The 55,690-nt window shown below is 68.8% G+C and carries 55 protein-coding genes, 2 tRNA genes and 1 riboswitch (1 of these 58 cut by a window edge); of the genes, 23 read left to right on the top strand and 34 right to left on the bottom strand.

The window, feature by feature from the left end:
• The coding region (locus ABFX18_RS10495; RefSeq protein WP_346058288.1) for a tyrosine-type recombinase/integrase at positions 1-1,108 on the top strand (1,108 nt) is incomplete at its 5' end.
• Between the two features lie 39 nt (positions 1,109-1,147).
• Here ABFX18_RS10495 and ABFX18_RS10500 read toward each other — a convergent pair.
• The 4 genes from ABFX18_RS10500 to ABFX18_RS10515 form a co-directional block, all read right to left on the bottom strand.
• A tRNA-Ser gene (locus tag ABFX18_RS10500) sits at positions 1,148-1,238 on the bottom strand.
• Positions 1,239-1,299: 61 nt separating this feature from the next.
• Positions 1,300-2,631, bottom strand: coding sequence for an LCP family protein (locus ABFX18_RS10505; RefSeq protein WP_346058289.1), 1,332 nt, complete (start codon positions 2,629-2,631; stop codon positions 1,300-1,302).
• Positions 2,632-2,798: 167 nt separating this feature from the next.
• Positions 2,799-4,409 carry a hypothetical protein gene (locus tag ABFX18_RS10510; protein WP_346058290.1) on the bottom strand — a complete coding sequence of 537 codons (1,611 nt, stop codon included), beginning with the start codon at positions 4,407-4,409 and terminating at the stop codon, positions 2,799-2,801.
• A gap of 114 nt (positions 4,410-4,523) precedes the next feature.
• Complete coding sequence (locus ABFX18_RS10515; RefSeq protein ID WP_346058291.1) at positions 4,524-7,208, bottom strand: LuxR C-terminal-related transcriptional regulator; 2,685 nt, start codon at positions 7,206-7,208, stop codon at positions 4,524-4,526.
• A 95-nt stretch (positions 7,209-7,303) separates the two neighbouring features.
• Here ABFX18_RS10515 and ABFX18_RS10520 point away from each other — a divergent pair, with 95 nt between their 5' ends.
• The 9 genes from ABFX18_RS10520 to ABFX18_RS10560 all read left to right on the top strand — a co-directional run bounded on the left by ABFX18_RS10520 (position 7,304) and on the right by ABFX18_RS10560 (position 18,594).
• Positions 7,304-8,182, top strand: a complete 879-nt coding sequence (locus ABFX18_RS10520; RefSeq protein ID WP_346058292.1) for an exodeoxyribonuclease III — start codon at positions 7,304-7,306, stop codon at positions 8,180-8,182.
• 83 nt (positions 8,183-8,265) lie between these two features.
• Positions 8,266-9,123, top strand: coding sequence for an exodeoxyribonuclease III (locus tag ABFX18_RS10525; protein ID WP_090152847.1), 858 nt, complete (start codon positions 8,266-8,268; stop codon positions 9,121-9,123).
• A 93-nt stretch (positions 9,124-9,216) separates the two neighbouring features.
• Positions 9,217-10,224, top strand: a complete 1,008-nt coding sequence (trpS, locus tag ABFX18_RS10530) for a tryptophan--tRNA ligase (RefSeq protein WP_346058293.1) — start codon at positions 9,217-9,219, stop codon at positions 10,222-10,224.
• 32 nt (positions 10,225-10,256) lie between these two features.
• On the top strand, positions 10,257-12,413 hold the full coding sequence (locus ABFX18_RS10535; RefSeq protein WP_346058294.1) for a bifunctional lysylphosphatidylglycerol flippase/synthetase MprF: 2,157 nt from the start codon (positions 10,257-10,259) through the stop codon (positions 12,411-12,413).
• Between the two features lie 146 nt (positions 12,414-12,559).
• Positions 12,560-12,700, top strand: a riboswitch (FMN riboswitch).
• Between the two features lie 59 nt (positions 12,701-12,759).
• The gene (gene ribD, locus ABFX18_RS10540) at positions 12,760-13,920 is read left to right on the top strand and encodes a bifunctional diaminohydroxyphosphoribosylaminopyrimidine deaminase/5-amino-6-(5-phosphoribosylamino)uracil reductase RibD (RefSeq protein ID WP_346058295.1); all 1,161 of its coding nucleotides are present in this window, start codon (positions 12,760-12,762) and stop codon (positions 13,918-13,920) included.
• A complete protein-coding gene (locus tag ABFX18_RS10545) occupies positions 13,920-14,585 on the top strand; it encodes a riboflavin synthase (protein ID WP_090152861.1) in 666 nt (221 codons plus the stop codon). The genes ribD and ABFX18_RS10545 overlap by 1 nt, the downstream gene beginning before the upstream one ends.
• On the top strand, positions 14,582-15,892 hold the full coding sequence (ribA, locus tag ABFX18_RS10550) for a GTP cyclohydrolase II (RefSeq protein ID WP_346058296.1): 1,311 nt from the start codon (positions 14,582-14,584) through the stop codon (positions 15,890-15,892). Before ABFX18_RS10545 ends, ribA begins: the two co-directional genes overlap by 4 nt.
• A 60-nt stretch (positions 15,893-15,952) precedes the next feature.
• On the top strand, positions 15,953-16,441 hold the full coding sequence (gene ribH / locus ABFX18_RS10555) for a 6,7-dimethyl-8-ribityllumazine synthase (protein WP_090152869.1): 489 nt from the start codon (positions 15,953-15,955) through the stop codon (positions 16,439-16,441).
• Between the two features lie 281 nt (positions 16,442-16,722).
• Positions 16,723-18,594 carry an ABC transporter ATP-binding protein gene (locus ABFX18_RS10560; RefSeq protein ID WP_428833664.1) on the top strand — a complete coding sequence of 624 codons (1,872 nt, stop codon included), beginning with the start codon at positions 16,723-16,725 and terminating at the stop codon, positions 18,592-18,594.
• Positions 18,595-18,615: 21 nt separating this feature from the next.
• Here ABFX18_RS10560 and ABFX18_RS10565 read toward each other — a convergent pair whose 3' ends face one another.
• Positions 18,616-19,743 (bottom strand): acyltransferase family protein, encoded by a 1,128-nt coding sequence (locus ABFX18_RS10565; RefSeq protein WP_346058298.1) that lies wholly within the window; start codon positions 19,741-19,743, stop codon positions 18,616-18,618.
• 40 nt (positions 19,744-19,783) lie between these two features.
• Between ABFX18_RS10565 and ABFX18_RS10570 the strand changes: the two genes are divergently transcribed.
• A complete protein-coding gene (locus ABFX18_RS10570) occupies positions 19,784-20,392 on the top strand; it encodes an SOS response-associated peptidase family protein (protein WP_336662945.1) in 609 nt (202 codons plus the stop codon).
• A 47-nt stretch (positions 20,393-20,439) separates the two neighbouring features.
• Here the strand turns inward: ABFX18_RS10570 and ABFX18_RS10575 are convergent.
• From ABFX18_RS10575 to ABFX18_RS10590, 4 genes are all read right to left on the bottom strand, one after another.
• A tRNA-Thr gene (locus tag ABFX18_RS10575) sits at positions 20,440-20,514 on the bottom strand.
• A gap of 71 nt (positions 20,515-20,585) precedes the next feature.
• Complete coding sequence (locus ABFX18_RS10580; RefSeq protein ID WP_346058299.1) at positions 20,586-22,187, bottom strand: alpha/beta hydrolase; 1,602 nt, start codon at positions 22,185-22,187, stop codon at positions 20,586-20,588.
• Positions 22,184-23,353, bottom strand: a complete 1,170-nt coding sequence (locus ABFX18_RS10585) for a DNA polymerase III subunit delta' (RefSeq protein ID WP_090153052.1) — start codon at positions 23,351-23,353, stop codon at positions 22,184-22,186. The genes ABFX18_RS10580 and ABFX18_RS10585 overlap by 4 nt, the downstream gene beginning before the upstream one ends.
• Positions 23,354-23,647: 294 nt before the next feature.
• Positions 23,648-24,271: a YigZ family protein gene (locus tag ABFX18_RS10590; protein WP_346058300.1), complete on the bottom strand. Its 624-nt coding sequence runs from the start codon at positions 24,269-24,271 to the stop codon at positions 23,648-23,650.
• Positions 24,272-24,323: 52 nt separating this feature from the next.
• Here ABFX18_RS10590 and ABFX18_RS10595 point away from each other — a divergent pair, with 52 nt between their 5' ends.
• Together ABFX18_RS10595 and ABFX18_RS10600 are read left to right on the top strand one after the other, a co-directional pair.
• A complete protein-coding gene (locus tag ABFX18_RS10595; protein ID WP_090152888.1) occupies positions 24,324-24,704 on the top strand; it encodes an RNA-binding S4 domain-containing protein in 381 nt (126 codons plus the stop codon).
• 110 nt (positions 24,705-24,814) lie between these two features.
• Positions 24,815-25,762, top strand: a complete 948-nt coding sequence (locus ABFX18_RS10600) for a 3-methyladenine DNA glycosylase (RefSeq protein WP_346058301.1) — start codon at positions 24,815-24,817, stop codon at positions 25,760-25,762.
• Here the strand turns inward: ABFX18_RS10600 and ABFX18_RS10605 are convergent.
• Both ABFX18_RS10605 and ABFX18_RS10610 read right to left on the bottom strand, forming a co-directional pair.
• Positions 25,759-26,808 carry an Rv2578c family radical SAM protein gene (locus tag ABFX18_RS10605; RefSeq protein ID WP_346058302.1) on the bottom strand — a complete coding sequence of 350 codons (1,050 nt, stop codon included), beginning with the start codon at positions 26,806-26,808 and terminating at the stop codon, positions 25,759-25,761. The two genes, ABFX18_RS10600 and ABFX18_RS10605, sit on opposite strands and share 4 nt — an antisense overlap.
• 54 nt (positions 26,809-26,862) lie before the next feature.
• Positions 26,863-27,795, bottom strand: coding sequence for a helix-turn-helix domain-containing protein (locus ABFX18_RS10610; RefSeq protein ID WP_176698422.1), 933 nt, complete (start codon positions 27,793-27,795; stop codon positions 26,863-26,865).
• A 213-nt stretch (positions 27,796-28,008) separates the two neighbouring features.
• Between ABFX18_RS10610 and fdhA the strand changes: the two genes are divergently transcribed.
• On the top strand, positions 28,009-29,238 hold the full coding sequence (gene fdhA, locus ABFX18_RS10615; protein ID WP_346058303.1) for a formaldehyde dehydrogenase, glutathione-independent: 1,230 nt from the start codon (positions 28,009-28,011) through the stop codon (positions 29,236-29,238).
• A 55-nt stretch (positions 29,239-29,293) separates the two neighbouring features.
• Here fdhA and ABFX18_RS10620 read toward each other — a convergent pair whose 3' ends face one another.
• The 4 genes from ABFX18_RS10620 to ABFX18_RS10635 form a co-directional block, all read right to left on the bottom strand.
• A complete protein-coding gene (locus ABFX18_RS10620) occupies positions 29,294-29,596 on the bottom strand; it encodes a chorismate mutase (protein ID WP_346058304.1) in 303 nt (100 codons plus the stop codon).
• Between the two features lie 12 nt (positions 29,597-29,608).
• Positions 29,609-30,895, bottom strand: a complete 1,287-nt coding sequence (locus tag ABFX18_RS10625; protein ID WP_090152914.1) for an adenylosuccinate synthase — start codon at positions 30,893-30,895, stop codon at positions 29,609-29,611.
• Positions 30,896-31,001: 106 nt separating this feature from the next.
• On the bottom strand, positions 31,002-31,418 hold the full coding sequence (locus tag ABFX18_RS10630) for a DUF3151 domain-containing protein (protein ID WP_346058305.1): 417 nt from the start codon (positions 31,416-31,418) through the stop codon (positions 31,002-31,004).
• A 39-nt stretch (positions 31,419-31,457) separates the two neighbouring features.
• On the bottom strand, positions 31,458-32,015 hold the full coding sequence (locus ABFX18_RS10635) for a hypothetical protein (protein ID WP_346058306.1): 558 nt from the start codon (positions 32,013-32,015) through the stop codon (positions 31,458-31,460).
• Positions 32,016-32,053: 38 nt separating this feature from the next.
• Between ABFX18_RS10635 and ABFX18_RS10640 the strand changes: the two genes are divergently transcribed.
• Positions 32,054-32,239, top strand: a complete 186-nt coding sequence (locus ABFX18_RS10640; RefSeq protein ID WP_346058307.1) for a hypothetical protein — start codon at positions 32,054-32,056, stop codon at positions 32,237-32,239.
• A gap of 27 nt (positions 32,240-32,266) precedes the next feature.
• Here the strand turns inward: ABFX18_RS10640 and ABFX18_RS10645 are convergent, their stop codons facing one another.
• A complete protein-coding gene (locus ABFX18_RS10645) occupies positions 32,267-32,755 on the bottom strand; it encodes a YajQ family cyclic di-GMP-binding protein (protein ID WP_090153057.1) in 489 nt (162 codons plus the stop codon).
• Positions 32,756-32,961: 206 nt separating this feature from the next.
• On the opposite strand from ABFX18_RS10645, the gene ABFX18_RS10650 reads away from it, so the two are divergent.
• A complete protein-coding gene (locus ABFX18_RS10650; RefSeq protein WP_090152930.1) occupies positions 32,962-34,338 on the top strand; it encodes a dicarboxylate/amino acid:cation symporter in 1,377 nt (458 codons plus the stop codon).
• 112 nt (positions 34,339-34,450) lie between these two features.
• Here ABFX18_RS10650 and ABFX18_RS10655 read toward each other — a convergent pair whose 3' ends face one another.
• Genes ABFX18_RS10655 through ABFX18_RS10665 form a run of 3 tightly spaced genes read right to left on the bottom strand, consistent with a single transcriptional unit; the run spans position 34,451 to position 36,428 of the window.
• The gene (locus ABFX18_RS10655; protein ID WP_336662952.1) at positions 34,451-35,161 is read right to left on the bottom strand and encodes a hypothetical protein; all 711 of its coding nucleotides are present in this window, start codon (positions 35,159-35,161) and stop codon (positions 34,451-34,453) included.
• The gene (locus ABFX18_RS10660) at positions 35,158-36,072 is read right to left on the bottom strand and encodes an ABC transporter ATP-binding protein (protein ID WP_090152937.1); all 915 of its coding nucleotides are present in this window, start codon (positions 36,070-36,072) and stop codon (positions 35,158-35,160) included. Before ABFX18_RS10660 ends, ABFX18_RS10655 begins: the two co-directional genes overlap by 4 nt.
• Positions 36,069-36,428, bottom strand: coding sequence for a GntR family transcriptional regulator (locus ABFX18_RS10665; RefSeq protein WP_090152940.1), 360 nt, complete (start codon positions 36,426-36,428; stop codon positions 36,069-36,071). Before ABFX18_RS10665 ends, ABFX18_RS10660 begins: the two co-directional genes overlap by 4 nt.
• Positions 36,429-36,627: 199 nt before the next feature.
• On the opposite strand from ABFX18_RS10665, the gene ABFX18_RS10670 reads away from it, so the two are divergent.
• On the top strand, positions 36,628-37,446 hold the full coding sequence (locus ABFX18_RS10670; protein ID WP_346058308.1) for a siderophore-interacting protein: 819 nt from the start codon (positions 36,628-36,630) through the stop codon (positions 37,444-37,446).
• 200 nt (positions 37,447-37,646) lie between these two features.
• Here the strand turns inward: ABFX18_RS10670 and ABFX18_RS10675 are convergent, their stop codons facing one another.
• From ABFX18_RS10675 to ABFX18_RS10690, 4 genes are all read right to left on the bottom strand, one after another.
• Positions 37,647-38,285, bottom strand: coding sequence for a response regulator (locus tag ABFX18_RS10675; protein ID WP_090152945.1), 639 nt, complete (start codon positions 38,283-38,285; stop codon positions 37,647-37,649).
• Positions 38,285-39,556 (bottom strand): sensor histidine kinase, encoded by a 1,272-nt coding sequence (locus ABFX18_RS10680; protein ID WP_346058309.1) that lies wholly within the window; start codon positions 39,554-39,556, stop codon positions 38,285-38,287. The genes ABFX18_RS10675 and ABFX18_RS10680 overlap by 1 nt, the downstream gene beginning before the upstream one ends.
• A gap of 186 nt (positions 39,557-39,742) precedes the next feature.
• On the bottom strand, positions 39,743-40,666 hold the full coding sequence (locus ABFX18_RS10685) for an ABC transporter permease (protein WP_346058310.1): 924 nt from the start codon (positions 40,664-40,666) through the stop codon (positions 39,743-39,745).
• Positions 40,663-41,547 (bottom strand): ABC transporter ATP-binding protein, encoded by an 885-nt coding sequence (locus ABFX18_RS10690; protein ID WP_090152954.1) that lies wholly within the window; start codon positions 41,545-41,547, stop codon positions 40,663-40,665. Before ABFX18_RS10690 ends, ABFX18_RS10685 begins: the two co-directional genes overlap by 4 nt.
• A 139-nt stretch (positions 41,548-41,686) precedes the next feature.
• On the opposite strand from ABFX18_RS10690, the gene ABFX18_RS10695 reads away from it, so the two are divergent.
• Entirely contained in the window at positions 41,687-42,757 is a 1,071-nt protein-coding gene (locus ABFX18_RS10695; RefSeq protein WP_346058311.1) for a threonine aldolase family protein, read from the top strand.
• 5 nt (positions 42,758-42,762) lie between these two features.
• Here ABFX18_RS10695 and codB read toward each other — a convergent pair whose 3' ends face one another.
• The 5 genes from codB to ABFX18_RS10720 all read right to left on the bottom strand — a co-directional run bounded on the left by codB (position 42,763) and on the right by ABFX18_RS10720 (position 47,908).
• On the bottom strand, positions 42,763-44,052 hold the full coding sequence (gene codB, locus ABFX18_RS10700) for a cytosine permease (RefSeq protein WP_346058312.1): 1,290 nt from the start codon (positions 44,050-44,052) through the stop codon (positions 42,763-42,765).
• Positions 44,049-44,555, bottom strand: coding sequence for a nucleoside deaminase (locus ABFX18_RS10705; RefSeq protein ID WP_090152965.1), 507 nt, complete (start codon positions 44,553-44,555; stop codon positions 44,049-44,051). Before ABFX18_RS10705 ends, codB begins: the two co-directional genes overlap by 4 nt.
• A 157-nt stretch (positions 44,556-44,712) precedes the next feature.
• A complete protein-coding gene (locus ABFX18_RS10710; protein WP_090152967.1) occupies positions 44,713-46,251 on the bottom strand; it encodes a tripartite tricarboxylate transporter permease in 1,539 nt (512 codons plus the stop codon).
• A 2-nt stretch (positions 46,252-46,253) separates the two neighbouring features.
• Positions 46,254-46,910, bottom strand: a complete 657-nt coding sequence (locus tag ABFX18_RS10715) for a tripartite tricarboxylate transporter TctB family protein (RefSeq protein ID WP_336662960.1) — start codon at positions 46,908-46,910, stop codon at positions 46,254-46,256.
• Positions 46,907-47,908: a tripartite tricarboxylate transporter substrate binding protein gene (locus ABFX18_RS10720; protein ID WP_346058313.1), complete on the bottom strand. Its 1,002-nt coding sequence runs from the start codon at positions 47,906-47,908 to the stop codon at positions 46,907-46,909. Before ABFX18_RS10720 ends, ABFX18_RS10715 begins: the two co-directional genes overlap by 4 nt.
• Before the next feature lie 202 nt (positions 47,909-48,110).
• Here ABFX18_RS10720 and ABFX18_RS10725 point away from each other — a divergent pair, with 202 nt between their 5' ends.
• Positions 48,111-49,346: a sensor histidine kinase gene (locus ABFX18_RS10725; RefSeq protein WP_346058314.1), complete on the top strand. Its 1,236-nt coding sequence runs from the start codon at positions 48,111-48,113 to the stop codon at positions 49,344-49,346.
• Complete coding sequence (locus tag ABFX18_RS10730) at positions 49,343-50,089, top strand: response regulator (RefSeq protein ID WP_346058315.1); 747 nt, start codon at positions 49,343-49,345, stop codon at positions 50,087-50,089. Before ABFX18_RS10725 ends, ABFX18_RS10730 begins: the two co-directional genes overlap by 4 nt.
• A 20-nt stretch (positions 50,090-50,109) precedes the next feature.
• On the opposite strand, the gene ABFX18_RS10735 is transcribed toward ABFX18_RS10730, so the two are convergent.
• Complete coding sequence (locus ABFX18_RS10735; protein ID WP_090152989.1) at positions 50,110-50,727, bottom strand: LysE/ArgO family amino acid transporter; 618 nt, start codon at positions 50,725-50,727, stop codon at positions 50,110-50,112.
• 87 nt (positions 50,728-50,814) lie between these two features.
• On the opposite strand from ABFX18_RS10735, the gene ABFX18_RS10740 reads away from it, so the two are divergent.
• From ABFX18_RS10740 to ABFX18_RS10750, 3 genes are all read left to right on the top strand, one after another.
• On the top strand, positions 50,815-51,696 hold the full coding sequence (locus tag ABFX18_RS10740) for an ArgP/LysG family DNA-binding transcriptional regulator (RefSeq protein WP_090152993.1): 882 nt from the start codon (positions 50,815-50,817) through the stop codon (positions 51,694-51,696).
• Positions 51,697-51,740: 44 nt separating this feature from the next.
• On the top strand, positions 51,741-52,724 hold the full coding sequence (locus ABFX18_RS10745; protein ID WP_211649529.1) for an AEC family transporter: 984 nt from the start codon (positions 51,741-51,743) through the stop codon (positions 52,722-52,724).
• Positions 52,725-52,827: 103 nt separating this feature from the next.
• Positions 52,828-53,403: a nitroreductase family protein gene (locus ABFX18_RS10750; RefSeq protein ID WP_211649530.1), complete on the top strand. Its 576-nt coding sequence runs from the start codon at positions 52,828-52,830 to the stop codon at positions 53,401-53,403.
• A gap of 87 nt (positions 53,404-53,490) precedes the next feature.
• Here the strand turns inward: ABFX18_RS10750 and ABFX18_RS10755 are convergent, their stop codons facing one another.
• From ABFX18_RS10755 to ABFX18_RS10775, 5 genes are all read right to left on the bottom strand, one after another.
• The gene (locus ABFX18_RS10755; protein WP_090153001.1) at positions 53,491-53,910 is read right to left on the bottom strand and encodes a hypothetical protein; all 420 of its coding nucleotides are present in this window, start codon (positions 53,908-53,910) and stop codon (positions 53,491-53,493) included.
• A 3-nt stretch (positions 53,911-53,913) separates the two neighbouring features.
• Positions 53,914-54,705 (bottom strand): uroporphyrinogen-III synthase, encoded by a 792-nt coding sequence (locus ABFX18_RS10760; protein ID WP_090153005.1) that lies wholly within the window; start codon positions 54,703-54,705, stop codon positions 53,914-53,916.
• 169 nt (positions 54,706-54,874) lie between these two features.
• A complete protein-coding gene (locus ABFX18_RS10765) occupies positions 54,875-55,135 on the bottom strand; it encodes a DUF3618 domain-containing protein (protein ID WP_090153010.1) in 261 nt (86 codons plus the stop codon).
• The gene (locus ABFX18_RS10770) at positions 55,132-55,596 is read right to left on the bottom strand and encodes a phage holin family protein (RefSeq protein ID WP_200331955.1); all 465 of its coding nucleotides are present in this window, start codon (positions 55,594-55,596) and stop codon (positions 55,132-55,134) included. Before ABFX18_RS10770 ends, ABFX18_RS10765 begins: the two co-directional genes overlap by 4 nt.
• Positions 55,593-55,690, bottom strand: partial view of a YtxH domain-containing protein gene (locus ABFX18_RS10775; protein ID WP_090153019.1) — the 3' end only. The gene runs 340 nt beyond the window's last position; the window shows 98 of its 438 coding nt (coding positions 341-438); the start codon falls outside the window, past its right edge — the gene reads right to left on this strand; its stop codon occupies positions 55,593-55,595. The genes ABFX18_RS10770 and ABFX18_RS10775 overlap by 4 nt, the downstream gene beginning before the upstream one ends.

Here is a 55,690-nt window from a genome sequence, read left to right on the forward strand (position 1 = left end):
GACATCCTTCCAGCCCACCCTCCCGGGCAAGCCAACTCAGATGTCACCTACACGTGCAGCAGACCCTGCAGCAGACCCTGCCGAACTGCGGCTCGCTGAAGTGGAGATCGCAAAGGCCCGTGGCGAGTACGTCACGGCCAGCGAAGGTAGAGTCACGGTGCGCGAACTTGGTGCTACCTGGCTTGCTTCCAAGAAAGGCGTATTAAAGCCTTCGAGCTTTGCTTCTCTGCAAGCCTCGTGGAAGAACTACGTCGAACCAAAGTGGGGTGGGCGCGCGATCGCAGACATCCGTCATTCTGAGGTGCAGACATGGGTATCCAGCATCGGCATGAGCTCAACGGTCGTCGCAAGGGCCTACGGAATTCTCGCGAGCATTCTTGATTCGGCTGAGAGGGATCGACGCGTCGCGAGCAACGTATCCCGCGGCATCTCACTCCCCCGAAAGACGCTTCAGAGAAGACGACGATACTTAACACATCGAGAGCTCTGGCAAGTTGCTTCGGCAGCAGGCCAACACCACGCGCTCGTGCTTACGCTTGGCTATTGCGGCCTGCGATGGGGCGAGCTCATTGGACTCCAAGTATCAAGTATCGACTTCAACAAGAGCCGCGTCCATGTCGCACGGAACGTAGTCGAGGTATATGGCAAATTTCATGAAGGCACTCCTAAGACTCATGAGACTCGCGCGGTACCCGTTCCCGCGGAAGTGCTCGAGCGACTCAGAATCCGATGCGCGACTAAACAGCCAGTGGACCTCGTCTTCGATAACGGCTACGGCGGATTTATGAAGCGGGTTCGAGCCAGTAAAGGATCGAAATCGTGGTGGAAAAGCGCGTTAGACGATGCTGGAGTGGATCGGATGGTGCTCCACGACCTTCGGCACACGGCAGCTTCGCTTGCTGTGAGCGCCGGAGCAAACGTGAAAGCGGTTCAACGAATGCTCGGTCACGCGTCTGCGGCAATGACCCTCGACGTTTATTCCGACCTTTTCGATGACGACCTCGAAGCGCTTACCAAGCGCCTCGATCGAGCGATCGCTTCCCAGCATGTTGCCAATCTGTTGCCAGATCCGCGAGGACGAAATACCAGAACCCCCGAACTCCGTTGATTTATCAATGATGTTCGGGGGTTCTCGGTGTTGTTCAATTGGCGGAGACGGGGGGATTTGAACCCCCGGTCGAGTTAACCCCGACCCTTCATTAGCAGTGAAGTCCATTCGGCCGCTCTGGCACGTCTCCATACACGAACAACGTCATCCACTCTACCCGAACGAACGGGCGCGGTGGAAATCGATCGAGCTCAGTACGCGGTGCGACCGAGGGAGCAGACCGACTTGTCCGCCTGCACGCCGGTCACGTTGTCGGGCAGCGGAGTCTCCCCCGTGCCGCCCCCTGTCGCCGGGTCCGTCGGTTCAGCAGCCGGGTCGGCTGCCGGATCCTCGACTGCCGGGTCCGGGATCGGCTCGCCCGTATTCGGGTCGATCGCGGGCGCCTCTTCCGTCGCCGGAGTCTCGGCTCCCGTCTCGGGTACGGTGCCGTCGTCGGCCCCTTCGACCTCGACGCCTTCGCCGACGCCGTTCACCGCGAACGGCTGGCCGCTCTTGATGACCTCGAACAGCGCATTGCCGCTCGTGTAGTCGGGCGTGAGCCGGCCCGACTCGTAGGGGTGGTCGAACGATGGGTACTGCACGAAGTTGATGTTCTGCAGGTCGATGTCTTTCACCGTGTTCGCGACCTGCTGCATGAACTGCACGCTCGCCATGTTCTTCGACATGGTCATGTTCTCGACCGCAGCCTTCGCGAGCCCGTACACCTTCACCGGATCGGAGAGCGTGTCGGCGCTCTTCATCTTCTGCACGAGCGCAGACATGAAGACCTGCTGGTTGCTGATGCGACTGGTATCGCCGCCGTTGCCGACGCCGTGGCGGGTGCGCAAGAACTGCAGCGCCTCGAGCCCCACGAGAGTGTTCTCACCGGCGGGGAGGTCGAGATCGGTGTGCTCGTCGACGATCGGCTGCGCGAGGCAGACCTCGACGCCGCCGATCGCGTTCGAGACGCCGATGACGCCGTCGAACGTGATCAGCGCAGCGTTCGGAATCTCCATGCCGGTGAGTTCAGACACCGTCTCGGCGACGCAGGGCAGTCCTCCGTTTGCGAGGGTCGAGTTGAGCTGCTGCTCGCTCATCGCCGAGAAGTAGTCGGGTTCGCCGTTCGGTCCGGGGCAGCTCGGAATCGGCAGCATGAGGTCTCGCGGGAAGCTGACGACCGTCGCATTCTTGTGGTCGGCTGACACATGCAGCATCATCGTGACGTCGTTGAGCTCGCCCTCTTCGCCGTCGTCGATCTCCTGGCCGGCCCGTGAATCGGAGCCCACGAGCAGAATCGTGAGGGGCCCGTCGATCGTGGCATCGCCCACGCCCACAGCGGTCGACTCGTTGCCGAGCTCGACCGTGTCGATGTCTTGCACCAGGCCCCAGACGGCGTACGAGACGGTCGCGACACCGCTGAGCACCACGACGATTGCGGTGGTGAGCAGCACGCGGAGCGCGTTGCCCCATGCGCTCGAACGACGGAGCTTGCCATGTCGCACGAACGAGTGCCGTTCGAGTGCTCCAGCAGGTTTCTGTGTCATTCAGCTTCCCAGGATCGCGCGGGCAGCGCTGATCGCGCCCGACATAACGATTCAATGTACATGGTGGCACTGGGTGTGCCCTTGGAAACTCAGCTGGGCATGCCGCTGCACGACGCACTGGAGGCATCGGGGGAGATCCCCGATGCCTCCAGTGCCTCGTGTCGCGACTACGAGCGACGAGTACGCGTCAGCGATACCATCAGCCCACTCCCGACGATCAGCGCGAGGGCTGCCGCTCCCAGCAGGGCGGCGTCACCGGACGCTCCCGTCACTGCGAGCAACGGCTGCTGCTGCGTCACGTGCATCGGCGCCGCGGGTGCGGGCTGATGCGTCATCGACGGGACGGTCGGTGGCTGGACGAGGCTCGGCTCGACCGGCACGGCCGGTGGTGCAGGCGGCGCAGGCGGTGCAGGCGGTGCAGGCGGCTCCGGCGGGGTCACCGGAGTCACCGGCTCGCACCGCTCGAGGACCACGGAGCCCGAAGCGACGGTCATGCCGCCCCTCAGCAGTTCCACGGTGTAGGTTCCTGTTCCGCTGAGCGGCAGTGCGTAGCTTCCGTTTCCGTCCACCGGCACAGAGGCTGTCTCACCCGATCCGCCGCTGATCTGCAGGAGGTACCCGCCCTCGTCGGCCAGTGCTGCGCCGTCCTCCGGCGGGACGAGTCCGCTGACGATCACTGAGATCGTGCCCGGCAGCTCCGCGTCGACCTCGACGCAGGCGAGGTCCGGCACCTCGATGACAGGCTTATCGGTTCCGCGCGGGTCGGGGCACCGAGCAATGACGAAGCTCGCTGAACCGGCGACGGTGTCGCCGTTCCCGATGGTGACGGAGTAGCTGCCGACACCGCTGACGGGAACCGCGTACACGCCGTTCCCGGTCACGTCGACCGAGCTGCTCCCGTTGGCTCCACCGGTCACGGTCAGCGTCCAGCTGCCGGCTTCGGTGAGGCCGGACACCGTGACGGCGACGGTCTCGGGCAGCGGGGCATCGATTGCGACGCAGGCAATGGGATCGATGGTGAGCACGGGCGAACCGGGGTCGGGATCAGGATTGACCGGCTTGCAGCCGTTCGCCCAGATCGCTTGACCTGCTGCATCCCAGTTCTGGCCGCCGTATGACATCTCCGAGCCGTGCTCGTTGTAGGTGAACGGGGGGATGATGTCGCGGGCGCCCTGGTGGCCGATGTGTCCGCTGGCCGTGCCGTTCGCGTTCACGGTGTGGGAGACGTACGGGTTCTTCTCCGAGCCGGTGGCGTGGCACAGCGTGACCTTGTTATGCGGGTTCTCGCTGCCGTTGCCGGTCTTCGTCTTGGCGTCCTCCGCTGGAGCGGGCTCGGGTGCCGCCGCGGGTGCGACCGGCTCTGCGGCAGGTTCGACCACGGGTTCCACCACCGGCTCCACGACCGGCTCGACGACCGGCTCGACGACCGGCTCCACCACCGGCTCAACGACCGGCTCCACCACCGGCTCAACGACGGGCTCGACCACCGGCTCCACCACGGGCTCGACCACCGGCTCGACGACCGGCTCCACCACCGGCTCTGGAACGGGTACCGCGGCGGGCTGCGCGATCTGTAATTCCGGCTCCGTCACCGCGCCGGCATCGGCGGCGGAAACCTCGACGGTGCCGTCGACCGGGGAGAGCGGTTCTGCCGCGACGGCAGCGCCGATACCGGGGCCGAGCGTCAGCGCGACGGCGCCGATGAGAGCAATCAACCAGCGACTGCGTTGCAGACGGGGTGCGGCTCCATCGCCGTTGCCCCGAATCGATGTATGCATGATTCGTCTCGCTTCTCAGGTGCGCATGGCACTTGAGAATTCCCCCGGGCCGCGCGACTTCGGTCAACCTGATCGCAGGCTACGTGCGCGATTTCCGGGGCGGATCCGGGGGAATTACGTACTTTTCGCTGGCGCCATCACGGAGCGATTCCGTGCCACCCACTCGCGCAGTTCATCGCGGTTCTCGACCCCGATCTTGCCGAAGGCGTGCGAGAGATGCGTCTCGACGGTGCGGGCGGAGATGGAGAGTCGCTCGGCGATGAATCGGCTCGAGTATCCGAGCGCTGCGAGCAGCACGACTTCGCGTTCGCGGGGCGTCAACCCACCGGCTGGGGGGAGCGGAAGCCAGACTCCGAGATCTGCGAGCAACCGGATCTCGGGTTCGTCCTGCCCGGCGGATTGCTGCTCGGCAGCGGTGCCCGCTCGTGAGCGTACACCTCCTCCGGCCGCTGATCCGGCCCCGTCCGCGCGAGCGAGCCGCTGCATGTGGGAGACGAGCGCCGCCCCGAGGGGACCATCGACACGGGACGCCAGGTGCCGCGCATGCGCGAGTTCATCGGATGTCGCACTGCGGGACTCGAATGCGCGCGCGTGCCGCGCGAGCAGTTCGATGTACGGCAGGTGCTCCTGCGCAGCCCACTCGGCGATGTCGGCCGCGCCGGTGACCGCGTTCGGGTCCCGCAGCCATTGTCGGGCGCGGAGCGCGAACATCCGTCGGTGTCCGCTGAGCGCCAGCGCGACCCCGCGTTCCGGCGACTCCGATGCGGCGAGCGCGCGCAGTGCGGGGTCGCGTTCCCCCAGCACCGCGAGAGCCAGCGCGATGGCGGCCTGAACAAGCGGCGCGAGGGAGTACGGGTCGCTCGCGCCGAGGCGATCCGCCAGTCGATCACCGCTCGCGGCCGCCTCGGTCCATCGCCCCTCCTGCACCGCGAGCAGCATCGCTCCGACCTCGACGAGCCCGGAGTAGTGCGCTTCCGCGTGCGCATCGGCCGACGCTTGACCGGAGAGCTCCTCGTACACGCGCCGCGCGCTCTCGCGGCTGCCGCTGACCCAGTAGCCCAGCAAGGTGCAGAAACCGTGGATGTCGACCAGATCGCTCCGAGAACGAGGCCCGAGGCGGCTCAGCGCCTGCGCATGCTCGGCGCTCGCCACGGCGTCCTCGAACGCGCCGCGCTGTTCCAGGATGAGGGAGGCCATCGCACGACCGGGGGATCTGGCCCACTCGATGCCGAGATCAGGCGAGAGTTCGAGCGGCGGGCATGCGTCCGCCGCCTCGCGCAGTCGGCCGGTGTAGGCGAGCACGTGCACGCGGGTGCTCCCGAGCATCGCCATGGCGGCGTCGTTCGACGCTCGCACTTCGAGCGCGTCGAGATCGCGGAGCACGGCGTCCAGATCGCCGCCGTCTCTCACCCGTTCCCGTGCGACGGTGGTCGCGAGCCCGATCTCCAGCGTCGCGGGCATCTCATCGCGGCGCTGGGCGTCGTCGAGCAGTTCCTCGATGCGGTCGAGCGTGGCGCGTCGGGAGGGTTCGTCGCCGAGCAGCCGAGCGATGCGCACGGCTCGAAGCGCAGCGCTTCCGGCCTGCGCCCCGTCGGCATCCGTGTGCGCGGCGATGACGCGCGCGAGACGCAGCAGCAGACGCGGGTCGCCGCCCGTGGCCATGGATTCGAATGCGCGCCAGATCCAGGCGAACGGCACGTTCCGGCCCGCGGCCGTGCCGAACACGACGAGCCGGATGAGTCGCTCGGTGTCGAGCACCGGGTCGACGCCCGCGCGATCCTCGTTGAGCAGGGCGAAGATGCGGTCGTCGAGTTCGATGCGTCGCACCGGCGATATGCCTGCCCGCAACGATGCGGCGAGCAATGGATGCCCGAGCGTGAGCGAGGGGGTGCCCGAGCGCGACTGCGTGACGACGAGGCCGCGTTCGAAGAGCGCCGTGAGCGCGCCCGCATCGACGCTGCGCAGCAGCGCCGTTTCGATGATGGGCTCCGCCTGCGCGATGAACTCCAGCGCCCGCCATTCCTCGTCGGTGCACGAGTCGGCGAGCAGGTGGGCGTACTCCCCCGTCACGACGTCGTGCAGCCGTGCCGCCCACGCCGTGCCGTGGCTGCGGCGGAGCTCCCCGCTCCGGTCTGCGGCGAGCGCGAGCACCGCGAGCGCGTACCCGTTGCCGCCCGAGACCGTGTGCCACCGGCGGAGCGTATCGGGGTCGATGCGGTCGACGCCGAGCATGGTGCAGAGAAACAGAGCGCTCTCTTCGAGGTCGAGGGGTCCGACGGTGAGGCGACGCACCTGCGGCCCGCTGCCCACGCGTTCGATCGCACTCGACAGCTGACGCGCGGTGGCGATGATGCGCAACGCGCGGGTGCGCGCGAGTTCGGTGAGGATGCGCAGATCCTGCGGGGAGTACTCGTCGATGTCAGGCGCGACGAGGATCACGGGCGCCGCCGGATCCGCGCGCCCGATGGTGGCGCGCACCTCTTCGACTCGGTCGGCGGGCGAGGCGTCTCCGAGCGCGTGCTCCCCCGCAGACTGAGACGCATCCGCGGCGAAAACGGAGGCGATGCCGCTGGCAGGGCGCGGGGGCCGCGGCAGCACGTGCACCGAGACGACGCCCGGATGCTCGTGGGCGAGCGCCAGCGCGGCCTGTTCCGCGAGGTATCCCTTGCCGTTCCCCGCTTCTCCGAGCAGCAGCGTGACCGAACCCTCGGCGCGCGCGGTCTCGACGACGTCTCGGAGCCTGCGTCGTGGAACCGCGATGCGCTCCCCGACCGGACCGCCCTGCCCCCGCGCCGCCATGACGCTCCCTCCGCGCCCCGAATCCTCGCGGGCCTTGCCCAGAGTCTGACTCGGGAAGCGGAGTTGCGCAAGCGCCCAGCGGTAGGCTGATTCGCATGCGCATCGCCACCTGGAACGTCAATTCGATCCGCACTCGTTTCGGCCGCGTGGTCGACTGGCTCGTGCGAGAAGACATCGACGTGCTGGCGATGCAGGAGATCAAGTGCCGCCCCGAGCAGTTTCCGATCGCCGCGTTCGAGCAGGCCGGCTACTCGGTCGAGATCCACGGGCTCAACCAGTGGAACGGCGTGGCGATCGCGAGCCGTCACGAGATGACGGACGTGGCGCGAGAGTTCGACGGAATGCCCGGGTTCGGCAAGCCGGTGAAGGGCCAGGAGGCCGTGCAGGGCTTCGGCCCGAACGAGCTGCCGCACGAGGCCCGTGCGCTGGGCGTCACGGTGGGCGACCTGCGCCTGTGGAGTCTCTACGTGCCCAACGGCCGCTCGCTCGACGATCCGCACTTCGCCTACAAGCTGGCGTGGCTCGAGGCGCTCCGCGAAGACACGCGCGCCTGGCTCGATGAGGATCCGCAGCTGCCGCTCGCACTCATGGGCGATTGGAACATCGCGCCGCTCGAGACGGACATGGCCGATCCCTCGTTCCGTCCGGGAGCCTCCACGCACGTCTCCCCGGAGGAGCGCTCCATGTTCGCCTCCTTCGAAACGCTCCTCACCGACGTCGTGCGCCCGATCGTGCCGGAGGGCTACACCTTCTGGGACTATCAGGCCGGCAAGTTCCCGAAGAACCAGGGCATGCGCATCGACTTCATCCTGGGATCGCCCGCGTTCGCCGACGCCGTGACCGGCGCGTCGATCGAACGCGACGAACGCAAGGGCGATGCGCCCAGCGACCACGTTCCGGTCGTCTGCGACATCGACGTCGATCTGCTCGGCGGCACCTTCGACGACGACGACGACCGCCCGATGGTGTTCTGACGCGTTCGGCGCCTCACGGCCCGGCCGGGTCGAATACCGGCGGCTCTCGATGCTGCCGCCGCTCCCGACGTAGACTGGCGGGTATGGCTGAAACCTTGCGCGTCGCATCCGTCAACGTCAACGGCATCCGGGCCGCATTCCGGAAGGGCATGGGCGAGTGGCTCGATGCCCGCGGTGTCGATGTGCTCGCGCTGCAAGAAGTACGGGCGGATGACGCCCACCTGACAGAGCTCCTCGGCGACGAATGGCACTTCATCCACGACCCCTGCCAGATCAAGGGCCGCGCCGGAGTCGCGATCGCGAGCCGCGTGCCTGCGACCGCGCACCGCGTCGGACTCGGGGCGCTCGCCGCTCAGGAGCAGATCCAGTCGTCGGGTCGGTGGCTCGAGGCCGACTTCGATCTCGGCGGCACCCCCCTCACGGTGGTCAGCAACTACACGCACTCCGGCGAGGTGGAGACCCCGCGCCAGGAGGCGAAGTGGGCCTTCCTCGACGCGATGGGGCAGCGCATGCACGAACTCGCGGCAGAGCGCGAACTCGTCGCGATCGTGGGCGATTTCAATGTCGGGCACCGCGAACTCGACATCAAGAACTGGAAGGGCAACGTGAAGCGCGCCGGCTTCCTCCCCCGAGAGCGCGCCTACTTCGACCGCTTCTTCGGCGCTGCGGGCGAGCCCGTCGTCGGCGTCGACGGCACCGACGGCGTCGGCTACGGCTGGGTCGATGTGGGGCGCCGCTTCCACGGCGAGGTCGATGGGCCGTACACCTGGTGGTCGAACCGCGGGCAGGCGTTCGACAACGACACGGGCTGGCGCATCGACTACCAGGTCGTCACGCCGGCGCTCGCCGAGCGCGTCGAGTCGTACACGGTCGATCGCGCCGCGTCGTATGACGCGCGATGGTCGGATCACGCAGCAGTCGTCGTCGACTACCGCGTCTGACGCGAGGCGCGAGCACCTCCGGCCGATCCGGCCCTGGCACGCGCCTCTTCCATCCCCACCCACGCTTCGCAGCATCTCCCGCAAGGAACTCCCATGAGTGCACACTCCAAGCCCGTCCTCTTCTCCGGCATGCAGCCCTCGAGCGATTCGCTCCAGCTCGGCAACTACATCGGCGCGCTGAGCCAGTGGACCCAGATGCAGGAGGACTTCGACGCGTTCTTCTGCGTCGTGAACCTGCACGCCATCACGGTCCCCCAGGACCCGGCAGAGCTGGTCGCCCGCACCCGACGCACCGCGGCCCAGTACATCGCCGCCGGCATCGACCCGGAGAAATCGACGCTGTTCGTGCAGTCGCAGGTCTCGGCGCACGCGGAGCTCGCCTGGGTGCTGAACACGGTGACCGGGTTCGGCGAGGCCAGCCGCATGACGCAGTTCAAGGACAAGTCGCAGAAGAACGGCGCCGACGCCGCCTCGGTCGGGCTGTTCACATACCCCGTGCTGATGGCCGCCGACATCCTGCTCTACCAGGCCGAGAGCGTGCCCGTCGGTGAAGATCAGCGCCAGCACGTCGAGCTCACGCGCGATCTCGCGAACCGCTTCAACTCGCGATTCGGCGACACGTTCGTGGTTCCCGAGGCCCAGATCCCGAAGGGCACCGCGAAGATCTACGACCTGCAGGAGCCCACCGCCAAGATGTCGAAATCGGCGGAGTCGGAGGCGGGCCTCATCAAAGTGCTCGACCCCGCGAACGTCACGAAGAAGAAGATCATGCGAGCGGTGACCGACGCCGATGGCGAGATCCGTTTCGACCGCGAGGCGAAGCCGGGCGTCGCGAATCTGCTGACGATCTACTCGGTGCTGAGCGGCCGCCCGATCGCGTCGCTCGAGCAGGAGTACGCAGGCCGCGGCTACGGCGACCTCAAGAAGGGCCTCGTCGAGGTCGTGGAGGAGAGCCTCGCGCCCGTGCGCACGCGCACCGAGGAGTTGCTCGCCGACCCGGCTGAGCTCGACCGGCTGCTCGGTCGCGCTGCGGAACGGGCCGATGAAGTGGCGAATCGCACCCTCGACCTCGTCTACGAACGCATCGGCCTCATTCGCTAGCCGCCTCGCAGTCCGCTCTTTAGACTGAGCCCATGACTGCCCCCGTGGTGCCGAAGAGCGCCGACGAGCCCGTTGCACGCACTCGATCACGCGTGGGGTACGTGCTTCGCAGGACGCCGTTCACCGCGTCGTTCATCGTGGCTCTCCTGGCCGTCGGGCTCGCCACCGGGACGCTCTGGAGACCGACCGCGGAGCAGAGCTGGTATTCGCAGGTCGCCACGGGCATCCCGTCGTTCGCCGACGGTCGCTGGTGGACGCTGCTGACATCTCCGTTCTTCGTCGATCACCCGCTCGTCTACCTGACGCTGCTCCCCCTCGTCGTAGGCGGGCTCGGCTGGGCGGAGTGGCGATTCGGGTCGTTGCGGACGATGGCGATCGCACTCGGCGGCCACATCGTCGGAGTGCTCGGCGCGGCCGGGATCCTCCTCCTCGTCTCGTCGACCGGGTGGCACTGGGCCGTACGACTCACCGAATCCGTCGATGTCGGGCCGTCGTGCGCGGCGTTCACCGCCCTCGTGTTCGCCATCGCCACGCTCCCCGCCCCCTGGCGCCTGCGCGCGCGCATCGCGATCGCGCTGTGGGTGGGCATCTCCGTGCTCTACCTCGGCGAGCTCTACGATCTCGAGCACGCCGTCGCGATGACCGCCGGCCTCGCGGTGAGCGGATGGCTGCCGGCCTTCCGGCACCCCGTGGGGCGCCCCACCCAGCGCGAGTGGCGCCTGATCGGGCTCTCCGGGCTGGTCGCCGTCGGCGTCATTCAGGTGTTCGATCTCATCGTCCCCTTCAACGGGCCGCTGGGCGAGAACCACCCGACGGCGTCGCTGATCGACGTGGCGATCGACGTGATCGTGATCGCGCTCGTCGCGAACGGCATTCGAAAGGGCTACCGGGTCGCCTGGATCGGCGCGCTCGTGCTCGGCGGGTTCAACCTGCTGACCGCGGCGCTCGGGTTCGCTCTGCTCCCCGCGCTCGTCGACACGGGAGCACTGGATTCACCGCGGCAGGTCTTCGCGCTGCTGCTCGCTCCGGCGTTGCTCTGGGCCGCGATCCTCGTCTTCCTGGTCATCGGTCGAGGTGCGTTCCGCGTCAGATTGCGCCAGTCGCGACGCGTGCTGCCCGCAGCGGCGCTCACTCGCGACGAGCTCGTGCACCGGCTCGAGCGCTTCGGGGGAGGCACGATCTCCTGGATGTCTACGTGGGAGGCGAATCAGCGGATCGCGAGCGGCACCGGCGCGATCGCCTACCAGTCGCACGCGGAGGTCGCCATCATGCTCGGCGATCCGATCGTCCCGGAGGGCGGCCACGCCGACGCCCTGGAGCAGTTCGCGAACGCCACCCAGCAGGCCGGCCTCATACCGTGCGCGTTCTCGGCCGGCGGAGTCTCGGCCGCGGCGAAGCCCGATGGGTGGCGTTCGGTCATCGTCGCCGAGGACACGATCGTCGATCTGCCCGGGCTCGCGTTCACGGGCAAGGCCTGGGGCGCGGTGCGCACCGCCATCAACCGCGCCGGCCGCGAGGATATCTCGTTCCGCATGGTGCGTCTCGCTGAGCAGCCGTGGAACGTACTGGCGCAGGTGCGTGCGATCTCCGAGCAGTGGACCGGCGACAAGGGCCTGCCCGAGATGCGCTTCACACTGGGCACGGTCGAAGAGGCGCTGGATCCGGCGGTCTACGTCGGCCTCGCCGTCGACGCGGGCGGCAACCTGCACGGGATCACCTCGTGGCTCCCGGTCTACGGGCCCGCGGTGGCGCGCGACGACGGCTCGGGCGAGACCGAGCCGCGCATCGTGGGCTGGACGCTCGACCTCATGCGACGCCGCGACGGCGGCTTCGGACCGGTCATGGAATTTCTCATCGCCTCGTCGGCATTGCATTTCTCGGAGGCGGGCTACGAGTTCGTCTCGCTTTCAGGGGCGCCGCTGGTGCGACCCGAGGACGCGCAGGCGGGGCCCGTCGATCAGGTGCTCGACCAGCTGGGCGCGCTCATCGAGCCGCTCTACGGGTTCAAGTCGCTGCACCGCTTCAAGCAGAAATTCAACCCGCGCTCCGAGCCGCTGTACCTGCTCTACCGCGACGAGGGCGATCTGCCCCGCATCGGCATCGCACTCACGCGCGCCTATCTGCCGGACGCGTCGATGCGCGACCTCGTCTCGTCCGCGGTCGGCATCTCGTCGCACGGCGCATCCTGATCGCGTCCCTCGACCCCGTCGCGGAAGGCTGTTGAGAGCTGGCGCGGAACACTGCGGAGCGTTGCGGAGTGTTGCGGAGTGTTGCGCCCCGGGCGAAATATCCGCCATCGAGTGCGCGCTGGATCGTGCGGGCGACTACGATGAGGATCGTGTTCCGGGGTCGGTGTGATTCCGAACCGGCGGTGAGAGTCCGCGAGCGTCGCTCCAGCGATGTTGAACCGGTGGAACTCCGGTACCGACGGTGATGGACGCCTCGTGCGTTCGAGTCCGGATGAGAGGAACGCGTGAGTCACGGACGTCCGTGGACCCTTGCGCACCCGGCACTGAGTGAAACGGTGGACCGGGGATGCTCGAGCAGAGCCTCATCGAGGATGGGATGCGCCGCGGTTTCGCCATCGCACGGCGCGGGCCCTCCGACACCCCGAATCCCCAGGTCGGCTGCGTACTGCTCGACCGGGCGGGCCGCATCGTCGCCGAGGGCTGGCACTGCGGCGCCGGCACTCCGCACGCGGAGGTCGACGCGATCTCCCGGCTCCCCGGCGAGTGGCGCGATCGAGCGGGAGAACTCACCGCGGTCGTCACCCTCGAGCCCTGCAACCACACCGGTCGCACCGGCCCGTGCGCCGCAGCGCTGATCGCCGCTGGTGTCGGGGCCGTCGCGTACGCGCTCTCCGATCCGGGTCAGGAGTCGTCCGGCGGAGCTGACACGCTGCGCGCGGCAGGCGTCGAGGTGCACGGCGACGTGCTCGCTTCAGAGGCTCGCGAGTTGCTCCGCACGTGGCTCGCGAAGCAGGATCCCGCGGCCGCACCGCATGCGGCGGCTCGACGTCCCCCCGCCGACGCCTCCGCGCGCCCGCAGGTCATCGTCAAGTGGGCGCAGACCCTCGACGGCCGCGCAGCCGCGAGCGACGGGTCGAGCCAGTGGATCACGGGAGCCGAGGCTCGCGCAGACGTGCATCACCGACGCGCGGCAGCCGACGCGATCCTCATCGGCACCGGCACGCTCCTCGCCGACGATCCGGCGCTCACCGCCCGTGCCGCCTCGGGCGACCTGCTCGTACCCGCGGTCGAGCAGCCGATTCCGGTCGTGCTCGGGCGACGTGCCATTCCGGACGGCGCACGTGTTCGCGCCCACCCAGCGCTGGCAGCCAACGGCCTGACCGAGCCGCTGCACTACAGCGGCACCGATCTCGTCGCCGACCTCGCCTCGCTCGCCGCGCGGGGCGTGCGCAGCGTCTTCGTCGAGGGCGGACCCGCGGTGGCGAGCGCGCTCATCGCGGCGGGCCTCGCCGACGAGGTACTCGTGTACGTCGCTCCCGCGCTGCTCGGAGGCGGGCGGCTGGCGATCGGCGACCTCGGGATCCCGAGCATGTCGGGCATCCAGCGCCTCGCCGACGCTCGTCTGGAGCCCCTCGGCGGCGACGTACTCGTGACCGCCGCGCTCCCCGCACTCCGCTCCGCGCCCCTCATCCCCCGAGCTCCCGGCTCCGCCACGGAAGGATCCTGATGTTCACTGGACTCATCGAAGAAATCGGCGAGGTCGTCTCGGTCGAACCCGTCGACGATTCACTGCGACTCGTCATCGCCGGGCCGCTCGTCACGAGCGACGCCGCCCACGGCGCATCCATCGCAGTGTCGGGCGTATGCCTCACCGTGATCGATCGCGGCACCACGGAGGACGGCCGCGGCACCTTCACCGCCGATGTCATGGCCCAGTCGATCGCGATGTCGACCATCGGCGACCTCGCTGCCGGCGCCCGCGTCAATCTGGAGCGCGCGGTGCGCGTCGACACACGCCTCGGCGGCCACATCGTCCAGGGGCACGTCGACGGTACCGCCACCCTCATCTCCGCGACGCCCCACGAGGCCTGGCGGGTGCTCCGGTTCTCGCTCGACCGAGCGCTCGCTCCCCTGCTCGTCGACAAGGGATCGGTCACGCTCTCCGGGGTATCCCTCACCGTCTCGGCGATCGCCCCCGAATCGGAGCCGGAGCAGTGGTTCGAGGTCTCCCTCATCCCCGAGACGCTCACCGCGACGATCCTCGGGGACCTCGAACCCGGCGACCGCGTCAACGTCGAAACCGACATCCTCGCCCGTCACGTCGCCCGCATGCTGCGCCTCGGCGTCACCGATGCATCAGCCCATCCGAACACCGAAGGAACCCGCGCATGAGCACCACCGACCCCGCGGCCACCCCGCGCACCGCAGCCCCCCGCACCCCCGGGATCTCGACGATCCAATCGGCCATCGAGGCGATCCGCGCCGGCCGGCCGGTGATCGTCGCCGACAACGAGGATCGCGAGAACGAAGGCGACATCATCATCTCGGCCGAGCTCGCGAGCTCCGAGTGGATCGCGTGGACGGTGCGCTGGTCGTCCGGTCTGCTCTGCGCCCCCATGACCAACGCGATCGCCGACGAGCTCGACCTGCCCATGATGGTCTCACGCAACGAGGACGTGCGGGGCACCGCGTACACGGTCACCGTCGACGCGGCCAACGGCGTCACCACCGGCATCAGCGCGAGCGACCGCGCCACCACGCTCCGCGCGCTCGCGAACCCCGAGGCGAAGCCGACCGACGTGCGCCGCCCGGGCCACGTGCTGCCGTTGCGAGCGGTCGACGGCGGGGTGCGCGCCCGCGACGGGCACACCGAAGCCGGCGTCGAGCTCATGCAGCTGGCGGGCCTGCGGCCGGTCGCGGCCATCGCCGAGATCGTCGCGGACGACGGCGAGATGATGCGCCTGCCGGAGCTCATCACCCTCGGCAACCGCGAGGGCGTGCCGGTCATCACGATCGAGCAGCTCATCGCGTACCTCAACGCCCACGATCCCGAGGGCGCTCCCGCGGTGCAGCAGCAACGCCGCGGCGTGAGCCTGCGCGCCGACACGCTGCTGCCGACCGAGCACGGCGAGTTCCGCGCGATGGCCTACCGCGACCGGCGAGCCGGCATCGACCACATCGCGCTCGTCGCGCCGCTGCCCGACGGCTCACTGCCCTCGGGCGAGACCCTCGTGCGCGTGCACTCCGAGTGCATCACCGGCGAGGCGTTCGGCTCCCTGAAGTGCGAGTGCGGCCCGCAGCTCGACGCCTCGCTCGACCGCGTGCACGAGACCGGCGGCGTGGTCGTCTACCTGCGGGGGCAGGAGGGTCGCGGCATCGGCCTGGCCAACAAGCTGCGCGCCTACCAGCTGCAGGAGCAGGGCGTCGACACGCTCGACGCCAACCTGCAGCTCGGGTTCCCCGCTGACGCCCGCGACTACACGGCTGCGGCGGAGATCCTCGCAGACCTCGGCATCGACCGGGTACGCCTCCTCACGAACAATCCCGAGAAGGTCTCCCAGCTCGAAGCGCACGGCATCGCCGTGACCGAGCGCGTGCCGCTGCTCGTCGGCGTCACGGAGGAGAACCTCGCGTACCTCGCGGTCAAGCGCGACCGCATGGGCCATCAGCTGCCCGAGAACGTGCGGGACGCCCAGTAGGCGGCGATCCAGCGCTCGATCACCAACCCCACCCACACCCCCGATTCGAAGGAGCACATCATGAGCGGAGCCGGAGCCCCGGATCTCACCGTCGACGCCACCGGCCTGCGGGTCGCCATCATCGCCGGCAGCTGGCACGCCGAGATCATGGAGCACCTCGTCGCTGGCGCCCAGCATTCGATCTCGGCAGCCGGAGCGGAGCACGAGACCTTCACCGTGGCGGGCGGGTTCGAGCTGCCGCTCGCGGCCCAGGTCGCCCTGGCGCCCCGTGAGGCGGGGGGCGGCGGGTTCGACGCTGCCGTGTGCCTGGGCATCGTCATTCGCGGCGGCACCCCGCACTTCGAGTACATCAGCTCCGCGGTCACGGACGGCTTGACGCGCGTGCAGCTCGACGCGGGAAAGCCGATCGGGTTCGGCGTGCTGACCACCGACACGGAGCAGCAGGCGCTCGACCGTTCCGGCCGCCCGGGCGCTCCAGAGTCGAAGGGTCGCGAGGCCGCCGAGGCCGCACTGCACCTCGCGGTCGCCCTCCGCCGCATCTCGGCGTAGCCGCGTCACGTCCCTCTTCCCCTACCCACTTTCTGCGAGCCGGGTCACTTTCGGAGGGTGTTGCGGCCGGGCACGGGTCCAACACGCTCCGAAAGTGACCCCGCTCGCGAGAGGCGGTCCGCAAGGCAAGGGCGCGTCGCTCGGCGCTGCCGATCAGCGCGACGGCGTAGGCTGGGCGGGTGACCCGGCCAGCAGCATCAGCAGAACATTCCGCCGCAGACGACACCGCATCGGCCGGCAGCGCGACGACCACCGCCGCACCCCGCGGGCCGCGGGCCTCGTTGCGGGAGCTGCTCCCCTATCTCTTCGAGCAGCGCCGACTGCTCGTCGTCGCCCTGGTGCTCGGCCTCGTCGCCGCGGTCGCCTCGCTCGTGCAGCCGCCCCTGCTCGGGCAGATCATCACCCGCGTCCAAGAGGGCCTGCCCCTGGCCGGCCTGCTCGACCTGCTCTCCGTGATCGTCGTGGTCGGTGCCGTGCTCAGCGGTCTGCAGCACTACGTACTGCAGCGCATGGGCGAGGGCGTGGTGCTCACGAGCCGGAAGCGCCTGATCGCCAAGATCCTCCATCTGCCGATCGCGCAGTTCGATCGCCGCCGCACCGGCGATCTCGTCTCACGCGTCGGCAGTGACACGACGCTGCTGCGCGCGGTGCTGACCCAGGGCCTCGTCGAGGCGGCCAGTGGCATCCTCATCTTCGTCGGCGCCCTCGTCGGCATGCTCGTGATCGACCCGGCGCTGTTCGGGATCACCTTCAGCGTGATCGTCGTCGCGCTCGTGGTGGTCGTCGCGGTCTCCTCCCGGATCCGCCCGGCGGTCGCTCGCGCGCAGGAGAAGGTCGGCGACCTCGCCGCGCAGGTCGACCGGTCCATCTCGTCGATCCGCACCATCAGGGCGGCGGGGGCCGCCGAACGCGAGCAGGCCGCGACGGAGCGCGACGCGACCGAGGCGTATCTGCTCGGCATCAAGGTCGCTCGCATCTCGGCCTTCATCGTGCCCGTGTCGTTCCTCGCGCTGCAGCTCTCGTTCCTGATCGTGCTCGGGCTCGGCGGGTTCCGGGTCGCCACGGGAGCGATCACCATCGCCCAGCTCGTCACGTTCATCATCTTCCTGTTCTTGATGGTGACGCCGCTCGCCCAAGCGTTCGGGGCGATCTCGGCCGTCAACCAGGCACTCGGAGCGCTCGGCCGCATCCAGGAGATCGCGAGCCTGGAGACCGAGGCGGAGCATGACGTCACCCGTTCCCCGCTCGGCCGCCTCGTGCCGCTCGCCGAGGTCCGCGACGACGACGCGCCCGCGATCGAGCTCGCCGATGTGCGCTTCACCTACCGTTCGGCCGCACCTGAGCGCGCCGACGCGCGCGAGCTCGTGCGCGGAGGCCGAGGTGCGCGCCGCGACGCTGAGGCCGCTCCCGCTGCACTCATCGAGACCGAGGTGCTGCGGGGGGTGAGCTTCACGGTGCCCCGCGGATCGCGGGTCGCTCTCGTCGGCCCCTCCGGTGCCGGCAAATCGACGATCCTCGGGTTGATCGAGCGCTTCTACGACCCCGAAGCGGGAACCGTCGCACTGCACGGCGCCGATGTGCGTACGCTCGATCGGGGCGAGCTGCGCCGCCAGATGGGGTACGTCGAACAGGATGCGCCCGTGCTCGCGGGAACGCTGCGCGAGAACCTGCTGCTGGCTGCCCCCGAGGCGAGCGACGCTGCTTGTGAGCGCGTGCTGCGCGCCGTCAACCTGGGCGGCCTGCTCGAGCGCGGAGGCGCGTGGAAGACGGGGGATGCGAGTGCTGCGCTCGCCACTGCGCTCGACATGCCCGTCGGCGAGAACGGCGTGATGCTCTCGGGCGGTGAGAAGCAGCGACTCGCGATCGCGCGCGCCCTGCTCACGGCTCCGCCGATCCTGCTGCTCGACGAGTCGACCGCCAGCCTCGACGGCGTGAACGAGCGCCTCATGCGGGAGGCGCTCGACGCGGTCTCGACGGGGCGCACCCTCGTCGTGATCGCGCATCGACTGTCGACGGTCGTCGACTCGGACAAGATCGTGGTGCTCGACGAGGGACGCGTCATCGGCGAGGGCACGCACGAACAGCTCATCGCGAGCACCCCGCTGTATCGCGAGCTCGCGCAGCATCAGCTGCTCGTGCCCGAAGATCGCTGAACGACGCCTGCAGCTGCGGCGTCAGGGACCGCCGCGATCAACGTCTTGACGCGCGCTCCCGAACAGCCAGTCGACATTCGGCGTCAGTATCCAGCGGAAGGCGCGTTCGACGGGCGCGAGCGCGAGCACCGCCGCGAGCGAAAGGGCTCCGGCGATCAGGATCACGACGCCGGACGCGCCGAGGCCGCCGATCGTATCGATCACCCCGGTCTGGCGCAGCGCCCAGACGATGGGCCCGTGCAGGAGGTAGACGGAGAGGGTGCGCGCGCCCCAGTCGGTGATGACGAGCCGGCGACGCGGGGTCACCCCGAGGACCGCGAACGTCATCGCTGCCGCGATCACGAACAGCGCCGCGGTGACGGCGACTCCCCCCAGTGAGGTTTCGAGCCAGTGGTGCGGCGCCCAATCACCGATCGGCGCTTCGGAGAAGCGCGCGCCGTAGCCGTCGCGCCAGGTCAGCCAATCATCGACGCGCCACCACGACCGCAGGCCGGGCACTGCGATGAGGATCGCGGCGACGAGCGCCAGGATGCCCCACGACACGGTGCGCACCCACCGGTGGGGCAGCGCGAACCACTGGCCGTTCAGCCATCCCCGGTTTCTCGCGAGCCAGCCGAGGACGAAGAACGGGAGGAACGTGAGCGTGCGGGCCGCAGAGAATTCGGTGCCGATCACCGGGATCACACCGCCGAAGAGCGCGATCGCGACCGACACGACCAGCGGGCGACGCAGCTGGGCGAGGTACGGCAGCATGATCCGCATCGTGACGATGCTGACGAGGTACCAGAGCGTCCACGACGGCGAGATCAGGAACGATTCGGCTGGTGTCTCTTCGACGACGGCGAATCCGATCACCGCCCAGATCCCTTCCCAGAGCACCCAGACCACGATGAGCTGCACCGTCGCGCGGATCGTCTTCGACGAGGCGTTCGCGCGAGAGAAGTAGCCGCTCAGGAGGATCAACGCCGGCATGTGGAACAGGTAGAGGTAGGTGTAGACGCCGTAGGCGAGGGCCGTTTCGTGACGAACGGTGGAGATCGTATGGCCGACGACGACGAGCGCGATGAGCGCGAAGCGGGCGTTGTCCCAGAAGGCAACGCGGGGCGCCCCCGCCTGTCGGGCCGCCGATGCCGTCGTCGGAGAACTCATTTCTGTAGCCTAGCGACGCCCCCCGGCGTATCCTGACCGCATGTGCGCTTCTTACGGCCTCGGCGGCTCGCTCCCACTCGATCTCGAGCCGCTCAGCGAACCGGGCAGTGCAGCGCTCATCGATGCGTGGCTGGAGCAGCGGTCGGGCAACGCGAAGATCACGGGCAAGAACGCGCGCAACCTGAATCCGGTGATCACCGCCGATGCGTCGGGCGAGCGCCACGTGCAGCTCGCCTGGTGGTGGCTCTGGCTCGATGCGAGCGGCCCGGTGAAGTTCTCGGCGTTCAACTCTCGCGACGATCGGCTGCTGCGTTCGTGGAAGCGCCCGTTTCAGCACCGTGCGATACTGCCGGCGACCTGGTACGTCGAGAAACAGGGGCGCTTCCGTCTTCCGAGTGACGAGGCGTTCGGGATCGCCGCACTGACGTCGACGGTCACGCTCGAAGACGGCTCGGAGCTCATCAGCTATTCGATGGTGACGCGGGACGCCGTGGGTGAGGCCGCGGAGGTCTGGCCGCGCATGCCGCTCGTGCTGCCCCGCGAAATGCACGACGAGTGGCTGGATCCTGAGCGCCCGGGAGATGCGGCACTCGTCTCAGAGGTGCAGCACGCTTCGGACGGGATCTCGCGCGAGCTGACGAGGCGATGACGCGCCGGCGACCCACGCAGAAGGCCCCCGCCGGAGCGAGGGCCTTGTGGAGCCGACTTCGGGATTTGAACCCGAGACCTGTTCTTTACGAGGGAACTGCTCTACCCCTGAGCTAAGTCGGCGGAGTGCGAGAACGCTCTCGCACACGAGAGATCACTTTAGCACGTTCTGGCACCCGGTTCGCACACGTCGTTCACGAGCACTGCGGGTCGGAGCTCGGCACCGCCCCGGTGAGGAGGTACTCGTCGATCACGCCGTTGATGCAGGCGCTCTCGCCGTAGGCGGTGTGCCCCTCGCCGTTGTAGGTCACGAGCACGCCGCTCTCGAGCTGCTCCGCGAGCGACTCGGCCCAGCGATACGGCGTTGCGGGGTCCCCGGTGGTTCCGACGACGAGAATCGGATCGGCGCCGGCGCCCGTGACGGGCCCGCGCTCGGCCGCCGGCTGCTCGGGCCACGCAGCGCAGGCGAGGTCGCCGTAGCCTTGGAACCGTCCGATCGTCGGCGCGATCTCGGCGAGCTCGGCGGCGTCGGCGCGCATCTGATCGCGGTCGACGTCTCCGGCCGGGTAGTCGAGGCAGTTGATCGCAGTGAAGGCCTCGGTGGAGTTGCTCCGATACGTCCCGTTCTCCCGGTCGTAGTAGAAGTCTGCGAGCGTGAGCCCGATGTCTGGATCCCCCTGCGCCACCGACGAGAAGAGCTCGTCGAGGTAGCCCCAGTTGCTCTGCGCGTAGAGCGGAGTGATGATCGCGGTGAGCATCGTCGATGCCGTGAAGGAGCGGCCGTCAGACCCGGTCAGGGGTTTCGCGTCCACCTGGTCGAGCAGTGCGCTGATCTGCGCCATGCCCACGTCGACGGGTCCGCTCAAGGGGCAGTCCTGCCGCGAGATGCAATCGGCGACGTAGGTGCGCAGCGCCGTCTCGAAGCCGCGTGTCTGCTCGCGCACGACATCGGAGAGGCTGGCCGCGGGGTCGATCGCACCGTCGAGCACCAGGCGGCCCACTCGCTCGGGATAGGCGTCCGCGTAGCGCGCACCGATGTAGGTGCCGTAGGAGTACCCCAGGTAGTTGAGCTTCGGATCGCCGACGATCGCGCGCAGCATGTCGAGATCTTGCACGGTCTCCGCCGTGCTCACGTGCGCCAGCAGGTCTCCGGTCTCTTGGAGGCAGGCATCCCCGAAGGCCTGCTCGTGCGCGAGCGCCGCCTCCATCCATGCGTCGCTGCCGACGTCGAGGTCGGCCTCGGCTGGGTCGACGCCGAAGAGGTACTCGTCCATTCCGGCGTCGTCGAGACAGGTCACCGGCGACGAGGCCCCCACCCCTCGCGGGTCCCACGCCACGACGTCGTAGGCCTCTTGCACGTCGGGCTGCACGGCGCCGTCGGCGCCGCCCGAGAGGTAGTCGACGCCCGAGGCGCCGGGGCCGCCGGGGTTCACGAAGAGCGTGCCGGCGGCTTCACCCCCGAGCGCCTCCTGTTTCACGAGCCGGAGCACAATGGTCTCCCCCGACGGCTGATTCCAATCGAGCGGGGCGTGCACGACGGCGCATTCGAGGCCGTCCTCGCACCCGACCCATTCGGGTTGCTGCGCGCCGAAGCCGGCCACGGTGCCGTCGGGGAGGGCGGGGAGCTCGGGCTCCGGTGCCGTCGCCTGCTGCAGGAGTGCGGCGATCGGTGCGCAGCCGGTGACGGTGAGGGCCGCGACGGTGGCGAGTGCGGCGAATCCGAGGACGCGACGGGCGCGGGTCGAGCGCGAGTCGCGCTCACGATCATTCGCGAAGCGACGCAACGGGCGGTTCATCGAAGCGCTCCGTTCTCCGACGCCCCGAGCACGAGCATGTCGGCGGTGCTCTGGGTGGCGAAGAGGGCTTCGAGCACCAACCCGGGCGTGATGCCGCGCCCGAGGCGCTCCCGAGCGACCTCCACTGCGGCGACGACGGCGAGCGCGCGCTCCGCGCCCCATCGGTCGGCGAGTTCGGCGATCGCCGGCTCGCGTTCGAGGTTGATCAGCTCCGGTGATGCGCGCAGTGCGGTGAGCAGCACGTCTCTGAAGAGCGAGAGCAGATCGGTGAGGATCCGATCGATGCCGTCGCGCAGGCTTCGCGTCGCGCGGCGCTTCTGGTCCTCTTCGAGCGCGCGGATCTGGCTGCGCATCTGCGGGGGGATCGCCGCCCCTGCGGGGAGGCCGAGGCTGCGCAACGCGTCTTCGCGCTCGCGCTGGTCCAGGGTCTCGGTGAGCGCGGCAGCGTCGGCCTCTGCGATCTTCACGAGCGTCGCCGCGGCGCGCATGCCGTCCCCCAGCGTCTGAACGCTGAGGGCGACGTCGATCGTGCGCTCTCGGCGCGCCAGCGCGTCCGCGTCGCTCGCGAGTCGTCGGGCCATGCCGATGTGGCTCTGCGCGAGCCGCGCCGCCCGTTCCGCGACTCGGGCATCGATGCCATCGCGCTCGTGCAGCAGTCGCGCGATGTCGGCGGCGCCAGGCGTCACGAGGCGCAGCGATCGGGCGCGGGAGCGAATCGTGGGGAGCAGGTCGGCTTCGCTCGGCGCGCAGAGAATCCAAACGGTGCGCTCGGGCGGCTCCTCGAGTGCCTTCAGCAGCACATTGGATGTGCGCTCCGGCATCCGGTCCGCGTCTTCGATCACGATGACCCGGTATCGGCCTGCAGCCGGGGAGTAGTGGGCCGTCGTGACGATATCGCGTGCGGCCTTGATGTCGATGAGGAGCTTCTGCGTCGTGAGGACGCCGAGATCGGGGTGCGTGCGGGCGCGCACCTGGGCGAAGACCGCGTCGCGATCCTGCCCGCGCGCGATCAGTGCCGCGGCGAAGCGGAACGCGAGATTCGAGCGACCGGAACCCGGGGGACCCGTGATGAGCCACGCGTGCGACGGCGTCGTATCGAGGGCTGCGGCGGCGTCGAGGGTGCGCACCGCCTCCGGTTGACCCACGATCTCCGCCCAGTACTCCACCCCGGAATCGTATCGCGCCCCGCCGACACCGCGATGGGTGACCTCCCCTCGGCGGTGCGAATCGCTCGACCCGTCCCGCACTCGCACCGCCCGCGTCCCGGCCGAGGGTGAAACCGCGGGTGAATAGTGCGTCGGGCCCTCCCGAAGACCGCACCCCGGGCATATGCTCTTCAGTGGTTGAAGATTCGTTCCCCCGAGTTCAGACCACGCTCCCGAGCCGTGTTTCCCCATATGGCACGGGAGACACGCCCCCGAACCTGTCCCCCAGGATTTCGGGGGCTTTTTCGTGCCCGCTCAGCGGAGATCGACGTACTCGGCGGCTCCCGCTTCCACTGCAGCCGCTCCCGCGCTGAGTTCCGCGGCGAGCGATGCCAGCACGGCGACCTCCTCCTCGGCGACGGAGATTCGCTGCAGCACCCGATCCGTGTACTCCGCTGCTCCCACCGCCCATCCCCGGCGACGCGCCTCGGCCTCGATCTGCGGCGCGATGTCGTACGCGCAGCTCACGGTGACGGATCGCCGCATCGCCCGTCGTTGCCGGCGCGCCCGCTGCGTCGCGATCGCGACACTCGACCGGTAGGCGCGCGTCAGCCCTCCGGCGCCGAGCAGCACGCCGCCGAAGTACCGCGTGACCACGGCTACCACGTCGCTGAGCCCGGCCGATACCAGGGCGTCGAGCATCGGGGCTCCAGCTGTGCCGCTCGGCTCGCCGTCGTCGTTCGAGCGCTGCACCCGCCCGTCCGGCCCGAGCACGAACGCGGAGCAGTGGTGCCGTGCGCGCGGGTGCTCTGCGCGCACGCGGGCGATCACCGCGCGCGCCGCGTGCTCGTCCTCCACGCGCTCGAGCCGCACGAGAAATCGTGAGCGGGAGATCTCCTGCTCGGCGTCCACCGGGGCCGCGATCGTCTCGTATTCCATCGCCCTCGCTCCGACCAGGGGCCTCGCTCCCGCCCCGACTACCATCGAGTCTATGGGCGGTGAAAGCGTACGGGTAGACACGTGGGTCTGGGGCGTGCGCCTCGCGAAGACTCGGAGCCAGGCCACGACTGCGTGCCGCGCCGGCCACGTCCGGGTGAACGGCGCGACAGCGAAGGCGTCGCAGGCGGTGCGGCTCGGAGACGAGGTGCGCGTGCGTCAGCACGGTTTCGACAAGGTCTACCGCGTCACCGGCCTCCCGGTGCGCCGCGGAAGCGCTGATGAGGCGGCGAAGCACTTCGAAGACCTCACGCCGCCTCCGCTCCCCCGAGTGGAGCGGCCGGCTGAGATCGTGCGCGATCGCGGCGCCGGCCGGCCGACGAAGCGCGAACGGCGCGACATCGACCGGCTGCGGGGCCGCGACGGCGAGGGCTAGCCCGCCACCACCGCTTCCGCCTCACGTCGTCGTCGCACGATCAGCAGCGCTCCCGCCCCGGTGAGCAGCAGGATCATAAGCGTGCGGGTTCCGAGCGTTACACTCGCTGGGTGCCGGCTCCCGTTGTTCTCGCGTCATCCGAGTGGTGCGCACGTGCGGAATCCCATGCGAGCCGGGCCCGCGCACTCACCGCCGCACACCTCGACCGACGGCTCCGGCACGAGCGCCACCCGGTCGAGGATTTCCTCTGGACCTACTACTCCGTGAAGCCGTCCGAGCTCGCGAAGTGGCATCCCGGCGCCGGGGTGCGGCTCGCTGAGGCGCACGATCGCGCCACGTGGAAGCACTACCGCGCGGTCGGCACGGATCCGATCAGTGCTGGCAACGCCGACCGTCGCGTCAGCGCTGCCGAGGTTGATGCGGGTGCGTTCTTCGCGCGCCGCGGCGGCACGGTCGATTACGTGGAGCGCCTGCTGAGCGAGACGCTCTCCCGGCCGCCGCGCTTCGGATGCTTCGGCTTGCACGAGTGGGCGATGGTCTACCGCATGCCGCCCGAGCAACTGCGGCACACCTCGCTCCCCCTCCGCATCGGGCACGCGGCGACCGACCACGTCGTCGAGACGCACCCGATCGGGTGCTCCCATTTCGACGCGTACCGCTTCTTCACCCCCGATGCGGCGCCGCTCAACACGATGCGCCCGACGCGCGAGACGCAGCCGGAGACCGAGCAGTCAGGCTGCCTGCACGCCGGCATGGACGTGTACAAGTGGACGGCGAAGCTCGGGCCCATCGTCCCCGGCGAGGTTCTGCTCGACGCCTTCGTGCTGGCCCGCGATATTCGCGAAGTCGACATGCGAGCCTCCCCCTACGATGTGAGCGCGTACGCGGGCATCGACGGACGGCCGCTCGCCGCGGTGGCGATCGAAACCGCAGCGGGGAAGCGCGAGTACGCGCACCTCCAGCGCGGCTTCGCCGAACGCGGCGATGCGCTGCGTCGACGTGTGCTCGACGCGATCGCGGCGGCTCGCGCCGCTGTCGCGCCCGATGCGCAGCGTTAGAAGAGTGTGGGCGCGGGCACGCCGGGGGTCGCCTCCGCCGCCGCGTTCTGCGCGAGCGTGCGCGTGCGCGAAGTGCCCGTGCGCTCGAGGCCGTATCTCGAGATGAGCGGCCTGATGCGTGCGGCGAGTTCCACGCGGTACGCCTGCGGCGCCCGGCTCGATGCGCCCGGGTACAACGATCGGTAGAGCGGCAGAAGCTCGCGGTGCTCCCGTTCGAGCCATTCGAGAAACCACGGCTTCACGTGCGACCTCAAGTGCAGTGCTCCGTAGACGACGGATCGCGCCCCGGCATCGCGAATGTCTCTGATCAAGCGCTCGAGCTGGTCGGGCCCATCCGTCAGACCGGGGAGCACGGGCATGATGAAGACGTCAGCCGCGAGGCCCGCGTCCCGGGCGGCCGCGATCGTGTCGAGCCGCGCGCGAGTGGTCGGAGTGCCCGGTTCGATCGACTGCTGCAGTTCGTGGTCGCCGACGGCGATCGACATCGCCAGCTCGACGGGCACCCGTTCACTGGCGTCGACCAGCATCGGCAGGTCCCGCCGAAGCAACGTGCCCTTCGTCAGGATCGACATGGGCGTGCCACTCGCGGCGAGCGCTGAGATGATGCCGGGCATGAGACGGTACCGCCCCTCGGCCCGCTGGTACGGGTCGGTGTTGGTGCCGAGCGCGACGCACTCGCGCCCCCATCCGGGCCTCGCCAGCTCGCGGCCCAGCACCTCGGCCACGTTCACCTTCACGACGATCTGCGCGTCGAAGTCTTTGCCGGTGTCGAAATCGAGATACCGATGCGAGCCGCGGGCGAAGCAGTACACGCACGCGTGCGAGCACCCCCGGTACGGGTTGATGGTCCAGGAGAACGGCATCGACGATTCGCCCGGCACACGATTCAGCGCGCTCTTCGCGAGCACTTCATGGAACGCCATGCCAGCGTATTCCGGTGATCGCACGGTGCGGAGGTGCCCGGGGACTGCGGCCACCTGAGACATCGACAGACCGGCCAGCGCCCCGTCCTCGGATGCCGCAACCGCTTGCCCACTCCACCTCATGCGAGTATTCGAACATATGTTCGAATGGATTGCAAGTGAATCGCCAGCCGACGGCTATCCGTGCGACTCGCCCGCCACGCCGCGGCGCCACTGCGTCGGCGAGCAGCCGTAGCTGCGCGTGAACGCCCGGATGAACGTCGCGGAGTCGGAGTACCCCGATTCTCCGGCGATCGCGCGCACCGTCATGCCGCTGCGAACCCGCTCATCGAGCAGCTCCGTCGCACGACTCAAGCGAACGCGCCGCAGGTACGCCGCCGGCGAGTCCTCCGCTTCGGCGAAGAGCGCGTGCACCTGACGCACCGAGAGGAAGTGATGCGCCGCCAGGCGGTCGACGGTGACACCGGGATCACCGCAGTGCTCTCGCAGCCAGCGCTGCAGCACCGCGAGGCGCGCCCGGCGATCCTCATCGGGCGCCCCCTCCTGCGCGAGGGCTCGCATCACGACAGCGAGCGTGTCGCTCACGGCCCGCGCGATACCCGCCCCCGAGTGGGCGTCGAGCGAGAGCTGCCGCGATTGCAGGCTGAACAGCAGCGCGCGCAGCGCCGCCTGGCCCGGTACCGAAGACTCCATCAACCGCGCGACCGAACTGCCGATCGCGCGGTCGGAAAGCCCCAGCGACTCCCGGGTCAGCTGCAGCACGATGAGATCCTGCCCCTGCGTCGGCACCGACATGCGATACGGCTCCCCGGCATCGACGAACGCCAGCGCACCGGCGCCGAGCCGCGCGCCGCGGCCGCGCTGCGTCAGCGTCCAGGATCCGCGCAGCTGCATCATCACGAGCAGGTGATCGGTGGCGTCGGCGTCGACGAGGGCGCGCGGACGCTCGGCCTCGTGCGCGTCGAACGCCACGCGACTCACCCACATCGACGGAGAGATGCGGCGCTGGGCGATCCTGGCCGAGAAACTGGACCCATCCGCACGGCAGCGGAGCGGGACGAACATGCGACTGGCCAGGCGCTGCCACGCTTCGATCCCGTGCACGCTCATCGGCTCCATTGGCATCCCCCGGCGCTTCGACACTGCCTTGCTGCAATCCGCCATCACGCACCCGATCAGCGCCGCTCACTCGCGCAGATACTGCCAATGCTCCTGCAGAGGCGGCACATGCCGACGGGCACTCGGTGCCATACCGTGGTGTTACCGGTGATGCGACACGGTACGCAGCGGCGCAACGCAGCGCCTCGTCAGAATGGAGTCTCCATGTCAGGCAACAGGATCGTCGTCTACAAGGGCCCGGGCGAAGTGGCGGTCGAGAACTTCGACTACCCGACGCTGGAGCTGCCGCAAGAAGTCGCTGAGGGGCTCGGGATCAAGCGATCCGCCCCGCACGCCGTGATTCTCAAGCTCGTCACGACCAACATCTGCGGGAGCGATCAGCACATGGTGCGCGGCCGCACCACGGCGCCCGTCGGCCAGACGCTCGGGCACGAGATCACGGGCGAGGTCGTCGAGGTCGGCGACGACGTGCTCTTCCACAGCGTCGGCGACATCTGCTCAGTGCCGTTCAACATCGCCTGCGGCCGCTGTCGCATGTGCAACGAGGGCCAGACCGGGATCTGCCTGAACGTGAACCCCGCGCGTGCGGGCGCAGCCTACGGGTACGTCGACATGGGCGGCTGGCTCGGCGGTCAGGCCGAGTACGTCATGATCCCTTACGCCGACTTCAATCTTCTGAAGTTCCCCGACCGCGATGAGGCTCTGGAGAAGATCCTCGACCTCACGATGCTCTCCGACATCTTCCCGACCGGGTACCACGGCGCGGTCTCGGCTGGCGTCACCACCGGATCGACCGTCTACGTGGCGGGTGCCGGGCCGGTCGGCCTCGCAGCGGCGTACTCCGCGCAACTGCTCGGCGCCGCGACGGTCATCGTCGGCGACATGAACGCCGACCGCCTGCGGCAGGCCGAGAGCTTCGGCTGCGCCGCGGCAGACCTCTCGAAGGGCGACGCACTCGCCGACATCATCGCCGACATCGTGGGCGAGCCCGAGGTGGACGCCGCCGTCGACGCCGTCGGGTTCGAGGCGCGAGGGCACGGTCATGATGCGGCAGAGGCTCCGGCGACTGTGCTCAACGACGTCATGAGCGTCGCCAGAGCCGGCGCATCGCTCGGCATTCCGGGGCTCTACGTCACGGGCGACCCCGGAGCCGTCGACGAGGCGGCGAAGCACGGGCAGATCGGCGTGCGCCTCGGCCTCGGCTGGGCGAAGTCGCACCGCCTCGTGACAGGTCAGTGCCCGGTGAAGAAGTACAACCGGCAGTTGATGAACTTGATCCTCGCCGACCGCGCGCACATCGCCCAGGCGGTCGGAGCGACGACCATCAGCCTCGACCAGGCGGCCGAGGGCTACGCCCAGTTCGACGCGGGCGCCGCGCAGAAGTTCGTGATCGATCCGACGGCATGGTGTCGTAGCCCCGAGCGGCGTCAGTGATGCGCGGTGCGCGTTCTCATCGACGTGCACCGCGCATCACTGCGTCGGGGCCGACTTACGCGTTGTGCTCGTCGGCGATCTGCGTGTGGTGCTGAATCACCTCGGCGACGACGAAGTTGAACCACTTCTCGGCGAACTCCGGGTCGAGGTGCGCGTCGACGGCGAGCCCTTTGAGTCGGTCGATCTGACGCGATTCCCGCGAGGGATCGGCGGCCGGCATGTCGTGCTCCGCCTTCAACTGCCCGACCTCCTGCGTGCAGCGGAATCGTTCGGCGAGCATGTGCACCAGCGCCGCATCGATGTTGTCGATGCTCGATCGCAGCCGTTCGAGGCGTTCGAGGGGGGTCGGATCGCTCACGCGGTCCTCCGCCTATCCGAGGAGGTCGTGCAGCACCACGACCTGCTCGCGCTCGGGGCCGACGCCGACGGCCGAGATGCGCGATCCGCTCATGCCCTCGAGTGCGATGATGTAGTCCTGGGCGTTCTTCGGCAGATCCTCGAAGCGACGGGCGCCCGAGATGTCCTCGTTCCAGCCCGGGAACTCCTCGTACACGGGCTTCGCGTGGTGGAAGTCGCTCTGGTTCACCGGCATCTCGTCGTGCCGCACGCCGTTGACGTCGTAGGCCACGCAGACCGGGATCGTCTTGAGGCCGGAGAGCACGTCGAGCTTCGTCAGCACGAAGTCGGTGACGCCGTTGATGCGTGCGGCATAGCGGGCCATGGGCGCGTCGTACCAGCCGCAGCGGCGCGGCCGCCCAGTGGTGGTGCCGAACTCGAACCCCTGCTTGCGCAGGTAGTCGCCGGACTCGTCGAACAGTTCGGTCGGGAAGGGTCCGGCGCCCACGCGCGTGGTGTACGCCTTGACGACGGAGATCACGCGGTCGAGCGCGTGCGGCGGCAGCCCCGAACCGGTGCTCGCGCCGCCGGCCGTCGCATTCGAGGAGGTGACGAACGGGTAGGTGCCGTGGTCGATGTCGAGCATGGTCGCCTGTCCGGCTTCGAACAGCACCGTCTTGTCGTCCTGCATCGCCTCGTGCAGCAGCAGCGCCGTGTCGCACACCATCGGCTCGAGCATCTCGCGATAGCTGAGCAGGTCTTCGACGACCTCGTCGGCGGAGATGGCGCGGCGGTTGTAGATCTTGACGAGCACCTGGTTCTTGAACTCGAGCGCGGCCTCGACCTTCTGCCGCAGAATGCCCTCGTCGAAGATGTCCTGGATGCGGATGCCGACGCGGTTGATCTTGTCGGCGTACGCGGGACCGATGCCGCGACCCGTCGTGCCGATCTGACGCTTTCCGAGGAAGCGCTCCGTCACCTTGTCGAGCGTGCGGTGGTACGCCGTGATGACGTGGGCGTTCGCGCTGACCTTGAGCCGCGAGACATCGACGCCGCGGCCGCCGAGCGCTTCGAGTTCACCGCGGAGCACTTCGAGGTCGACGACGACGCCGTTCGAGATCACCGGGGTCACGCCGGGGGTCAGAATCCCTGACGGGAGCAGGTGGAGCGCGTACTTCTCCGCCCCGACGACGACGGTGTGGCCGGCGTTGTTGCCGCCGTTGAACTTGACGACGTAGTCGACGCGGCTGCCGAGGAGGTCGGTGGCCCGACCCTTCCCCTCGTCGCCCCACTGGGCACCGGTGATGAGCACTGCGGGCATTTCAGCCCCTTCCTTCGGCAACGGCACGTACCGGCCCAGTCTAGCGAAGGGCCGCCGTCTCCCGGCGGAGCCCGCCGTCCGGCGACGAATCGCCGGGGCGGAACGGTCAGCGCTCCCGTTCGATCGCGGCGGTCGCCGCCGGGTCGGCGCCGTCGAGGAACTCCGTGAGCCGCTCGACCTCGCTCGTCTCGCCGATGCGCTCGGCCGCGCGTCGCAGCGCGTACAGTGCGCGCAATACTCCACGATTGGGCTCGTGAGACCACGGGACCGGGCCCGCCCCGCGCCATCCGGCCTTGCGCAGCGCGTCGAGCCCCCGGTGATAGCCGACGCGCGCGAAGGCGTACGCCTCGATCTCGCGCCCCTCGGCGTCGGCTGCGTCGGCGAGCAGCGCCCAGACGAGCGGCGACTCCGGGTGCTCGCGCACGACGGCGTCGAGGTCGCGCTCCGAGTCGAGCGCCTGCGACACCGCGGTGTCGGCAGCCAGGAGAGTGGGTTCTGGTTCGAGCAGATTCGCGCCGATCATCCTGTCAGTGTAGCGATGCGGCTCCGAGGAGACGCCGGTTCACGCCTGCAGCCGCATCGACATGAGGATGCGCTTGAGCGTCGCGTACTCTTCCGTCTGCATGAAGGCTTCGGCTTCCGCTCGACTCGCGAATGCGCGCCCGCTCGAGGTGCTGTCGACCTGCATCCAGTCGGCGGCGACAACGGAATTCGACGGCGTCGCCCCCCTGCCGCCGAGGAGCCGGTTGTAATACATGCAGCTGTCGCGCGGGGTGAAGTTCGCGAGCGACAGGCTGGCCACGGCGCCGTCTCCGAGGTTCGAGACCCGGTACACGAACCGCGCGTCCGTGGTCGGCGCGCCTGCCTCATCGGTGGGTTCGGGCACGAACCCCGCGATCTCGACCGGCTCCGCGTCGAGCTCCTCGATGTGCAGGGTGGCCATTTCCGGAGTGCATGCACCGCCCAGCCCGGTGACCCGGTTCGAGAAGTAGAGCTGTGCAGCACCGTCCGGGTCCACGATCTGCGCTTGGAAGAACCCCATCTCGTCATAGGCGGAGGGCAGGCGCACCAACGACCACCCGGAGGGCAGCTCGAAGCTCACGGGGACCGGCCGCGTCACCTGCGCGATCCCACGGCTCCGGGGTGGGCTCCGGCGGCGTGGTGGGCTCCGGAGTCGGCGCCGGTTCCGATGTCTCGGTCGGAGTGGCGGAGGGATCGGACGTGGACGGAGTGCTCGTCGCTCCGGGCGCAGTCGAGGGCCCGGTCGCGCACCCGGTCAGCAGGATCGCACTGCACAGCACCGCGGCAGCGCAGGTGAGGATCGTTCGCATGCGCTCACCGTAGCGCCGACCGTTCCGTTGACGCGAGTGGTCAGCGGTAATTCACGAACTGCAGAGCGACGTCGATGTCAGCGCCCTTGAGCAGCGCCATCGTCGCCTGCAGGTCATCGCGGCTCTTGGAGGAGACGCGCAACTCGTCGCCCTGGATCTGGGACTTCACGCCCTTCGGGCCCTCGTCGCGGATCAGCTTGTTGAGCTTCTTCGCGGTGGCCTGATCGATGCCTTCCTTCAGCTGCGCGTCGATGCGGTACTCCTTGCCGCTGGCGTAGGGCTCACCGGTGTCGAGCGCCTTCAACGAGAGCCCGCGCTTGATGAACTTCGAGTGCAGCACGTCGAGCACGGCGTTCGCGCGCTCTTCCGTGTTCGCCTTGATCTGCACCTTCTCACCGGAGAGCGAGACGTCGGCGCCGACGCCCTTGAAGTCGTAGCGCTGCTCGACCTCCTTGCGCGCCTGGTTCACCGCGTTCTCGACCTCCATCGAGTCGATCTTGCTCACCACGTCAAACGAAGAATCAGCCATGCCCCCAGCGTACCCGAGGGGCAGCGCCGCCACCCCCTCCGGATCCGGGTCGCACGAGGAGCTACAAAAAGTGATGACACGTATTCGCTGAACGAATGATTTGCTAAGCTGTCTGGGTTCCGCACGCCGCACCGCACTCGAAAGGACTCCTCACCGTGTCTGCAACTCAGGCCGCCCCGCATCGGGCTCGCCGCCTCCCCCGCTGGATGACGTCGTTCGGGTGGCAGATCCTCGCCGCCCTCGTCATCGGCCTCGTGCTCGGCGGCGTCGCCATGTCGCTCGGCCCCGACGCCGAGGACAACCCCAACGGCCTGCACGCCACGCTGGCGACCATCGGCGACAGTTACGTCTCGCTGCTGCGCGCGGCAGTGATCCCGCTCGTCTTCACGGCGATCGTCTCGAGCATCGTCGGGTTGCGCAAGGTGACGAATGCGGCTCGCCTCGCGGGCCAGACTCTGCTCTGGTTCGCCATCACCGCGCTGATCGCGGTGACCATCGGCATCGTGCTCGGCGTCACGCTGCAACCCGGCTCGACCGCATCGCAGACCGCGCTGACCCCCGAAGAGCCCGGTTCGGTCGGCACCTGGTGGAACTTCCTCACCGGCCTCGTCCCCGCCAACTTCCTCGGGCTCGGCGTTTCCGGCAGCGTCGATGCCGGCAGCGGCGCGCTCTCTGCGAGCCCGAGCTTCAATGTGCTGCAGGTCATCGTGATCTCGGCCGCCGTGGGCATCGCAGCGCTCAAGATCGGCGAGAAGGCCGAACCGTTCATCGTGCTCACGGAATCAGCGCTCGCGATCATCCAGAAGATCCTGTGGTGGATCATCCGCCTCGCCCCGATCGGCACGATCGGCCTCATCGGCAACGCCGTCGCCGAGTACGGGTGGAACCAGATGGGCACGCTCACGTGGTTCGTCGCGGTGCTGTACCTCGGACTCGCGCTGGTGCTCTTCGTGGTCTACCCGATTCTCGTGAAGTCGCACGGCCTCTCCGTGAAGCAGTACTTCTCAGGAGTGTGGCCGGCCGTGCAGCTCGGCTTCGTGAGCCGCTCGTCCATCGGCACACTGCCGCTCACCCAGCGCGTCACCGAGCGCAACCTCGGCGTGCCGCGCGGCTACGCCTCCTTCGCCGTGCCGCTCGGAGCGACGACCAAGATGGACGGGTGCGCCGCGATCTACCCGGCAGTCGCGGCGATCTTCATCGCGCAGTTCTTCGGCATCGACCTCACGATCGTGCAGTACCTGCTGATCGTCATCGTCTCGGTGGTCGGCTCCGCGGCGACCGCGGGCACGACGGGCGCGACCGTGATGCTGACGCTCACGCTGTCGACGCTCGGGCTTCCGCTCGAGGGCGTCGGGCTGCTTCTCGCAGTCGACCCCATCATCGACATGGGTCGCACGGCCGTGAACGTCGCCGGTCAGGCGCTCGTTCCCGCGATCGTCGCGAAGCGCGAGGGAATCATCGACCTCGATCTGTACAACGCGCCCCGTCAGGGGCTCGCATTCGACAACACCGACGTCGAGGAGCACCGCGCGTCGGAGGAGGCGTCGCGAGACGAGCGCGAAGCGACGCTGCGCCGGGGCTGACACTCGGCCCTCCCGAATCATGCGCTGAGCATCGGAGACGGGCGCCGGTCGGGTTCCGATTCGAACCCGACCGGCGCCCGCTCGGCGTCGTACGGCAGGAGATGCGCGGCCGCTATCGCACCGCTGCGCGCCGCATCGCGAACCAGGTGACGACGAGCGCCAGCACGATCGTGACGATCGCCCCCAGAGCGATGTCTGCCCGGGTGATGCCCATCACGATCTCCGGCAGTTGCGGTGCGAACACCAGGAGGAGAATCGCGAGCACGAGCCCGATGGCCGATCCCACGATCGCCGGGCCCTTCGCCCCGAATCGCACCCAGATCGCACCGAAGAAGCCGCCGATCGTGAGGCAGAAGAGCACTCCGAGGAAGCCGGTGACGGCGAGCACCCACGGGTCGCCGGCGCCGAGCAGATACACGTCGAGCACGTACACCGACATGAACCAGTGGTCCGTGGCGAGTTCGATGCCGAGCAGCAGCACCAGCAGGAGCGCGATGTACGCGGCCTGCAGCACGTTCGATAGCATCGTGCCGAGGATGAAGTTGCGGCGCGTGGTTCCGAGGGTCAGCGCGAAGGGATAGGTCGTCGCCACGGCCTGCACGCCGTAGTAGACGAGGAATCCGGGCAGCGACCAGACGACGCCGCCGTTCTGCCGCGCTCCGTCGACGTACTCGGCACCGCCGGCGCCTCCCGTCGCGCGCTGGATGGCGAGCGCGATGACGATCGAGATCACCATGACCAGTGCGAGGATGACGATCGGAACTGTGACGAAGCTCCCGATCTTGTTCATGTGCAGGCGAGTCACATTGATGATGCGGTTCATGCTGCGCTCCGTTCCATATGCGTGTCCGCCCCGTCGTCCGCGACGGTGTCGCCGAGGCCGTAGGCGGCGACGAGATCTTGCAGTGATACGGGGGCGAGTTCGAGCCCGCCGGCCTCGGCTCGATGCTGCGCCGTCATCGGCGTGTTGACGACCGCTGTCGCGAGGCCGCCGACGCGTCGGCGCGACAGCACCGGCAGTCCTGAGAGGAAGCCGTCGACCTCGCTCGCCTTGCCCGCGACCTGGAAGGCGCTCCCGCGCATCGCATCGACGTCTTCGTGCCGCACGATGCGCCCCTGGTCGATCACGATCACGCGCTCGAGCAGCCGGTCCATCTCATCGATGAGATGGGTGGAGAGCACGACCGTGCGAGGGCGCTCCGCGTAATCGCGCAGCAGCTCGTCGTAGAAGATCGCCCGCGCCGTCGCGTCGAGACCCAGGTAGGGCTCGTCGAAGAAGGTGATGGGCGCCCGGGAGGCGAGTCCGAGCACGATGCCGAGCGCCGACATCTGTCCGCGCGAGTACTTCTTGATGATCGGCTTGGACGGGATGCGGAACGCGTCGATGAGGCGATCCGCGACCTCCTGATTCCAGTTCGGGAACGAGAATCGTGCTGCTCGGGTAGCGAGTTTCAGGGTGTAGTCGTCGGGGTATCGCTGGTTATCGCGCACGAAGCACATCTGCTCGATGGTCTCGGCGCGCTCGAAGGGATCGTGGCCACCGACCTTGACCGAGCCAGAGCTCGGCCGATCCTGCGCCGTGATCAGCGACATGAGGGTGGTCTTGCCCGCGCCGTTGCGGCCGAGCAGCCCGGTGATGGTGTTCGCGTGCACCTGCACGGTGACGTCGTCGAGCGCGGTGGCGCCGCGATAGCGCCGCGTGAGCCCGTGCGTCTCAATAGCGATCTGGGTCATTGTTCCGCTTCCTGTTCGATGAGCCGGATGACATCGGAGTGGGTGAGGCCGAGGGCGGCGGCTTCATGGAGCAGCGGCCGCACGAATCGCTCGGTGAGGCCGTGCTGACGCTCCTGAGCGATACGCGCCCTCGCGCCTGCGGCGACGAACATGCCGATGCCGCGTTTCTTGTAGAGGATCCCCTGATCGACGAGCAGGCTGAGCCCTTTGCCCGCCGTCGCGGGGTTTATGCGCATGTGCGCGGCGAGCTCGTTCGTCGAGGGAACCTGCTCGTCCTCGTCGTACGTGCCGCGCAGGATGTCGTCTGCGAGGCGGTCGGCGAGCTGGAGGAAGATCGGACGGTTGTCATCGAACACTCCTCACCTCGTTTCAGTCGGGGTCGCTGACTCGGACGGATTCGCCTCGCAGCTTCCTTGGTTAGTTACTTCACTAATGAACCTACATACCGCCGCCGAGTCTGTCAACGAGCACTTGCGGAGCATTCATCTGATGAACTACCGTTGGGGTGCTCCGGCCGCGTCATGCCGCCGACTCCCGCGAACCGAAGGATCCGCCATGCCCTCCAGCAACATCGTCGTCGCCCACGCGGAGACCGGTCTCGTCACGGCCGAGGTGCTGCGCGCCGATCGCATATCCCCCGGCTTCGTGCGCCTCACCGTCGGCGGCGACGACTTCTCACGCTGGCGTCACCTCGGCTTCGATCAGTGGTTCAGACTCGCCATGCCCGTTGCCGGCGAAGCGACCCGATTCGATCGCATGTCCGATCGATTCGATACTCGCGGGTACCTGAAGTACCTGGCCCTGCCGAAGGCGACGCGGCCCGAGATCCGCAACTACACCGTGCGGGCGTTCCGACCCGAGACGAACGAGATGGACATCGACTTCGTCGCGCACGAATCGGACGATCCGGCGCACGCGGGCGTCGCCGCGCCCTGGGCCACGTCGCTCCCCATCGGCGACCGGGTGGCGCTGATCGATCAGGGATGCGGATACCGCGCGGTCGAGGACGCCGATCGCGTCGTGCTGGCGGGCGACGAGAGCGCGCTCCCCGCGGTGCTCGGCATCCTGCGCGACATCGGACCGGAGAGCACGGGCCACGCGATCATCGAGGTGCCCAACGCTGCGGATTGCCAACCGGTCGAGGCCCCGAGCGGCGTCGACGTGCAGTGGATCGTTCGCGAGCCGGGCGCTCACCCCGGATCCGCGGCCCTCGATGCGCTTCGCGCGCTCCCGGCATCAGCCACGGCCGGCCCCGTCTCGGCGTTCGTCGCAGGCGAGCAGCAGCTCGCAACCGGCGGCCGCCGTCATCTCGTCAACGAGTGCGGCGTCGCCAAGCAGGCGGTCGATTTCTGCGGATACTGGCGGCAGCGTTAGAGCTCTGGAACGGACCGATCCCGGCCCGAATGACAACGGTGTAATTCTCCACAGTGCCGCTACAGTCCTGTGCACAACCATCCCGAGAGCCGCTCAGGGAAGCGCGCACCAACCCTCAAGAACGCCGTGATTCCGCGGAAGCATCGACCATCCACAGTGTGAATCACACCCGTGTAGTTATCCACAGGCGCGGCGCAGCGCTACAGGATCCCGCACTCCATCGCGCGCGTCACCGCTCGCGTGCGATCCGACACGCCCAGCTTCTCGAACGCTCGCAGCAGGTGAGTCTTCACCGTCGACTCGCCGATGAACAGCCGCCCCGCGATCTCCGGGTTGCTCATCCCATCCCCGACCAACCGCAGAATCTCGACCTCCCGAGGAGTGAGCCGCGGGCCCCGCTCCGCGCGATCCTCAGGGCCGGCGTGAGCCCGAGCGACCAGCTGCGCGGCGATCGACGGCGCGAGCACGGTCTGCCCGGCGGCAACCGCGCGCACACCGGCCGCCAGCTCGTCTGCGGGCGCAGCCTTGACGAGATACCCGTTCGCCCCGGCCTCGATGGCGGCGAGGATCTGATCATCCTCCTCGTACGTCGTGAAGACGAGCACGCGCGGAGGCGACGCCGTGAGGCGGGTGAGTCGTCGGGTGGCCTCGACGCCGCCCATTCCCGGCATCCGGAGATCCATGAGCACGACGTCCGGACGCGCGGCCGACACCAGGTCGAGCGCGGCTTCCCCGGAAGCCGCCTCGCCGACCACCTCGAAATCAGGCTCGGTCGCAAGCAGACCCGCGATACCAGCACGCACGATCGGGTGATCGTCCACGACCAGAATGCGCACCATCAACGAACTCCTTCTCGCTCGTGACCGGGCGCGGCCGCCGCAACGGTCGCCGGCAGTCGCACCTCCAGGCGCGCACCGCACCCCGGCCGATCGCCGAACCGCACCTCACCGCCCACTCCTCGGATGCGGTCGGCAAGGCCCGACAGGCCGTACCCGCCGACAGAGGCCCCGCCGCCCGCGGCTTCCGGCCCCACCCCGTCGTCATCGACTCGGAGGACGACGGATCCGTCATCACCGCGCACCAGCATCACCGAGATCCTCGTCGCCTGCGCATGCTTGCGCGCATTCGCCAGGCCCTCCTGAGTCGCCCGCAGCAGCATCACCTGCCGCTCGCGGTCCAGCTGCAACGACTCGAGCTCGCACGTCACCAGCAGCCCCGTATCCTCCCTGAGGCGGGTCACCGTCCGCTCGATCGATGCCTCCAGGCCGCCGTCGCCGAGCGGTTGGGTCGTCGCAACCAGCACCCTCGCCTCCTGCAACGACTCTCGGGCCGCTGAGCGCACCCGTTCGAGCCGTTCCCGCGCGGCAGCGGCATCACCTGCGGCGAGCGCGCGATCCACCTGCTCGCTCAGCATCACGAGACCGGTGAGCGTCTGCGTGAGCGTATCGTGCAGGTCGCGCGAGATCCGCTCCCGCTCGGCAGAGGCACCGGCGGCCTCCGAGAGCGCGGCCACTTCGTGCTGCGAGCGCCGCAGCGCCTCCGCGAGTTCGCGGTGACGCTCCCCCTGCGCGTGAATGCCCGTGATCCACGTTCCCATGACCAGCGCGAAGACGAGCGAGAGGGCCGAGACGGCGAACGCACCCCAGAAGCCGCCGGCGCGACCGAAAGGATCACCCGGGCCGACGAAACCGATGCACACCGCCACCGCGAGTGCCGCACTCCACGCGACCGCTTCGCGATAGCGGCGCGCGACCGTCCAGACCAGCGGATACCCGATGGTCTGGAGCGTGGCGTACGAGGTCACCCCGAACGTCGCAACCCCCACCAGCAGCACCAGCCCGACCAGGAAGAGCGCATCGGCAGCGGTCGCAGGCAGATCGCGCACGGCTCGAAGCATCACGCGCCGCCCGACCGCGAGATACCAGAGCGCGAGCGCCGCCAGCGGCGCGAAGGTCCAGGCCACCCGATACGGCGCCGCGGGCGCACCGTCGAACTGCAGCTCGCGACCGCCGACGATGGCCATCGCGACGAGGGTGACCACGACGCCGGCATCCCACCAGCGCAGCGGAAAGCGCCCCGACGCGATCCCCGGAGTCTCCAGCTGACTCATGGCATCACTCTCTCACGACCGCCGCTCACCCCGCGCTCCGCTCCGTGGGCTGCCGCCGTGGGCGGCACCAGCGGCGGTCGCGAATGCTCACGCATTCGCCTATGACCGCCGCTCACCCCGCGCTCCGCTCCGTGGGCTGCCGCCGTGGGCGGCACCAGCGGCGGTCGCGAATGCTCACGCATTCGCCTATGACCGCCGCTGCCATCTGAACGTGAGGAGGCTGAGCGCGAGGCCCGCTGCGAGCCAGGCCACCAGATTCAGGGCGACGAGACCGAGATCCCACGACTCCCCGAGCTCCTGCAATTGGAAATGATCGGGCAGGAACACCGAGCGCATCCCCTGCGCCAACCACTTCAACGGGAACAGGCTCGCCAGCTGCTGCAACCACTCCGGCAGCATCGAGAACTGCAGGTACACGCCCGAGATGAACTGCAGCAGCAGCACCACCGGCAGGATCACCGCTGTCGCACTGCGCGACGAGCGGGGCAGCGCCGAGAGCGCGACGCCGAGGAGGGCCATCGCGATGATCCCGAGCCCGAACAGCCAGGCCAATCGCCCCCACAGCTCCGGCTCCGTCGGAAGCTCCACCTGGAAGGCGACCACGGCGAACGCGATGAGCAGCAGCAGCTGAGCGAGGGCGGTCACGAGGATCATGCCGATCTTGCCGATGAAATAGCTCACCGGCGACAGCGGAGTGCCGCCCAAGCGCCGCAACCATCCGTCGCTCCGCTCGCGGGCGATATCGGTGGCGAGATTCTGCACTCCGATGAGGAGCAATCCTGCAGCGGCCATGCCGGGGAGGTAGTAGGCGGCCATCGTCACGCCCCCGGTGCCGTCTGCCCGCGCACCGACCTCGCCGGACGTCTGAAAGGCGACCCCGAAGATGCCCAGCATCACGAGCGGGAAGAGGAACGTGAAGAAGACGGCATCGGGCGTGCGGAAGTAACCGCGCAATTCGAATCCGATGTTGTTCCACCCCGAGCGGAGGATCCCGGGGAGCCGGCGTGCGACGCCGTTCGAGTGGGGCCCCGAGTCTTCCGTTCCTGCCGCTCGCGCTGGCCCTGCCACCTGAGCGGGACCCGCCCCCCGTTTCGCATCGTTCGTCGTCATCGTTCCGCTCCGTTCGCGCCGATCAGGTTCAAATAGATGTCTTCGAGTGCCGGGCGTCGCACTTCGAGCTCGGCCGGCCCGGTCGGGATGCCGATCTCTCGTGCCTCGTGCATCAACCGTTCGACGACCACACCGGGCACAGCGGTGCGCTCCTCGTGACGCACCCCCGCGGCGTCGCGCCAGCTGACCACCGGGGTGCGAGCCTCGGCGCCGCCGAGCAATTCGGGCGTCGCCTCGGCGACGATCCTCCCGCCGGAGAGCACGCCAACGCGATCGGCCAGGTACTCCGCCTCGTCGAGATAGTGGGTGGTGAGCAGCACCGCAGCGCCCTCACCCGTCAGGCCGTCGAGCATCGCCCAGAAGTGACGCCTCGCTTCGGGATCGAAACCGGTGGTCGGCTCATCGAGGAAGACGAGCTCCGGCCGCCCGATGATGCCGAGTGCGACATCGAGCCGCCGCTGCTGTCCGCCCGAGAGCTTCGTCGCCCGCGTCTTCGCCTGCTCCGTGAGTCCGACGAGATCGAGCACCTCGTCGACGCCGCGAGGGTTCGGGTAGAGCGTCGCGAAGTGCGCGATCAGCTCGCGCGGGGTGTAGGGGCCGGCGTCCCCGGTCGACTGCGCCACGATGCCGATCCTCGACTTCCACGCGCGCGGCGCCGAGAGGGGGTGCTCGCCGAGCACCGAGATGTCGCCGCTCGTCGCTCGTCGCACGCCTTCGAGCACCTCGATGGCCGTGCTCTTACCCGCGCCGTTCGGCCCGAGCAGCGCATACGTCTCGCCTCGGGCGATGTCGAGGTCGACGCCGTCGAGCACCCGTCGCGATCCGTACTGCTTCGTGAGCCCGCGCACCGAAACGGCTGCGGAGCTGAGTGTGCTGTTCATGTTTCCAGACTGCCCGGTGCCGAAGCGGCGGGGAACGACCGGGTGGGTGAACCTGCAGTCCACCGATCGGAGGACCCGCGCCGGGTTCCGCGTGGGGTCCGCGCTCCCGCCGCGGGCTCGCCGAGCGTAGGCTGGAGCGATGAGCCAGCACGCCGCATCGCCAGAAGCAGCCACCGCGCCAGTCTCCCGCGCGTTCGCCTCCGACAACTGGTCGGGCGCGCATCCAGAGGTGATCGAGGCGCTCGCGCTCGCGAACACGGGCCACGTCCCCGCGTACGGCGGCGACCCGGTCACGGCCCGCTTCCAAGAGGTGGCTCGGGAGCTGTTCGGCGCCGAGGCGGAAGCGTTCCCCGTCTTCAACGGCACCGGCGCGAACGTGCTCGCACTGCAGGCCGCGCTCCCCCGCTGGGGCGCCGTCATCTGCGCTCGCACCGCGCACATCAATACCGACGAGGCGGGCGCCCCGGAGAAGACCGGCGGTCTCAAGCTCTTCGGCATCGAGACGCCCGACGGCAAGCTCACCCCCGAACTCGTGGCTCGCGAGGCGTGGGGCTTCGGCAGCGAGCACCGGTCTCAGGCGGGCGCGGTGTCGATCTCGCAAGTGACCGAGCTCGGCACCGTCTACACCCCTCATGAGATCCGCGCCCTCGCGGATCAGGCGCACGAACTCGGCTTGGTGCTGCACGTCGACGGATCCCGGCTCGGCAATGCGGCAGCGCACCTCGGCGCGTCGCTGCGCGAGCTCACCACTGACGTCGGCGTCGACCTGCTGAGCCTGGGCGGCACGAAGAACGGCCTGTTGGGTGCGGAGGCCGTCGTCGTGCTGCGGCCGGAAGCTGCTGACGGGATCCGCTATCTGCGCAAGATCGACCTGCAGCTCGCCTCGAAGATGCGCTTCATCTCAGCGCAGCTCGTTGCACTGTACGAGGGCGACCTGTGGCTGCGCTCCGCAACGCGTGCGAACGAACTCGCGCAGCGCCTGGCGTCGGGCGTGCGCGCCCTCGGAGAAACCGTGCCCGGGGTCAGGATCGCCCACCCCGTCGAGTCCAACGCCGTATTCGTCGAGCTGCCCGCCGAGGCCGCAACGCGGGCCCAGTCCGCGTTCGTGTTCGGCGCGTGGCCGACGCAGCCCGGGCTCTACCGCCTGATGTGCGCGTTCGACACGACCGAGGCGGACGTCGACGCACTGCTGGCCGCGCTCGCCGGCTGACCCGCTCAGCCCGCGAGCGGCCGCCGGGGCGACAGCCGCGCCAGGGCGAATGACAGCACCAGGGCTGCGACGACACCGATGATCGGAGGAATCCCGATCCCGAATTCGCCGGCGAACCAGGCGAGCGCGCACGAGATCGCGTAGACGCCCAGGTTGACCCAGTTCGCGCGCGGCAGCGCCTCCCCCTCTGGCATCTGGGTGCGCCGCCACCGAGCGAGGTAATCGCCGATGATGACGCCGCCGAGGGGCGGGATGAACGTGCCGAGCAGCCCGAGGTACTGGGGCAGGTGCTCGTTGACGCCGAAGAGCGCGAGCACGGTGCCGATGATCGAGCCGATGATCACGAACCGGGTCTTGCTGGGCTTCTCGAAGAGCTCGGCACCGGCGACGCCGAATGAGTACGCCGCGTCGGCATTCGACTTCCAGAGGTTGCCGAAGAGCAGGAAGAGCCCCCAGCCGACGAGGCCGAGGTTGAAGAGCACGAGCACGAAGTCGCCTTCGCCGAACGTGATCGCGCCGACCGCGCCGAAGAAGATCATCAGCCCGTTGCCGACCAAGAATCCGATGACGCAGGCGAGCACCGCCTGGCGGCCCGTGCGCCCGAAGCGCGTCCAGTTGGGCGCCTGCGTGCCAGCGGAGACGAACGTTCCGACGACCGTGGTGACGGCGACCGGGATCGGCATCGACATCGACGCATCCGGCTGCACGGCGGCGAGACCGGCCCAGCCGCCCACCTCTTCGAGCGACCGGAACATCACCCAGAACGCGAGGATGAGGATCAGCGGAGTCGAGATCAGCGATACCCAGTACATGCCGCGGTAGCCGTAGACGGCGGTCGCGCACATGAGCGCGCTCACCACCACCATGACCGCGGCTTTCGCGGCGAAGCTCTCCCACCCGAACGCCTGCGCGGTGAGCTCGCCGATCGTGCCGATCACGACGCCGTACCAGCCGATCTGCGTGCCGCCGAGCAGGATCGATGCGAGCTTCGAGCCGCGGCTGCCGAGCGTGTACCGGGCCATCACCACCGTGGTGAGTCCGGTGCGCGCACCGATCCATCCGAGCACCGCGACGTATGCGCCGAGCACGGCGGAGCCGAGCAGGATGACGACGAGCAGATCGTTGAGCGCGAACGACTGCCCGAGCGCGGCGCCCGCGAGCATAGTCGGTGTGAAGATGGTGAAGCCGAGCAGCACCACCATGAGCGAGAAGAATCCCTTGCGTGCGTGCTGCGGCACGGGGGTGACCGGGTAGTCCCGGTCGATGACCGTCTCGGTCTCGGGTGCTGCGCTCACTCGCCGACCCGGGCGCCGCCGGCGAGCTCGTCGGTCTCGATGCCGATGTCTTCGGCCCAGATCTCGGGGCGTTCGCGCATCATGCGATCCATCAGGTCAATGCAGGTCGCGTCGTCGGCGATCACGAGTTCCGTGCCGTTGCTCGCGAGCCACGCCTCGGAGGCTTCGAAGCTGCGGTGCTCGCCGATGACGATGCGCGGGATCTCGTACAGGATCGCCGTGCCGGCGCACATGGTGCACGGCGAGAGCGTCGTGTAGAGGGTGCACTCCCGGTAGACGCTCGCCGGGAGGCGACCCGCGCTCTCGAGGCAGTCGGTCTCGCCGTGGCGGATCACGCTGCCCATCTGCACACGTCGGTTTCGGCCGACGGCGAGCACCTCGGGTCCGTCGGCGCCGTGGCGCACGAGGGCGGCGCCGATGGGCACCCCGCCTTCGTCCCAGCCCAGCTGCGCCTGTTCGATGGCGAGGTCGAGATACGTTCGGTCTTGAGCGGAGATCGGCATGACTGCAATCGTATCGCCGTGCGAGCGCTGCGGCGTTCCTCGCGGCGTTCCTGACCCGGCGCCACATGTTCGGTGAGAGATCCGGCTTCGGTGGGACGACTCGTCGTCCGAGCGTCCCACCGAAGCCGGACCTCTCACGGAGACCGCGCCCGAGCGCCTACGCCCCGACCGACTGCCGATCGGCCGCCTCGGCCGCCTTCGCGCGGCGCCGACCGACGATCCGCCCCCGCACCGCGAAGACGAGCACGAGCAGCAGCAGTCCGTACAGCGCCATCGTGATCGGCCCGCTCACCAGCACCGAGAAATCGCCGTTCGCGCTCATCGCGGCGTCGCGCAGGCTCGTCTCCGCGAGCGGCCCGAGCACCATGCCGATGATCAGCGGTGCGATCGGGAAGTCGAGCGCCCGCATCAGGAATCCGACGAATCCGATGCCGAGCAGCAGGAACAGGTCGAAGATGGAGCCCGACGTGGCATAGATTCCGAGGGCGCAGAAGACCGTGATTCCGGCATACAGGTACGGCCGCGGGATCAGCAGCAGCTTCGCCCACAGCATCGCGAACGGCAGGTTCAGGATGAGCAGCACGATCATCGCGATGAAGAAGCTCGCGAGCAGCACCCACACCAGGTCCGGGGCGCGCTCGAAGAGCAGCGGGCCCGGCTGCAGGCCGTACTGGCGGAAGGCGGCGAGCATGATCGCGGCGGTCGCCGAGATCGGGAGACCGAGTGCGAGCAGGGCGCCCATCGCCATGCCCGTCGTCGAGTTGCCGGCAGCCTCGGGGGCGGCGAGACCGCGGATCGCACCGGTGCCGAAGCGGGGCGTCTTGCGACGCGCGTCGAGCCGCTTCTCGAGACCGTAGGCGAGAAAGGTCGGGATCTCCGAGCCGCCGGCCGGCACCACGCCGAACGGGACGCCGATGACGGTGCCGCGCAGCCACGCCGGCATCGCCTCACGGAACTCCGCCTTCGACAGCCACGGGCGCCCCTTCGGCTTGATGATCGCCTTGTCGTTCATGTGCCGTTCGAGGCATGCGACGTAGATGACCTCGCCGAGCGCGAGCACCGCGACGGTGACGGTGACCAGCGAGATGCCGTCGAACAGGAACGGGGAGTCGAGGGTGAAGCGCGGTGCGCCAGAGGCGCCGTCGATCCCGATCACCGCGATGCCCAGACCGATGAAGAGCGCTGCGAGTCCCTTCACCGCGTTATCGGTGACCACCGAGGAGGTTGCGACGAACGCGAAGACCGCGAGCGCGAAGAACTCGGCGGGGCCGAAGCTCGAGGAGAAGTCGGCGAGCGCCGGCGCGAGGAACACGACGAGGATCGACGCGATGAACCCGCCGACGAAGGCGCCGATCGCAGCGGTCGCGAGCGCCTGCGCGGCCTTGCCGTTCAACGCCATCTTGTGGCCCTCGAACGTCGAGGCGATCGCCGAGGCCTGGCCCGGCGTGTTCATGAGAATGCCCATCGTCGAGTCCCCGAAGAGCCCGCCGAAGTAGACGCCGGCAAACATGATGAAGGCGGCCGTGGGCTCGAGCGAGAACGTGACCGGCAGCAGCAGCGCCACCGCCATCGACGAGCCGAGGCCCGGCATGACGCCGACGGCGGTGCCGAGGAGGCAGCCGACGAGCACCCAGACGAGGTTCTGCCAGGTGAGGGCTCCGGCGAAGCCCTCCATCAGGAGCTGGAGTGATTCCATGGTCAGAACCCCCCGCCCAGAATGCCCGAGGGCAGCGACATGCCGAGCGCCATGTCGAACGCGATGTAGGCGAGCGAGCTCACGGTGAAGCCCGTCACGAGACTCGCGATCGGCTTCTGAGAGCCGAAGCCGCGTGCGACGCACCAGAAGAGCAGGCCGGCCGCGATGACCCACCCGAGCACGTCGAGCAGGAGGGCGAACGCGGCGAACGATCCGATCACCCAGGCGAGGGACCGCCAGTCGATCTTGACCGCGCGCGCTCCATCACGCGCAGCTCCATCGCCCGTCGCTCCGTCGCGCTCCGCCAGCGCGTCGTGCTCCGAGCTGAGCAGTTCGAAGTCATCGACCTGGCGAGTCGCAGCCGTACGTGCGGCGCTGTCGGCGCGAAGCTGCCTCGCCGCCGCGAGAATGAGCAGGATCGCGAAGAGCACGAGCCCGCCGGCGATGATCGCTGGGAAGAAGCGCGGGCCGGGGAATGCGGTGCCCTCGGGAACGCGCATGGTGAGCATGCCGAAGCCGAGATAGGCGGCGAATGCCAGCAGCAGCACCGGCATGATCAGATGCTTGAGCCAGGCGGTCGTGCGCGGGCTCCCGGTCGAGAAGCGAATCTCCTCGCCGACGACCGCGGACATCGCGGTCGGGTTGCTGGTCGGCGTCATTGCCCCATCTCCTCATACAGGCGAGCGATCCGATCCCGTTCCTCCGCGAGGAACGCATCCAGGTCGTCGCCAGTGATCACCTGTTCGGTCCAGTGGTAGCGCTCGACGGCGGCTGCCCACTCGGGCGTCGCCAGCGTGTCAGCGACGAGTTCGCCGAGCCCGGAGGTCTCTTCCTCGGTGAGCCCCGCCGGTGCCGCGAGCATGCGCCAGTTCGCGAGCGTGATGTCGTAGCCCTGCTCGCGCGCCGTCGGGATGTCGATTCCCTCGATGGGCTCCTCGGCGACGATCGCGAGCGCCCGAAGCCTGCCCGACTCGATCTGGTCGATGTTGTCGGGGTAGCCCCCGGTTGCGGCCTGGGCCGTGCCGTTCAGCAGCGCGGCGACGGCCTCGCCGCCGCCGTCCGAGGAGATGTACGTCGTCTCGGTGGGCTCGATCCCCGCGGCGAGCGCGAGATCGGTGACGACGAGCTGATCGAACGAGCCGCCTCCCGTCCAGGGAATCGACTTCGGGTCGTCGCGCCAGGCCTCGACGAGGTCGTCCAGAGTCTCATAGGGCGAGTCGGCCGGCACGACGATGACGTCGTACTCCTCGAACACGACGGCGAGGGAGGTGACGTCGTCGAGCGTCGCATCCGAGCCGTACTGGATGGTGGCGGCGAGCAGCCCGGTGCCTCCCACCAGCATCGTGTTCGCCTCCCCCTCGAGCGTCGACAGGTTGCCCAGGGCGATCGTGCCCCCGGCTCCCGGCATGTTGACGACCTGCACATTGGTGCTCAGGCCGTTCGCACGCTGCGCCTGCTGCATCTCGCGCGCGACCGTGTCCCAGCCGCCACCCGCTGCAGCCGGGGCGACGATGGTCAATGACGAGTGGATGTCGCTGCCGGCCGACGCGGAGCTGATCGATCCGAATGCGGCCACGCCGACGGCGCACGCGGCGATCGCGCCGCCGATGACGCGCAGCACCGTGCGGCGCACGTTTCGTTGCGGTGTATCTGTCATGTTCACTCCTTCGTGCGGACGCCGTTGTGCCGCACTGACGCCTATAAGATGTCAACCATTTCCCGTGCGCGCCCGCTCCACGCGATTTGTGCTCATAAATGCTCACGGTGATCGCAGCGGCGCGATCCGGGGCTCGCACCGCCGCGCGGATCCGGGGCGGGCGAGGAAGCGGAAGGCGACGGTTGTGACAGGAGGTGCTGCGATGCCGCACTGGTCGACGTCGCGCTTCGCGCGGCTCGCGATCCTGCTGCTCCCGACCCTGCTCGTCCTGGCGAGCGTCGGGGTCACCACGAGCATCGCCGTCTCAGTGCAGGAGTCGAGCATTCGCGAGGCCACCGGGGAGCGGGTGCGCGACGTCGCGACCAGCCTGGCGCAGCTGGACCAGGTGCGCTCGGTACTCGAACGCACGGGTGACGACGTCGGCGATGCAACGCGCGAACTGCAGCCACTGGCAGACGTCGTCGAGCAGGCGGCCGGCGTCGACTACCTGGTCATCACCGACGATCGGGGCATCCGGATCACGCACCCCACCCCCGCGCTGCGCGGCGGGCACGTGTCGACCTCGATCGACGACGTGCTCGCCGGGCAGGAGTTCCTGGGCACCGAACGCGGCACCATCGGCACCACGCTGCGAGCGAAGGTACCGGTCCGCGACGATGCTGGCGCTGTGATCGGCTCCCTCTCCGTCGGCATTCTCGAGTCGCGCATATCGGCCGATTTCGAGGGGGCGCTCCGCCAGCTGCTGCCCTGGGCTCTCGGCGCCCTGCTCATCGGCACGCTCGCGAGCTCCGCACTCGCGGCGCTCCTCGAGCGACGATTCCGCCGCCTCGATGCGCTTGCCACGGAGGCGGAGAGCATGCGGCGAACGTCCGCCGCCCTGCGGGAGCAGACCCACGAGTTCCACACGCGACTCCACGTCATCCACGGGCTCGTCTCCCACGGCGATACGACGGAGGCGCTCGCGTACATCGCCAGCGCGGCCCCCATCGACGAGAGCGATGGTCCCGCCGAGGTCCACCACCCGTTGCTGCGCGCGACGCTCGACGCCTTGCGGGCGGAGCTCGGAGGGCTCGGAGCCGTGCTCGAGACGGCCATCGACGTCGAGCGGGATGTCGACGAGGACGTGACCCTGGTGCTGGCGAATCTCTGCCGCAATGCGGGCGAAGCGGGCGCGACTCGGGTGCGCTGCGCACTCATCGAGGCCGACGGCGTGCTGCACGGCGAGGTCGCCGACGACGGACCGGGAATCGCGGCGCCGACCGCTCACCGGGTGTTCGCGCGCGGCTTCTCCTCGAAGGGCGACGCCACGGGGTTCGGGCGCGGCATCGGGCTCGACCTCGTGCGACGCGTCATCGCCGACCGGCACGGCACCGTGGAGGTCGGGCGATCCGATCTGGGCGGCGCCCGGTTCCGCTTCGAGCTCGAGGCGCGCACATGAGCCCGTCTGATCCGGCCCCCATTCGCGTGCTCGTCGTCGACGACGATGCCGGCGCGCGCAAGCTGCACGGGCACTACGTGTCGCGGGCCCCAGGGTTCGCGGTGACGGCGACGGTCGGCACGGGTCGCGCGGCCGTGCAGCACAGCTTGCGCGGTGACGTGGATCTCGTGCTCCTCGACATGCGTCTGCCCGACGTCAGCGGCATCGACGTGCTGAACCGATTGCGCACGGTGCGGGAGGCCTCTCCCGACGTACTCGTGATCAGTTCGTCGCGCGATCAGGTGACCGTGCGGCAGGCGCTCGCGGCGCGCGTCATCGGGTATCTGGTCAAGCCGTTCACGGAGCAGGCCCTGCATGCGCGCCTCGCGAGCTACCGAGACGAACGCCGGGATGCCGCAGCCGCCGCGCGGGAGATGACCCTCGGGCAGGGGGAGATCGATCGCCTGCAGTCGACCGGGCGGATCGACCTCCGCGCACCGGCGCGCGCTGAGCGGGATCAGGCCGATGCCGCGTTGCCGAAGGGCATCTCCGAGGTGACCCTGTCGGCGGTGCTCTCCGCGCTCGATCCCGTGGCTCCGCTCTCCGCGGTCGAGCTCGCGCAACGGTGCGAGATCTCCCGCGCCACCGCGAGACGCTATCTGGATCATCTGGTCGAGACCGGTGCGATCGACCTCGCGCACCGCTACGGCAAGCGGGGGCGCCCCGAGGTGCTCTACCGCCTGGTGCCGCCGCCCGCCGGTTAGCCCTCTCCCGAGCTCTGGCCTCAGGCGCCGATGCCGCCGAAGGCGATGCGCGCCGCGATCACCAGCATCGTGACAGCCACTACGGAGTCGAGGATGCGCCACGATCGAGGGGTCTCGAAGAAGCGCGTGAGCGCTCGTGCGCCGTACCCGAGGAGGAAGAACCAGCACAGGCTCGCGAGGGCCCCGCCCAGCACGAACCACCAGCGATCCGGATCCCCCTGCGCGTTCCCCAGCGACCCCATCAGCACCATCGTGTCGAGGTACACGTGCGGGTTGAGCAGCGTGATCGCCAGGCAGGCCGTCACGGTCTGCCGCAGTGACGCGGCGTCGGCCTGTCCGGCGACCAGCCCGGCGGGGCGCAGGGCTCGACGCGCCGCCGACCAGGCGTACCAGAGCAGAAAGGCGACGCCGCCCCAGCGCACGATCTCGAGGAGCACCGGTGCGCGTTCGACGACGAGTCCGATCCCGGCGACTCCCAGCAACTCCAGAATCGCGTCGGCGAGTCCGCAGATGAGCACCACGGGAAGCACGTGCTCTCGCCTGATGCCCTGCCGTAAGACGAACGCGTTCTGAGCGCCGATCGCGACGATGAGCGATAGCCCGCTGCCCGCGCCGATGAGAAAAGGAATGATCACCATTCGAACGTACGCTGCGCGGGGGCGGAGGACCTCATTGAACCTGCGTGCATATCCTTCACCATCATGAATTCTGCTTAAGATCGGTGCATGGACTTCCCCGTCGAGCACCTCGCCACGTTCGCTGCGATCCTCGACGAGGGGAGCTTCGAAGGCGCGGCGCGGCGCTTGCACATCACGCCGTCGGCGATCAGCCAGCGCGTGCGCGCCATGGAGCAGCGGGTCGGAACGGTCCTGCTCCAGCGCACGCGTCCCGTCACCGTCACCGCTGCCGGAGCCGTCGCGCTGCGCGCAGCCCGTCAGGTGCAGCAGATCGCGGTCGATGTCGCTGCGGAGCTCGGCGCTGACGAGGCGACCGGCACGCTGATCCCGATCGTCGTGAACGCCGATTCGCTGGCCACGTGGTTCGTTCCGGCGCTGGCCCGAGCCTCCCGCGAAACCGGCGCCGCATTCGAGGTGATGCGCGCGGATGAGACCATCTCCACCGAGCGCTTGCGCAGCGGCGCCGCTATGGCCGCGCTCACCGCGACTTCCACCGCCGTGCCCGGATGCACCTCGACCCGCATCGGCACCGACCGGTACTTCGCCGTGGCGAGCCCCGCCTTCGCAGCGCGTCACTTCGAGGATGGCGTCACCGGGGCCGCGCTCGCCACGGCTCCGCAGTTGGAGTTCGATCGGCACGACGTGTTCCAGCAGCGATTCATCCGCCGAATCACGCGGACCGCCGTCGCACCGCCCCGCCACTTCATTCCATCATCGGCCGAGTTCGCGCACGCCATCGAACTCGGCATGGGCTGGGGCATGCTCCCCGAACTGCAGTGCGCAGCCGGGCTCGCCGACGGGCGCCTCGTCGCGCTCGGCGACCGGCCGATCCTCATGCCGCTCTTCTGGCAGCGGTGGAAACTCGACTCCCCCGTGCTCGACGACCTCTCCCGGATCATCGCCGCAGAGGCAGCGGCGGCGCTCGGGTGATCTCCGGGCCTCCCCCTAGGATGGGAGGGGCCGGGAGGAGCTGAATGTTCGGAGTGCTGCAGGGGTTCGCGCTCATTCTCGGGATCATCGGAGCCGGATACCTCACCGCTCGATTCGGAGTCGTGCAGGGCGACCAGCGCCGCGTGCTGAACAATGTGGCGTTCTTCGTCGCAACCCCGGCGCTGCTGTTCACCGTGCTCCGACAGAGCGACCCGAGCGTCATCCTGTCACCCGTGATCCTCATCACGAGTCTCGCCGCTGTCATCGTCGCGGCCGTCTTCGTCATCGCCTCCCGTCTCTGGTTCAAGCGCGACCTGGCGACGACGACACTCGGCGCGGCATGCTCGGGATACGTCAACGCGAACAATCTCGGGCTGCCGGTGGCGGTGTACATCCTGGGCGACGCCGCCTACGTGGCGCCGCTGATTCTCGTGCAGCTGCTCTGCTTCGCGCCGACCATTCTGTCGATGCTCGAGGCGACGCGCACCGGCAGACTCGTCGACGGCGCTCCCGAGGCAGAGGCGGCCGCGGCGTCCGCGCCGAGGCCTCGAGGCGCCTTCCACGGCGCCCTCGCCGCGCTCGGACGCGCGGCCTCCAATCCGATCATCATCGCGTCGGTGCTCGGCCTCATCGTCGCGCTCATCGGCCTCCCCATCCCCGAGATCGTCTCGGCCCCGCTCGAAATGCTCGGCGACGCCGCCATCCCGATGGTCCTGCTGAGCTTCGGCATCTCGCTCTACGGGCAGCGCGCCCTCCAGCGCGGCACCGGCCGCGCCGCGGTCTTCACTGCCTCCGCGCTCAAGCTGCTGCTCATGCCCGTGGTCACCTGGAGCCTCGCAACCGCTTTCGGCCTCGGCGCGCATGAGGTCTTCGTCGCCACGACCATCGCGGCACTGCCGACCGCGCAGAACGTGTACAACTACGCCGCCACCTACCGACGCGGAGAGACGATGGTGCGAGACACCGTTTTCCTCACCACATTCGCGTCGTTGCCGATCATCGCGGGCGTCGCCTGGCTCCTCGGCTGAATCGAGCAGCCGCCACGTTCGCATTCGAACCGGGAATAGTCCGCGCGCCCCCGCAGTTGCAGTCAGTCGGATACCCCGTTCGCACAACCTGAGGAGCCCCATCGTGAGCCCGCGCACCGCAATCACCAGCGCACCCGTCATCGAATCTCTCGCCGAACGCTGGAGCCCGCGCGCCTTCGACACCACGCACTCGTTCCCTGAGGGCGCTCTCCGCGGTATCCTCGAGGCCGCCCGCTGGGCGCCGAGCGCGAACAACACCCAGCCGTGGCGGTTCATCATCGCACGCAGGGGCGGTGAGATCTTCGCTCGGATCACCGAGACCCTGGTCGGGTTCAACCGCGAATGGGCGGTGAACGCTGGCGCACTCATCGTGAACGTCGCGGAGACCACCGACGCCGAGGGCAACGCTCGGCCGTGGGCGGAATACGACCTCGGACAGGCGGTCGCGCACCTCAGCGTGCAAGCGACGTCGGAGGGCCTGCACCTGCATCAGCTCGGCGGGTTCGACCGCGACGCCATCCGCGCCGCATTCGATCTGGAGGATCGTCTCGTGCCGGTCTCGATCAGCGCGATCGGCAAGCTCGGCTCAGCTGACAGCCTTCCCGAAGTGCTCCGCGAACGTGAGCTCGCCCCGCGCACGCGTCTCGATCTCGACTCGCTCGTGCTCGTCCGCGACTGACCCGCTGGCCCCGCACCTCGGTACCGGGCATCCAGCACCGAGCGGGCGTGCACCGGTTCTCGTCCGGCTTCGCCGCGCGCCGGCGCGTCAGGCTTCGGTATCGACCGCGGTCTCGCCGCCATCGAGCCGCAGGGCCTGAATGAGCTCTCCCGCGTGCACCGATGAGACGATCACCCGCGAGAAGTGGTCGAATTCGCCTTGCCAGCCGTGATCCTCTTCGGCGCCCTCGGGGTTCTCGAAGTCGATGACGACCGCTTTCCGGCCTCTGCGCACCAGCACGAAATCCCTGCCGGTGAAATTGCGCCAGGTTCCTGCCGCGAGGCGGCCGGGAATGGCGGCACCGGGAACTCGCACGCCACGCACCCAGACCCACGGGTCGTCCGTGACGATGGCCGATGTGATCGCCGACCGATCGAGCACGATGTCCCGGCGGCGCATCGCGGCGAACCGCTCGGCAGCGGTCATGCGGATCACCACGCGATCGGGGTGCACCTCGACTCGTGCCATCGGTCAGTCCAGCATGTCGCTCTGGTCGATGACCGATTCGACGGTCTCGATGAGCGCGCGCTTGAGCGCGTAGTCGGGGTGCGACGGATCGTCCGCATCTGCGGGGAGTCCGAGCTCCGCAGCGGTCTCGAGCGTGTTCACGCCGACGCACGCCACGATCGTGTCGGAGGGGAGGTCCGGGAACTGCGCCGCGACCTCTTCGGCGATCTTCGCCGAAGCGACGAGCAGCGCGTTGATGCGACCCGACTCGATGTCCTCTCGGATGTGCACGGATGCGGGCACGCCGACAGTGCGGAACGCGAGCACCTGGGTCACGTCGTGCCCGCGGTCCATGAGCCCCTCGGTGAGCACGGGAATCGCCACATCGGAACGCAGCGTGAGCACCTTCAGCACCGCGTCCGTCTCGATCTCGCTCCACTCCTCGAGCAGCGCATGCGTGCTGTTCTCTTCGCTCGGCGTCCGGGTGATGGGATATCCGGCGTCGGTGAAGGCGACGGCCGTCGCCTCTCCGACCAGAGCGACACTCGTCTCAGGAGGGATCACCGCGTTGTGGTGCTTGAGCACGTCGGCGACTGTTGAGCTCGTCGCCGTCAGCCAGTCGAACGCACCGGCCTCGAGGTCTTTCAGCGCGCTGACGAGCTTGTCTTCTTCGCTCGTGTGCGCGAAGTCGACGAGCGGTGCGATGACCGTGTGCGCACCGCGTTCACGCAGGGCTCTTGAGACCAGATCGCCCCAGGTACCGCCCCGAGGAACGAGCACCCGAAGGCCACTGAGCGGCTTCGCCTCAGCAGACATACACCCCACTCACTCGATACCAATACGAATGGCCATCGCCTGCAGCGCAGAGCTGCATACGGGCCCTTCCCGGAAATCCATTGACCCTATTCTTACCCTGCCACCGCGCCGAAGCAAAACGACGACGGTTCCCGGGGTGAACGAAATAGAACTGTGACCTGCGCGCGAATCAGGAGAAGCGTCGCGCGACCGCCGATGCGATGCCCCAGACAGCGAGGCCCGCCAGCACCGCGACGCCGGCGACTCCTGCCCCGAAGCCTGCCGGGTTGTCCCGCTTCTCCTCGGCGATCCGCACCTTCGCGTCCTCGACGGCGTCGTCGACGCGCTGGGCGTAGTTCAATCGCACCTTGAGTTGTGAGAGCGTGTCGTACAGCTCGGTTCGGGCCTGATCCGCTTCGGCGATGCCGTGGCGCTTCTCTTCGGAGCTCATCGCCAGTTCCCTTCTTCACCGACGCGCGGCATTTCGCGCGCGGAATGGTGCGTCGCGGTCGGTTCTGCGTTCACACGCACCTCACCGATCGCAGAGAGATCTCCGCCGACGCGGTCGAGCGTCTCCTCCGGCACCGGATTGCCCCGCTTGATCAGCGCGATCCCCCCCAGGATCGCGACGGCCGCGAGCAGCAGCAGCGCGGCCGCCACCACCAGTGCCGCCAGCCACCACGGCCAGACGATCGCGAGAGCGGCGATCGCCGCGATGACGAGAGCTTCGAGCATGAAGAACAGGAAGAACAGCGCGACGACGATCGCACCGGCTCCGATCCCTGCGCGCTTGGCCTTCGTGATGATCTCGCGCTTGGCGTTCTGATACTCGATCTTCGCCAGACTGACGATCTGATGCGGCAGGCGGGTCAGCAGCTCGAACGTGCCGGCCTCGTCCTTCCTTCGACTCATGCGTTCCCTCCGTCCGCCTCCGCGGACGCGTTGGTGTCCGCGGAGTCAGCCTGCGCGGAGGTCGACGAGTCACTCGGCGACTTCTTCGGGGTGC

Origin of the sequence: Leucobacter alluvii, assembly GCF_039530485.1 — a bacterium.
Classification (GTDB): Bacteria; Actinomycetota; Actinomycetes; order Actinomycetales; family Microbacteriaceae; genus Leucobacter; species Leucobacter alluvii.

Coding starts and splice junctions, on each gene's coding strand:
- ABFX18_RS10690 (WP_090152954.1), bottom strand. CDS start 41,547: ATGAACAGCACACTCAGCTCCGCAGCCGTTTCGGTGCGCGGGCTCACG.
- ABFX18_RS10595 (WP_090152888.1), top strand. CDS start 24,324: ATGGGCGGTGAAAGCGTACGGGTAGACACGTGGGTCTGGGGCGTGCGC.
- ribA (WP_346058296.1), top strand. CDS start 14,582: ATGAGCACCACCGACCCCGCGGCCACCCCGCGCACCGCAGCCCCCCGC.
- ABFX18_RS10740 (WP_090152993.1), top strand. CDS start 50,815: ATGGACTTCCCCGTCGAGCACCTCGCCACGTTCGCTGCGATCCTCGAC.
- ABFX18_RS10650 (WP_090152930.1), top strand. CDS start 32,962: ATGACGTCGTTCGGGTGGCAGATCCTCGCCGCCCTCGTCATCGGCCTC.
- ABFX18_RS10760 (WP_090153005.1), bottom strand. CDS start 54,705: ATGTCTGCTGAGGCGAAGCCGCTCAGTGGCCTTCGGGTGCTCGTTCCT.
- ABFX18_RS10715 (WP_336662960.1), bottom strand. CDS start 46,910: ATGACGCCGACCAGCAACCCGACCGCGATGTCCGCGGTCGTCGGCGAG.
- ABFX18_RS10505 (WP_346058289.1), bottom strand. CDS start 2,631: ATGACACAGAAACCTGCTGGAGCACTCGAACGGCACTCGTTCGTGCGA.
- ABFX18_RS10675 (WP_090152945.1), bottom strand. CDS start 38,285: ATGGTGCGCATTCTGGTCGTGGACGATCACCCGATCGTGCGTGCTGGT.
- ABFX18_RS10570 (WP_336662945.1), top strand. CDS start 19,784: ATGTGCGCTTCTTACGGCCTCGGCGGCTCGCTCCCACTCGATCTCGAG.
- ABFX18_RS10630 (WP_346058305.1), bottom strand. CDS start 31,418: ATGATCGGCGCGAATCTGCTCGAACCAGAACCCACTCTCCTGGCTGCC.
- ABFX18_RS10685 (WP_346058310.1), bottom strand. CDS start 40,666: ATGACGACGAACGATGCGAAACGGGGGGCGGGTCCCGCTCAGGTGGCA.
- ribD (WP_346058295.1), top strand. CDS start 12,760: ATGCTCGAGCAGAGCCTCATCGAGGATGGGATGCGCCGCGGTTTCGCC.
- ABFX18_RS10680 (WP_346058309.1), bottom strand. CDS start 39,556: ATGAGTCAGCTGGAGACTCCGGGGATCGCGTCGGGGCGCTTTCCGCTG.
- ABFX18_RS10520 (WP_346058292.1), top strand. CDS start 7,304: ATGCGCATCGCCACCTGGAACGTCAATTCGATCCGCACTCGTTTCGGC.
- ABFX18_RS10645 (WP_090153057.1), bottom strand. CDS start 32,755: ATGGCTGATTCTTCGTTTGACGTGGTGAGCAAGATCGACTCGATGGAG.
- ABFX18_RS10510 (WP_346058290.1), bottom strand. CDS start 4,409: ATGCATACATCGATTCGGGGCAACGGCGATGGAGCCGCACCCCGTCTG.
- ABFX18_RS10660 (WP_090152937.1), bottom strand. CDS start 36,072: ATGACCCAGATCGCTATTGAGACGCACGGGCTCACGCGGCGCTATCGC.
- ribH (WP_090152869.1), top strand. CDS start 15,953: ATGAGCGGAGCCGGAGCCCCGGATCTCACCGTCGACGCCACCGGCCTG.
- ABFX18_RS10720 (WP_346058313.1), bottom strand. CDS start 47,908: ATGACAGATACACCGCAACGAAACGTGCGCCGCACGGTGCTGCGCGTC.
- ABFX18_RS10745 (WP_211649529.1), top strand. CDS start 51,741: ATGTTCGGAGTGCTGCAGGGGTTCGCGCTCATTCTCGGGATCATCGGA.
- ABFX18_RS10565 (WP_346058298.1), bottom strand. CDS start 19,743: ATGAGTTCTCCGACGACGGCATCGGCGGCCCGACAGGCGGGGGCGCCC.
- ABFX18_RS10610 (WP_176698422.1), bottom strand. CDS start 27,795: ATGAGCGTGCACGGGATCGAAGCGTGGCAGCGCCTGGCCAGTCGCATG.
- ABFX18_RS10730 (WP_346058315.1), top strand. CDS start 49,343: ATGAGCCCGTCTGATCCGGCCCCCATTCGCGTGCTCGTCGTCGACGAC.
- ABFX18_RS10625 (WP_090152914.1), bottom strand. CDS start 30,895: ATGCCCGCAGTGCTCATCACCGGTGCCCAGTGGGGCGACGAGGGGAAG.
- ABFX18_RS10695 (WP_346058311.1), top strand. CDS start 41,687: ATGAGCCAGCACGCCGCATCGCCAGAAGCAGCCACCGCGCCAGTCTCC.
- ABFX18_RS10605 (WP_346058302.1), bottom strand. CDS start 26,808: ATGAGGTGGAGTGGGCAAGCGGTTGCGGCATCCGAGGACGGGGCGCTG.
- ABFX18_RS10535 (WP_346058294.1), top strand. CDS start 10,257: ATGACTGCCCCCGTGGTGCCGAAGAGCGCCGACGAGCCCGTTGCACGC.
- ABFX18_RS10525 (WP_090152847.1), top strand. CDS start 8,266: ATGGCTGAAACCTTGCGCGTCGCATCCGTCAACGTCAACGGCATCCGG.
- ABFX18_RS10515 (WP_346058291.1), bottom strand. CDS start 7,208: ATGGCGGCGCGGGGGCAGGGCGGTCCGGTCGGGGAGCGCATCGCGGTT.
- ABFX18_RS10710 (WP_090152967.1), bottom strand. CDS start 46,251: ATGGAATCACTCCAGCTCCTGATGGAGGGCTTCGCCGGAGCCCTCACC.
- ABFX18_RS10670 (WP_346058308.1), top strand. CDS start 36,628: ATGCCCTCCAGCAACATCGTCGTCGCCCACGCGGAGACCGGTCTCGTC.
- ABFX18_RS10655 (WP_336662952.1), bottom strand. CDS start 35,161: ATGAACCGCATCATCAATGTGACTCGCCTGCACATGAACAAGATCGGG.
- ABFX18_RS10755 (WP_090153001.1), bottom strand. CDS start 53,910: ATGGCACGAGTCGAGGTGCACCCCGATCGCGTGGTGATCCGCATGACC.
- ABFX18_RS10705 (WP_090152965.1), bottom strand. CDS start 44,555: ATGCCGATCTCCGCTCAAGACCGAACGTATCTCGACCTCGCCATCGAA.
- fdhA (WP_346058303.1), top strand. CDS start 28,009: ATGTCAGGCAACAGGATCGTCGTCTACAAGGGCCCGGGCGAAGTGGCG.
- ABFX18_RS10545 (WP_090152861.1), top strand. CDS start 13,920: ATGTTCACTGGACTCATCGAAGAAATCGGCGAGGTCGTCTCGGTCGAA.
- ABFX18_RS10765 (WP_090153010.1), bottom strand. CDS start 55,135: ATGAGCTCCGAAGAGAAGCGCCACGGCATCGCCGAAGCGGATCAGGCC.
- ABFX18_RS10770 (WP_200331955.1), bottom strand. CDS start 55,596: ATGAGTCGAAGGAAGGACGAGGCCGGCACGTTCGAGCTGCTGACCCGC.
- ABFX18_RS10735 (WP_090152989.1), bottom strand. CDS start 50,727: ATGGTGATCATTCCTTTTCTCATCGGCGCGGGCAGCGGGCTATCGCTC.
- ABFX18_RS10590 (WP_346058300.1), bottom strand. CDS start 24,271: ATGGAATACGAGACGATCGCGGCCCCGGTGGACGCCGAGCAGGAGATC.
- ABFX18_RS10580 (WP_346058299.1), bottom strand. CDS start 22,187: ATGAACCGCCCGTTGCGTCGCTTCGCGAATGATCGTGAGCGCGACTCG.
- trpS (WP_346058293.1), top strand. CDS start 9,217: ATGAGTGCACACTCCAAGCCCGTCCTCTTCTCCGGCATGCAGCCCTCG.
- ABFX18_RS10725 (WP_346058314.1), top strand. CDS start 48,111: ATGCCGCACTGGTCGACGTCGCGCTTCGCGCGGCTCGCGATCCTGCTG.